General features: G+C 63.5%; 43 protein-coding genes and 1 riboswitch. Of the genes, 19 read left to right on the top strand and 24 right to left on the bottom strand.

Annotated features, from left to right (window positions below):
- Positions 1–420 precede the first annotated feature (420 nt).
- The 7 genes from D7D26_RS04800 to D7D26_RS04775 all read left to right on the top strand — a co-directional run bounded on the left by D7D26_RS04800 (position 421) and on the right by D7D26_RS04775 (position 8,968).
- Entirely contained in the window at positions 421–2,079 is a 1,659-nt protein-coding gene (locus D7D26_RS04800; RefSeq protein WP_120372248.1) for a dipeptidase, read from the top strand.
- Between the two features lie 132 nt (positions 2,080–2,211).
- Entirely contained in the window at positions 2,212–3,813 is a 1,602-nt protein-coding gene (locus tag D7D26_RS04795; RefSeq protein WP_120372247.1) for a dipeptidase, read from the top strand.
- Between the two features lie 103 nt (positions 3,814–3,916).
- Positions 3,917–4,477 carry a DUF6305 family protein gene (locus D7D26_RS04790; protein WP_078016682.1) on the top strand — a complete coding sequence of 187 codons (561 nt, stop codon included), beginning with the start codon at positions 3,917–3,919 and terminating at the stop codon, positions 4,475–4,477.
- A gap of 98 nt (positions 4,478–4,575) precedes the next feature.
- Entirely contained in the window at positions 4,576–5,910 is a 1,335-nt protein-coding gene (locus D7D26_RS04785) for a C4-dicarboxylate ABC transporter (RefSeq protein WP_120372246.1), read from the top strand.
- A 6-nt stretch (positions 5,911–5,916) separates the two neighbouring features.
- On the top strand, positions 5,917–6,081 hold the full coding sequence (locus tag D7D26_RS12460) for a hypothetical protein (protein ID WP_168170081.1): 165 nt from the start codon (positions 5,917–5,919) through the stop codon (positions 6,079–6,081).
- A gap of 15 nt (positions 6,082–6,096) precedes the next feature.
- The gene (locus tag D7D26_RS04780) at positions 6,097–7,266 is read left to right on the top strand and encodes a succinylglutamate desuccinylase (RefSeq protein WP_078016684.1); all 1,170 of its coding nucleotides are present in this window, start codon (positions 6,097–6,099) and stop codon (positions 7,264–7,266) included.
- 34 nt (positions 7,267–7,300) lie between these two features.
- Positions 7,301–8,968, top strand: coding sequence for a dipeptidase (locus D7D26_RS04775; RefSeq protein ID WP_120372245.1), 1,668 nt, complete (start codon positions 7,301–7,303; stop codon positions 8,966–8,968).
- Positions 8,969–9,119: 151 nt separating this feature from the next.
- On the opposite strand, the gene D7D26_RS04770 is transcribed toward D7D26_RS04775, so the two are convergent.
- The 6 genes from D7D26_RS04770 to sufC form a co-directional block, all read right to left on the bottom strand.
- The gene (locus D7D26_RS04770) at positions 9,120–10,532 is read right to left on the bottom strand and encodes an aminopeptidase (protein ID WP_120372244.1); all 1,413 of its coding nucleotides are present in this window, start codon (positions 10,530–10,532) and stop codon (positions 9,120–9,122) included.
- A 145-nt stretch (positions 10,533–10,677) separates the two neighbouring features.
- Complete coding sequence (gene sufU / locus D7D26_RS04765) at positions 10,678–11,124, bottom strand: Fe-S cluster assembly sulfur transfer protein SufU (RefSeq protein ID WP_078016261.1); 447 nt, start codon at positions 11,122–11,124, stop codon at positions 10,678–10,680.
- Complete coding sequence (locus tag D7D26_RS04760; RefSeq protein WP_120372243.1) at positions 11,114–12,355, bottom strand: aminotransferase class V-fold PLP-dependent enzyme; 1,242 nt, start codon at positions 12,353–12,355, stop codon at positions 11,114–11,116. Before D7D26_RS04760 ends, sufU begins: the two co-directional genes overlap by 11 nt.
- Positions 12,348–13,406, bottom strand: coding sequence for a SufB/SufD family protein (locus tag D7D26_RS04755; protein WP_078016263.1), 1,059 nt, complete (start codon positions 13,404–13,406; stop codon positions 12,348–12,350). The genes D7D26_RS04760 and D7D26_RS04755 overlap by 8 nt, the downstream gene beginning before the upstream one ends.
- A gap of 15 nt (positions 13,407–13,421) precedes the next feature.
- Positions 13,422–14,831: a Fe-S cluster assembly protein SufB gene (sufB, locus tag D7D26_RS04750; protein WP_120372242.1), complete on the bottom strand. Its 1,410-nt coding sequence runs from the start codon at positions 14,829–14,831 to the stop codon at positions 13,422–13,424.
- A 5-nt stretch (positions 14,832–14,836) separates the two neighbouring features.
- Entirely contained in the window at positions 14,837–15,583 is a 747-nt protein-coding gene (gene sufC, locus D7D26_RS04745; RefSeq protein ID WP_120372241.1) for a Fe-S cluster assembly ATPase SufC, read from the bottom strand.
- A 482-nt stretch (positions 15,584–16,065) separates the two neighbouring features.
- Here sufC and D7D26_RS04740 point away from each other — a divergent pair, with 482 nt between their 5' ends.
- From D7D26_RS04740 to D7D26_RS04730, 3 genes are read left to right on the top strand one after another with little or no spacing between them, the layout of a single operon-like run.
- Entirely contained in the window at positions 16,066–16,866 is an 801-nt protein-coding gene (locus D7D26_RS04740; RefSeq protein ID WP_120372240.1) for an amino acid ABC transporter ATP-binding protein, read from the top strand.
- Positions 16,866–18,431 carry an ABC transporter substrate-binding protein/permease gene (locus tag D7D26_RS04735; RefSeq protein ID WP_078016267.1) on the top strand — a complete coding sequence of 522 codons (1,566 nt, stop codon included), beginning with the start codon at positions 16,866–16,868 and terminating at the stop codon, positions 18,429–18,431. The genes D7D26_RS04740 and D7D26_RS04735 overlap by 1 nt, the downstream gene beginning before the upstream one ends.
- A 49-nt stretch (positions 18,432–18,480) precedes the next feature.
- Positions 18,481–20,040 carry an ABC transporter substrate-binding protein/permease gene (locus tag D7D26_RS04730; protein WP_120372239.1) on the top strand — a complete coding sequence of 520 codons (1,560 nt, stop codon included), beginning with the start codon at positions 18,481–18,483 and terminating at the stop codon, positions 20,038–20,040.
- Positions 20,041–20,291: 251 nt separating this feature from the next.
- Here the strand turns inward: D7D26_RS04730 and D7D26_RS04725 are convergent, their stop codons facing one another.
- Positions 20,292–21,185, bottom strand: coding sequence for a LysR family transcriptional regulator (locus tag D7D26_RS04725; RefSeq protein ID WP_078016269.1), 894 nt, complete (start codon positions 21,183–21,185; stop codon positions 20,292–20,294).
- A 149-nt stretch (positions 21,186–21,334) separates the two neighbouring features.
- Between D7D26_RS04725 and D7D26_RS04720 the strand changes: the two genes are divergently transcribed.
- The 4 genes from D7D26_RS04720 to D7D26_RS04705 all read left to right on the top strand — a co-directional run bounded on the left by D7D26_RS04720 (position 21,335) and on the right by D7D26_RS04705 (position 24,260).
- On the top strand, positions 21,335–21,718 hold the full coding sequence (locus D7D26_RS04720) for a helix-turn-helix domain-containing protein (RefSeq protein ID WP_078016270.1): 384 nt from the start codon (positions 21,335–21,337) through the stop codon (positions 21,716–21,718).
- Positions 21,690–22,145, top strand: a complete 456-nt coding sequence (locus D7D26_RS04715) for an ImmA/IrrE family metallo-endopeptidase (protein WP_120372238.1) — start codon at positions 21,690–21,692, stop codon at positions 22,143–22,145. The genes D7D26_RS04720 and D7D26_RS04715 overlap by 29 nt, the downstream gene beginning before the upstream one ends.
- Before the next feature lie 39 nt (positions 22,146–22,184).
- The gene (locus D7D26_RS04710; protein WP_120372237.1) at positions 22,185–23,186 is read left to right on the top strand and encodes a PDZ domain-containing protein; all 1,002 of its coding nucleotides are present in this window, start codon (positions 22,185–22,187) and stop codon (positions 23,184–23,186) included.
- A gap of 201 nt (positions 23,187–23,387) precedes the next feature.
- The gene (locus D7D26_RS04705) at positions 23,388–24,260 is read left to right on the top strand and encodes a MurR/RpiR family transcriptional regulator (RefSeq protein ID WP_078016273.1); all 873 of its coding nucleotides are present in this window, start codon (positions 23,388–23,390) and stop codon (positions 24,258–24,260) included.
- Positions 24,261–24,328: 68 nt separating this feature from the next.
- Here D7D26_RS04705 and D7D26_RS04700 read toward each other — a convergent pair whose 3' ends face one another.
- The 17 genes from D7D26_RS04700 to D7D26_RS04620 form a co-directional block, all read right to left on the bottom strand.
- Positions 24,329–25,708, bottom strand: a complete 1,380-nt coding sequence (locus D7D26_RS04700; RefSeq protein WP_120372236.1) for a cobyrinate a,c-diamide synthase — start codon at positions 25,706–25,708, stop codon at positions 24,329–24,331.
- Positions 25,709–25,914: 206 nt separating this feature from the next.
- Entirely contained in the window at positions 25,915–26,895 is a 981-nt protein-coding gene (gene hemB, locus D7D26_RS04695; protein ID WP_120372235.1) for a porphobilinogen synthase, read from the bottom strand.
- Positions 26,892–28,343 (bottom strand): uroporphyrinogen-III C-methyltransferase, encoded by a 1,452-nt coding sequence (gene cobA / locus D7D26_RS04690; RefSeq protein ID WP_120372234.1) that lies wholly within the window; start codon positions 28,341–28,343, stop codon positions 26,892–26,894. The genes hemB and cobA overlap by 4 nt, the downstream gene beginning before the upstream one ends.
- A 4-nt stretch (positions 28,344–28,347) precedes the next feature.
- Positions 28,348–29,238, bottom strand: coding sequence for a hydroxymethylbilane synthase (hemC, locus tag D7D26_RS04685; RefSeq protein WP_120372233.1), 891 nt, complete (start codon positions 29,236–29,238; stop codon positions 28,348–28,350).
- Positions 29,235–30,458 (bottom strand): precorrin-6A reductase, encoded by a 1,224-nt coding sequence (cobK, locus tag D7D26_RS04680; protein WP_120372232.1) that lies wholly within the window; start codon positions 30,456–30,458, stop codon positions 29,235–29,237. The genes hemC and cobK overlap by 4 nt, the downstream gene beginning before the upstream one ends.
- A complete protein-coding gene (cobJ, locus tag D7D26_RS04675; protein ID WP_120372231.1) occupies positions 30,455–31,177 on the bottom strand; it encodes a precorrin-3B C(17)-methyltransferase in 723 nt (240 codons plus the stop codon). Before cobJ ends, cobK begins: the two co-directional genes overlap by 4 nt.
- A complete protein-coding gene (locus D7D26_RS04670) occupies positions 31,174–32,175 on the bottom strand; it encodes a cobalt-precorrin 5A hydrolase (protein ID WP_120372230.1) in 1,002 nt (333 codons plus the stop codon). Before D7D26_RS04670 ends, cobJ begins: the two co-directional genes overlap by 4 nt.
- Positions 32,172–32,927: a precorrin-4 C(11)-methyltransferase gene (gene cobM, locus D7D26_RS04665; RefSeq protein WP_120372229.1), complete on the bottom strand. Its 756-nt coding sequence runs from the start codon at positions 32,925–32,927 to the stop codon at positions 32,172–32,174. Before cobM ends, D7D26_RS04670 begins: the two co-directional genes overlap by 4 nt.
- A gap of 1 nt (position 32,928) precedes the next feature.
- Entirely contained in the window at positions 32,929–34,158 is a 1,230-nt protein-coding gene (cbiE, locus tag D7D26_RS04660) for a precorrin-6y C5,15-methyltransferase (decarboxylating) subunit CbiE (RefSeq protein WP_120372228.1), read from the bottom strand.
- The gene (cbiD, locus tag D7D26_RS04655; RefSeq protein WP_120372227.1) at positions 34,148–35,248 is read right to left on the bottom strand and encodes a cobalt-precorrin-5B (C(1))-methyltransferase CbiD; all 1,101 of its coding nucleotides are present in this window, start codon (positions 35,246–35,248) and stop codon (positions 34,148–34,150) included. The genes cbiE and cbiD overlap by 11 nt, the downstream gene beginning before the upstream one ends.
- The gene (locus tag D7D26_RS04650; RefSeq protein ID WP_233543464.1) at positions 35,232–35,852 is read right to left on the bottom strand and encodes a precorrin-8X methylmutase; all 621 of its coding nucleotides are present in this window, start codon (positions 35,850–35,852) and stop codon (positions 35,232–35,234) included. The genes cbiD and D7D26_RS04650 overlap by 17 nt, the downstream gene beginning before the upstream one ends.
- A 23-nt stretch (positions 35,853–35,875) precedes the next feature.
- Complete coding sequence (locus D7D26_RS04645) at positions 35,876–36,781, bottom strand: hypothetical protein (protein WP_233543463.1); 906 nt, start codon at positions 36,779–36,781, stop codon at positions 35,876–35,878.
- Positions 36,772–37,461, bottom strand: coding sequence for a precorrin-2 C(20)-methyltransferase (locus D7D26_RS04640; RefSeq protein WP_120372225.1), 690 nt, complete (start codon positions 37,459–37,461; stop codon positions 36,772–36,774). The genes D7D26_RS04645 and D7D26_RS04640 overlap by 10 nt, the downstream gene beginning before the upstream one ends.
- 4 nt (positions 37,462–37,465) lie before the next feature.
- Positions 37,466–38,317 carry an ABC transporter substrate-binding protein gene (locus D7D26_RS04635; protein WP_120372224.1) on the bottom strand — a complete coding sequence of 284 codons (852 nt, stop codon included), beginning with the start codon at positions 38,315–38,317 and terminating at the stop codon, positions 37,466–37,468.
- On the bottom strand, positions 38,293–39,048 hold the full coding sequence (locus D7D26_RS04630; protein ID WP_233543462.1) for an ABC transporter ATP-binding protein: 756 nt from the start codon (positions 39,046–39,048) through the stop codon (positions 38,293–38,295). Before D7D26_RS04630 ends, D7D26_RS04635 begins: the two co-directional genes overlap by 25 nt.
- A gap of 23 nt (positions 39,049–39,071) precedes the next feature.
- A complete protein-coding gene (locus D7D26_RS04625; protein WP_120372222.1) occupies positions 39,072–40,088 on the bottom strand; it encodes a FecCD family ABC transporter permease in 1,017 nt (338 codons plus the stop codon).
- Positions 40,089–40,090: 2 nt separating this feature from the next.
- Positions 40,091–40,999 carry a sirohydrochlorin cobaltochelatase gene (locus D7D26_RS04620; protein WP_233543461.1) on the bottom strand — a complete coding sequence of 303 codons (909 nt, stop codon included), beginning with the start codon at positions 40,997–40,999 and terminating at the stop codon, positions 40,091–40,093.
- Positions 41,000–41,120: 121 nt separating this feature from the next.
- Positions 41,121–41,298, bottom strand: a riboswitch (cobalamin riboswitch).
- Between the two features lie 233 nt (positions 41,299–41,531).
- Between D7D26_RS04620 and D7D26_RS04615 the strand changes: the two genes are divergently transcribed.
- From D7D26_RS04615 to D7D26_RS04595, 5 genes are all read left to right on the top strand, one after another.
- A complete protein-coding gene (locus D7D26_RS04615; RefSeq protein ID WP_120372221.1) occupies positions 41,532–41,942 on the top strand; it encodes a GNAT family N-acetyltransferase in 411 nt (136 codons plus the stop codon).
- A gap of 150 nt (positions 41,943–42,092) precedes the next feature.
- The gene (locus tag D7D26_RS04610) at positions 42,093–43,565 is read left to right on the top strand and encodes an AMP-binding protein (protein ID WP_120372220.1); all 1,473 of its coding nucleotides are present in this window, start codon (positions 42,093–42,095) and stop codon (positions 43,563–43,565) included.
- 61 nt (positions 43,566–43,626) lie between these two features.
- Complete coding sequence (locus D7D26_RS04605) at positions 43,627–44,517, top strand: M23 family metallopeptidase (protein WP_120372219.1); 891 nt, start codon at positions 43,627–43,629, stop codon at positions 44,515–44,517.
- Positions 44,518–44,550: 33 nt separating this feature from the next.
- Positions 44,551–44,811, top strand: a complete 261-nt coding sequence (locus tag D7D26_RS04600) for a glutaredoxin family protein (RefSeq protein ID WP_078016292.1) — start codon at positions 44,551–44,553, stop codon at positions 44,809–44,811.
- A 173-nt stretch (positions 44,812–44,984) separates the two neighbouring features.
- On the top strand, positions 44,985–46,394 hold the full coding sequence (locus D7D26_RS04595) for a TolC family protein (RefSeq protein ID WP_120372249.1): 1,410 nt from the start codon (positions 44,985–44,987) through the stop codon (positions 46,392–46,394).
- Positions 46,395–46,737: the final 343 nt, after the last annotated feature.

Genomic DNA, 46,737 nt, shown 5'->3' with positions numbered 1-46,737 from the left:
TGTTTCATGAACGGTATTATCTCAGAGTGACATTTTCTTGGAACAGTTATGGGGGACTTTATCACTGAACAACGACATGTAGTTTTGGGACAGCCTCTCTCAATGACTCATAATTTTCAGACGACAACACACGTAAAGAACAAAACGACGGAATCATTTCCTAAATCTTTATCTCGCTGGGGAAAACTGTTACACTTTTAATGGTTTGGACGTTTCTTTAATCGAGAATTTACGTCAACTCTTTCATGGGCATGAGATAAAGAAATTTTGTTCAAAGCGCCATCTTCAGTTGGACACATTCTTGCCAGATCTTCCTTCTTAAATTCCTTATCGTGCAGTACCGGGCCGTCCATGGGGGCAGCGCGGAGTGTTCTTATAAATCCTGCAAACGGCAGGCAGATTTCAAGGAGGTCATTAGGAATGGAAATGAAACGTTTCTCGGCAGCGGCCTTCGCCAGCGCCGCCCTGCTCTTCTCGGCGGCGGCGGCGATGGCCTGCACGCCCATGGGAGTGGGCGCCAAGGCGTCGGCGGACGGCTCCGTCATGGTGAGCCACACCTGCGACGGCTGGTACGACAACCGCATCAAGATCATTCCCGGCGGCGACCACAAAGAAGGCGAAATGGTCGACATCTACAACGTCATGTGCGTCGACACCCGCCCCAACAAGCCTCTGCGCAAAGTCGGCGAGATCCCGCAGGTCGCGCACACCTACACCTACTTCCAGATCGGCTACCCCTTCATGAACGACCAGCAGCTGATGATGGGCGAATTCACCTGGAGCGGGCGCGACGAACTGGCCTCCACCGAAGGCCTGATGTACATCGAGAACCTCGAGGCGCTCGGACTGGCCCGCGCCAAGACGGCCCGCGAAGCCATCAAGGTCATGGGCGAGCTGGCTGAAAAGTACGGCTACGCCGACGGCGGCGAGACGCTGATCATCGGCGATCCCAAGGAATGCTGGGTCTTCGAGGTCTGCGGCGGCGGCCTGTGGAACAAGGATTCCGGCAACCCCGGCGCTCACTGGGCGGCCAAGCGTCTTCCCGACGACGAAGTGTTCGTCGGCGCCAACCGTTCGCGCCTCGGCGTCATCGATCTGAACGACACCGAGAACACCATGCACTCCACCGACATCACCAAGCTGCCCGAGGCCATGGGCTGGTGGAAGCAGGGCGAGCCCTTCGATTTCTCCACGATCTTCAACCCCGAGCCTTACGGTTACGCCTACTACGCCGCACGCCGCGAGTGGAGAGCCCTGAACCTGGTCGCTCCTTCCCAGAAGTTCCCCGTGCTGGCCAAGTGGGAGATGTACCCCTTCTCCGTCAAGCCCGACAAGAAACTTTCCGTCAAGGACATCATGGACGTGTACAGCGATCACCTTGAAGGCACCGACTACGACCTCACCAAGGGCCTGGCCGCCGGCCCCTTCGGCTGCCCCAGCCGCTGGCAGACGCCCAAGGACGTTCGTCCCGAAGGCCGCAAGGGCGACGACTGGGAGCGTCCCATCGCGCTGTTCCGCTGCTCCTACAGCTTCGTCTCCCAGAGCCGCGCCGACATGCCCGACGCCGTGGGCGGCGTGCTGTGGTTCGGCGAGGATTCCCCCGATACCACCGTCTACGTTCCCATCTACTGCGGCGTGACCTCCGTGCCCAAGGCGTGGAGCGAGACGAAGCGCCACGTGTTCGACCGCGACAGCGCCTGGTGGGCGTTCAACCTCGTCAACAACTGGGCGACGATCCGCTGGGACGCCATCTATCCCGAGATCCGCGCCAAGAAGGCCAGCTACGAGGACAAGTTCTTCGCCGACCAGAAGACGATCGAAGACCACGCCGTCGAGCTGTACAAGAAGGATCCCAAGAAGGCGGTCGAATACCTGACGGCCTACACCAACAAGGCCATGAACGAAGTCAACGACGGCTGGTGGGATTTCGCCTTCGAGCTGATCGGCAAGTACTGCGACGGCGGCGTCATGCAGCCCGACGGATCGCAGAAGACCCCCGGCTATCCCACGGAATGGCTCAAGGCGGTCGACTTCGGCGGCATGACCGAGCGCGACCTGAAAGCAACCAACAGCAAGTAGTTTTTTCGCTTCCGCACCAGCGTTAAAAAGCCGGCGGAACTTTGCCGCCCCGGCGCAGAAGTTCCCGCCGGCTTTTCGTCTCGTGAAACGGAGAATCCGAACGTCTGACCCAACATAAGGAGGTAAAGGACCATGCGAGCAAAGAGCACTGTCATTTCCAGCGTACTTGGCGCCATGCTTCTCGCCGGAGCGGCTTCGGCCTGCACCGACGTGGTCGTCGGAGCGAAAGCTTCCGCCGACGGTTCCGTCATCACTTCCCATACCGCGGACGGCGCGTTCTACGACGCGCAGGTGCGCTTCATCCCCGGCGGCAAGCATGCCGACGGCGAGATGACGCCCGTTTTCTGGAACATCACCAACGACGAATCCGCCGAGATCACGAAGATCGGCGAAATCCCCCAGGCGCCGGAAACCTACGGCTATTTCCACGTCGGCTACCCCTTCATGAACGAGTACGGCCTGGCGATCGGCGAAAGCACATTCGCCCAGAAAGTCGAAATGAAGACGTTCCGGCCCGACGCGCGCGCCATCCTGACGATCGAGCAGCTCGAAGTCCTCGCGCTGCAGCGCACCAAGACCGCCCGCGAGGCCATCGCCCTGATCGGTTCTCTGGCGGAAAAATACGGATTCCTCGGCTCCTGTGATTTCGAAGGTGAAAGCCTGACGATCGCCGACGGCAAGGAAGCCTGGCTGTTCGAGATCCGTTCCGCCGGCATGATGTGGACGCCCGAAAGCGGCAAGCCCGGGGCGTACTGGGTCGCTCAGCGCGTTCCCGACGATATGGTGCTGATTACCTGCAACGTGGCCCGTATCCAGGAAGTCCATCCCGAAGACACGGACAACTTCATGGCCTCCAAGGACTACCGCCAGTTCGCCATCGACATGGGCTGGTGGGATCCCGCAAGCGGCGTCCCCTTCAACTGGGCGAAGGCCTACGCCCCTTACACGGGCGGCTGGGCGCTGTCGTCCGACTGGGTCCGCAACCGTCTCTACTCGCTGTACCGCCGTCTCGATCCCGACCGCGAGTGGGATCCGCTGGCGGAAGCGACGTCTTATCCCTTCGCCGTCAAGCCCGGCAAAAAGCTCTCCGTGCAGGACGTGCAGGCAATGCTGCGCAGCCATCACGACGGCACGCAATTCGACATGTACGACGCCGACGAATGGTTCATCCGCAAGGACGGCAAGCTCGTCAAAAGCCCTCTGGCCTCGCCGTTCCCCACCCGCGACATGCGCGCGCTGCTGAAGATGAACTACAGTCGCCCGGTCTCGGTGATCAACTGCGCCTACAGCTTCGTCGCCCAGGCCCGCAACGGCATGCCCAAGCCCTTGAGCACCATCCTGTGGTTCGGCTTCGACGCGCCCCACACCACCTGTTACGTCCCCATCTACTGCGGCGCGACCGACACAAAGGCCAGCTGGCGTCAGTTCGACCGCGACAGCTACACGCCCGAATCCGCCCAGTGGACGTTCATGCTCGCCGACGACCTCGTCTTGAAACGCTACGCCGAGGCCATGGCCGATCTCGAAGCCGTGCGCACGCCTCTCGAAAAGAGCTTCTTCGACGAGACGGCCCGCATCGACAAGGAAGGCGCCGAACTTTACAAAAAAGATCCCGCCGCTGTCAGCAAGAGGGTCACCGATTTCACCATCGACTGCATGGACAAGGCCGAAAAAGCCTGGCATCAGCTGAACAGGACGTTGATCACCAAGTACATCAACAACAAGAAGAGTTAAGCGTCTGGAAACGCCTGAACGGTTCAGCGCCGCTTCCGCAGGGAAAACGGCCTGGATCGTTCAGTTGCTTCATCAATTCTTATCTTTCACTGGAGGTTTTTTCATGAAAAAGTTATCCGCCGTTTTTGTCGCCTTGCTCGCCGCCTGCGTGCTGAGCAGCTTCGCGTTCGCCGTGGAAGTGCCCAAGCTGAACGCGCCCTTTATCGTTACCACCTGCGGCCAGAGCCCCGGCGCCGTCATGGTGCACATGTCGGCCATGCAGTCGAAGATCGCAGCCAACCACGACAACAAACTCACCGCCGACAAGCTGGCCGCCGCCAACGCCAAGACGCTGATCGTCACTTCCGGCACCAGCATGAAGGGCATGGGCGCCGCCGGCACCAACGTTGAAAACGAGATCGCCCGCTGCACCGAGCTGATCGCCGAAGCCAAGAAGCTCGGCATGACCGTGATCGGCGCTCACATCGAGGGCATGGCCCGCCGCACCGACAACTCCGACGCCGCTTCCATCGAAGCCGTGATGAAGGACGCCGATGTAATCCTCGCCGTCACCGACAGCGACAGCGACGGGTTCTTCACCAAGTACGCCCAGGAACACAACAAACCTCTGATCGTCGTCAAAGACGCTCTGGCCATCGGCCCCGCGCTGAAGGCCGCCGAATAAGGCAAAGGCGTTCCCGCAGCCTGTTCGCCGCTGGAACGCCTTATTTTTCCGCGCTCTTTTCCATTTAAATTTTTTCCGTTGAAAGGACGTATTTGTCAATGACTATGTTTGTCCATTCTTCGCTGGTGCTGGCTGCGGTCGTCGTAGCGTTCGCCATCGGCAAGAAAATGAAGATAAGCACGGAGCTGTCCATGTTTCTCTCGGCCCTGGTCGGGCTGGCGGTGCACGCGCTGCTTCCGAAGGGCGTCGACCCCCGTTCGCCCCTTCCCTTTGTGGAAATGATCCGTCACGTGGTCGAAGGTTCCTTCACTTACTTCGACGTGTGCCTGACCTTCCTGACGGCCACGTTTTTCATGATGCTCTACAAGGAGTCGGGCGGCGTGGCCTACATCGTGCGCTGCATCGTGCGCAGCTTCCACGCGCACCGTTTCGTCTGCCTGCTCTTCCTTACGGTCCTGATGCTGGTTCCCGGCGCCATCACCGGTTCGGGAGCGACGACGGTGCTGACGGTCGGCTCTCTGGTCGGTTCGGTGCTGATGACCATGGGCGTCTCCGAAGACCGCCGCGTGGCGCTGATCTTCCTGCTCGCGGCCATGAGCGCGGCCTGTCCGCCCATCAACCTGTGGGCCATGATGGCGGCCGCCGGCGCGAACATGCCCTACGTCGGATTCGGCGCGCCGCTGGCGCTGATGTCGATCGTCGGCGCTTTGTTCTCCACCTTCTGGCTGGCCGGGCGCGGTAAACCGATCGACGTGGAGCAGGCGCTGAAGGAACTGCCCGAAGCTCCGGCCGGATGGAATTGGCAGAAAGCCGTCATTCCCTTCGTGGTGCTGGTCGGTCTGGTCATCGCCGGACGCGCGTTCCCCTTCAACTTCCCCGTCCTCGGCCTGCCGCTGGTGTTCATGATCTCGGCTCTTTCCGTCATCGTGCTGAGCCCCATTCGCCTGCGCATCTTCGCGGTCGCCCGTCAGACGGTCGAGAACCTGCTCGGCCTGGTCGGCGCGATGGTCGTCGTCGGCACGCTGATCCAGGTGCTGGCGCTGAGCGGTGCCCGCGGGCTGCTGTCGCTGATGGTGGTGACGCTGCCGTTGACGGTGCTGTTCGCCACGCTGTGGATCATCCTGCCGCTTTCCGAAGGCGTGCTCCAGTACGCCGTCGCGCCTCTGTTCGGCGTACCGCTGATCATGCTGTTCAACATGCTCGGGCTCGACCCGATCGTGTCGCTTTCCACCTGGTCGGTGATGTGGCCCGTCGGCGACTGTCTGCCTCCCACCGCGGTGGTCGGGCGCGCGGCGGTCATGGAGCTTGACTACAAGGGAAATTACTGGAGCGGTTTCGTCAAGACCGCGCTGGTCCCCATGCTCTTCATCCTCGCCGTCTGCACGGCCTGCATGGTGTACAGCAAAGAGCTCGCCGCTGTGATTGGAGGTTAGTCGATCATGATCATGCTGAACAATATCGTTATGTGGCTGTATTACGGGATCGCCGCGTTCTTCCTGCTGGCGGTGGTCATGAACTTCGTCAAAACGAAAGATCCGCAGAAAGCCGTGCTTTACAGCATCGTCATGATGCCCTTCGTACTGCGCCTTCTGCGCCTCAAGTAAAGGAGGGCGCGCGCAATGAATCTGAAAGCCGTAAAATGCCTTGCTCTCGTCGTCGCCGGAGCGGCGGCGGCCACCGCGGGCATGCTCTTCAAAGAACACCGCGAATTCAAGGAACCGGTCGTGCCCAGCGCGGCGCTGACTCAGGTCAAAAAACTGAGCGAATACTTCCCCGACGGCGGGCTCAAAGGGACCGTCAACGACGCCAACGTCTACTTTTTCGACAGCGGCGTGCCCGGCGGCACGATCCTGATCATCGGCGGCACTCACCCCGAAGAGCCGGTCGCCAACATGTCGGCCCAGGTTTTCACGGAGAACGTGAAAGTCACGCAGGGACGGGTGATCGTCATCGATCGCCTGAACACCAGCGGCTCGACGCTCACGCGTCTGGGCGAAGCCTATCCCCGCTTCACTCACGTCAAGACGGACTGGGGCGTCAAACGCTGGCGTTTCGGCGACCGCGCCAGCAATCCTCTCGACTCGTGGCCCGATCCCGAAGTGTACATCCACTACCCCAGCGGCCAGAACCTGGCCTATATGGACATCCGCAACGCCAACCGCGCCTGGCCGGGGCGCGCCAACGGGCTGCTCACGGAGCGCACGAATTACGCCGCCATGCAGCTGATCCGCCAGGAACGCGTCGACATGACGATGGACTTCCACGAGGCCGAGCTTGAGTATCCCGTCGAGAACACGATGGTCGTGCATGAAAAGGGGCAGGACGTCGGCGCGATGACGTCGATGACGCTGACCTCGACGATGTTCGACGTCCCCATCGGCATGGAATTCTCGCCCAAGGCCCTGCACGGCCTGTCGCACCGCGAGATCGGCGACCACTCCGAGGCCACGTCCTATCTGTGCGAAGTGGCCGAGCCGATGCTCGACCGTATCCGCGGCATCACCGACGAAGAACTGGCGATGTCGGGCAAGGACCGTTTCGTCATGAAGGCCGGCGAGCACCATCTGCTCTACTCGCCCATCGACGAGAACGGCTGGCCGGCGGAAAAGCGCGTGGCGCGCCACGTGCAGACCGTGCTGACGCTGATCGAAGTCAACAACATGATCCATCCCGACAAGACCATCCTGATCGAGGACGTCCCCGGCTACCGGGAGATCATGGATAAAGGGCTGGGATTCCTGTTCCACAATCCCGCCGAAGCTCCCAAGGACCGTCTGTATTACGATTAGGCCTCAAAGCCAATTCACGAAGGAGGAAAAAAATATGAAACGTATTTCCGCAACGCTTTTCGCCGGCGCCGCTCTGATAGCCGCCGCTTCGGCGTCGGTCGCCTGCACGCCCATGGGCGTCGGCCCGAAGGCCACCGCCGACGGTTCGATCCTCGTCGCCCATACCTGCGACAGCTGGTACGACGCCCGCGTGCGCGTGGTGCCCGGCGGCGAGCACCAGCCCGGCGAAATGGTCGACGTCAAGATCGTCTCCTGCATGGACAGCCGTCCCGGCCGTTCGCTGACGGTCGCCGGCCAGATCCCTCAGGTCGAGCGCACCTACACGTATTTCCATATCGGCTATCCATTCCTCAACGAGCATCAGGTCATGATCGGCGAGCACACATGGACCGGCCGCGATGAAGTGCAGAGCGCCAGCGGCCTGTTCTACATCGAGAACCTCGAGGCCCTCGGCCTGCAGCGCGGCAAGACCGCCCGCGAAGTAATCAAAGTCATGGGCGAACTGGCCGAAAAATACGGCTACGGCGACGGCGGCGAAGGCCTGGTCATCAGCGACGGCAAGGAATTGTGGGTCTTCGAGATCTGCGGCGCCGGCCTGCTGTGGACGAAGGACAGCGGCAAACCGGGCGCCATCTGGGCGGCCCGCCGCGTGCCCGACGACGAGTTCTTCGTCGGCGCCAACCGTTCCCGCCTCGGCGTGATCGACTTCAACGACAAGGACAACTTCATGTACTCCGCCAACATCACCACGCTGGCCGAGGAAATGGGCTGGTGGAAAAAGGGCGAGCCCTTCAACTTCTCGCACATTTTCGACAACGGCAGCTACGGCGAAGCGGCCAAGAACAGTTTCGGCAGCTCGCGCCGCGAGTGGCGCGCTTTCGACATCGTCGCGCCCTCTCTCAAGCTGACGCCCGGCTCGGGCCTTCAGGATTATCCGTTCTCGGTCAAGCCCGATCACAAGCTGACCGTTCAGGATCTTGAGAAGATCTACAGCGACCACCTCGAAGGCACGCCCTACGACATGACCAAGGGTCTGGCGGCCGGTCCCTTCGGTTCGCCCGCCCGCTTCCGCCCGCAGAAGCCCAAGCACGACATGGAAGACCGCAAGGCGTGGGCTTCCTGGGAACGCGCCATCGCCGTGCCGCAGTGCTCCTACAGCTTCATCGGCCAGACCCGCGCCGACCTGCCCGCGGCGATCGGCGGCGTGCTGTGGTTCGGCCTCGCCGCTCCCGACACGACCGTTTACACGCCCATCTACGCCGGCGTCACCGAACTGCCGCAGAACTGGGGCGACAACGACCGCGTCAACTTCAACACGGAGAACCCCTGGTGGGCGTTCAACTTCGTGCAGCAGTGGGCGCAGCACCGCTGGGACATGATGTATCCCGAGATCCGCGCCAAGAAGGCCGCGATCGAACAGCGCTACTTCGACGCGCAGCCCGGCGTCGAAAAATTGGCGCTCGAACTCTACGCCAAGGATCCCGCCGCGGCCAAGGCGTTCCTGACCAACTACTGCGCCACGAACATGAAAGCGCTGGAGAAAGATTGGTGGGCCTTCGCCGCGCAGCTGATCTCCAAGTACGGACAGATGCCCTTCTACGTCGAAGACAACAAGATCAAGCAGCCCGGCTACGATCCCGAGTGGCTCAAAGCCGTCGATTTCGGCAATACGATGGCCGACGACGTCAAGAACGGGCGCTAAGGCTCCCGAAAAAAACGGCATGAATTAACCTGACAGCACTGTTCCACGTGGAACATTCGAAGAGGCCGAAGGCTGATGAATCAGATTTCATCAGCCTTCGGCCTCTTTTTATCGGCGACGTATCAAAAAGGAAACGACGTTTCTGCGTCCCTTAGCGCAGATAATTTTTCATCTCGGCGGCGCTGTTGAGGAAGGCCTCGTAGGCGCGCGCCGTTTCGTAGACGTCGGCTTTGCTGGCCAGTTCGAAGGGGGCGTGCATGCTCAGCAGAGCCACACCGCAGTCGAGCACGTGCATGCCGTAGCGAGAGGCGAAGGGCGCGATCGTGCCGCCGCCGCCCAGGTCGATGCGTCCCATGGTGCTGATCTGCCACGCCACGTCGGCGTCGTCGAAAACGTCGCGAACCATGGCGACGAATTCGGCATTGGCGTCGTTGCAGCCGCTTTTGCCCTTGGAGCCGGCGTACTTGACGATGGCCGGTCCGCTGCCGAGGCGCGCGGTGTTGTTCACCTCGAACGCGTCGGCGAAATTCGGGTCGTAGCCGACGGTGACGTCGGCGGACAGCAGTCTGGAATTCTCCAGCGCCAGATCCAGGTCCAGCGCGTCGCCGCCGCATAGGCGCACGAGGCGGGCGGCGAGGTTTTCCATGTAATGGGAGTTCATGCCGGCGTTGCCGTTGCTGCCGACTTCTTCCTTGTCGACGAACATCACGCCGGCGGTGTAGGCCGGGCGCGCCACGTTCAGCATGGCCCGCAGGGCGGTGTAGACGCAGACGCGGTCGTCGTGCGCGTAGGAAGCGATCATCGAGGCGTCGAGGCCGACGTCGCGCGCGCGGCCGGCGGGGACCGCTTCGAACTCGGCGCTGACGAAATCCTTTTCGGCGATGCCGTAGCGTTCTTCCAGCAGCGCGAGGATCTGTTTCTTGACGGCATCCCCCTCGGCCCCGGCCAGCGGCACGGAACCGACGACGAGGTTCAGTTCTTCGCCTTTAAGCCCCTCTTCGAGGGAGCGCTTCATCTGCTCGGCGGAAAGGTGCTTGGGCAGATCGCTGACGTACATGACGGGATCGTTTTCGTCCTCGCCGACGACGACGTCGACGCGCTCGCCGCCTTTTTTGACGACGACGCCGTGCAGGCTGAGCGGCAGCGCCGCCCACTGGTATTTTTTGATGCCGCCGTAATAATGGGTTTTCATCAACGCGTAGCCGTCCTTCTCGTAAAGGGGGTTGGCGCGCAGGTCGAGGCGCGGCGCGTCGGCGTGGGCGCAGATCAGGTTCATGCCGTCGGTCAGCGGTCTTTGGCCGATCACGAAGAGCGCGGCGGCCTTGTTCTGGCGCAGCGCGTACACTTTGTCGCCGGCGTTCAGTTCGCGGTGCGCCGCGCACAGCTCGTCGAGATCTTCATAACCAGCGGCGCGCGCCTGACGGATCACTTCGGCCGCGGTCTCGCGTTCGGTCTTGCACGCGTCGAGAAAGGCCTTGTAGCCTTCGGCGAACTCCATGATCGCGCTCTGCTTGTCCTGCTTCCAGAGCGACGGATAAAGACGGGTGAAACCGTTCTGACTCATTGAGATACCTCCCATAAAACTTAAGATGAATTCGTCCCGTAATTTCAGATTATACCGGAAAACGGAAGAAACCGCAGACGGAATACCGCGTCCGGATATAAAAAAGCCGCAAAGTCAGCCATATTCACTGACTTTGCGGCTTTTTTCAGCGTTTCTTCGCGGCGTTGTCAAGGTTCCGCAGGATCTCGTCCATGGTATGCCAGCCCAGCACGGCGCACTTGACGCGCGCCGGCATGTGGGAAACGTCGCGCAACGCGCCGGCCTCTTCGAGCTCTTCGATCTCTTCCTCGGAGGCCGCGCCCTGGATCATGCGCCGGAAGATGTCCGACAGGCGCAGGGCCTCCTCTTTCGTGCGGCCGATGACGAGGTCGAGCATGATGTCCGCCGAAGCCTGCGAGATCGCGCAGCCGTCGCCCGCGAACGCGCCGTCGACGATGACGCCGTTTTCGATTTTGAGGCTGAGCGTGATGTCGTCGCCGCAGGACGGATTGACACCTTCCAGCGAGAAGCCGGCGTTTTCGAGCGCGTGTTTGTGCGCCGGACGAACGTTGTGTTCGGTGAGGATTTCGTTGTAAAACGTCCTATTCTCCATCGCGGCCCATCTTCTTTCGGATGCCCGCCAGGCAGGCGATAAAACGGCGGATGTCTTCCTCCGTGTTGTAAAAGGCGATGCTGGCGCGCGCCGTCGAGCGGCAGCCGAGATGTTCGAGCAGCGGCTGGGCGCAGTGATGGCCGGCCCGCACGCAGATGCCGGCTTCGTCGCAGATCGCCGCGATGTCGTGCGGATGCACGCCGTCGACCGTGAAGGAAAGGATGCCGTGGTGGTCGAGTGGATCGTCGCTGCCGAGCACATGCACGTGCGGGATCTTTTTCATTTCCGCCAGCGCCAGTGCGCAGAGGGCGTTTTCGCGGCGCTGGATCGTTTCGAAGCCGACGGACTGGATGTATTCGATCGCCGCCGCCAATCCCGCCGCGCCGCCGGCGTTGACGGTGCCGGCCTCGAACTTGTGCGGCACGGGCGCGTAGGTGGCGCCGTCGCGTCGGACGGACTCGATCATCTCGCCGCCATAGAGGAAGGGCGGCATCTTTTCGAGCAGCTCGCGCCGTCCGTACAGCACGCCGATGCCCATCGGCGCCAGCATCTTGTGCCCGGAAAAGGCGAGAAAATCGACGCCGAGCTCCCGCACGTCCACGGGCCGGTGCGGCACGCTCTGCGCGCCGTCGGCGACGAGGATCGTGCCGTTGCGGCGGCACAATTCGGCAAAAGTTTTGAGATCGTTTTCCACGCCCAGCACGTTGGAAACGTGCGTCACCGCCGCCAGCCGCGTGCGCGGCGTCAGCGCCGCGGCGAACGTTTCCGCCGTCAGCGAGCCGTCCGGCGCGCAGTCGACGAACTTCAGCGCCGCGCCGGCCGCGCGGGCGGCGTTCTGCCAGGGCAGCAGATTGCTGTGGTGCTCCATGACGCTGACGAGGATCTCGTCGCCGGGGCGCAAAAAGTTCATGCCCCAGCTGCAGGCGACGAGGTTCAGGCTTTCCGTGGCGTTGCGAGTGAAGACGATCTCCTCGGGCGCGGCGGCGTTGACGAACTTCTGCACGACCGCGCGCGCGTTCTCGTAGGCCTCCGTCGTCGCCACGCTCAGCCGGTACAGGCCGCGCAGCGGGTTGGCGTTGCTTTTCTCGTAATAATCGCGCACCGCGTCCAGCACGCGCTTTGGCTTCTGCGTCGTCGCCGAGCTGTCGAGATAGACCAGATCTTTATCGGCGAAAATCGGAAAGTCGCCGCGCAGGCGCTCGTCTTCCCGTTTCAGTTCCGTTTCATTCATCGTTCGTTCCTCCGTTCAACCAGCGTTCCACGCCGCGCCGCGTCGTTTCGTCGGGGATCTTCGCGGCCACGGCGGCGACGCGCGCGCGGGCCATCATCTCGTACGCGTCGTCGCGGGGCAGCCCGCGCGACTCAAGATAAAACAGCAGCCGGTCGTCGAGGCGTCCGATCGTGGCGCCGTGATTGCCCGTCACGTCGTCTTCGCCGCAGAGGATCAGCGGGATCGTCCGGTTGACGACGCCGTCGTCCAGCAGCAGCACGTCCTCTTTTTCGTCGCCCGACGCCTGCGCGGCGCCGCGGCGAAAGTCGATCGTGCCGCGGAACAGTTTGAAAGCCTTCTCCCGCAGCACGCCGGAAGCGTTGATCTCGCTTTGCGTGCGGCGTCCTTCGTGCAGCGCCGTGTAGTTCATGTCGAGCCGTTCGGTTCCGCGCAGCAGATAGCCGACGTCGGCCTTCAGCGCGCTGCGTCGCCCTTCGAGGGCACACTGCGCGCCCATGAAGACGTTCCCGCCGCCCAGCGCCAGCTGGATCAGCTCCACCCGCGCGCCGTCGGCGCACCGCGCGCCCACGTCGTTGAAAAACGTCAGCCCGCCGCCAAGCCGTTGGATCTGCACCAGACGCAGCAGCGAGTTCCGTCCCAGCTCCATCTTCGTCTGCGCGCCGGCGAACCCCGCCGCGCCGGGGGCCGAACGGAAATCCATGACCGCCGTCAGCTCGCCGCCTTCGCCCGTCTCCAGCTCCACGGCGTTGAACGCTGCCGCGCCGTCCGCGTAATCAAAGCTGAAACGCAGCGCTTCGTCCACTTTTCCAGCGGCCGCGTATCTGCGGACCGGCAGCGCCGCCTCCTCCACCAACCGCTCCACGTCCGGCCCCATGCCGGACGCGCAGCGCAGCGACGGCGCGGGCAGCGTTTCATCCGCGACGCCCGCGGGGACTTCGGCGGCAAAAGCTCCCTCGCCGCCGACCCGCGCAGCCGTTTCCGTCCCGTTCATGCGCAGCCAGTTCCACGTCGGCGCGGGCAGGCGATTGACCTTCATCTCCATCGAATCCATGAAAGTTTTCCTCCTCTAGCCGATGCTGCCCTTCATTTCCAGGCGGATCAGATTGTTCATTTCCACCGCGTATTCCAGCGGCAGCTCCTTGGAGACGTTGTCGGCGAAACCGCTGACGATCATGGCGCGCGCCTCGTCCTCGGGAATGCCGCGCGACATCAGGTAGAACACCGCTTCGTCGCTGATGCGGCCGATCTTGGCTTCGTGACCGACGTCGGCATCCGGCGTGCGGACGTCCACAGCGGGGATCGTGTCGCTGCGGCTGATCGCGTCGAGCATCAGCGACTGGCACGAGACCGACGACTTGGCGCGCTTCGCTGCGGCGTTCACGACCACGGCGCTGCGGAAGGTGCCGACGCCGCCGTCCTTGGAGATCGAGCGCGTGGCGACGTACGACGACGTCGAGGGCGCGGCGTGCACGACCTTCATGCCCGTGTCGAGATTCTGCCCGCGCCCGGCGAAGGTGATGCCGGTGAACTCCATGCGCGCGCCGTCTCCGTTCAGGATCGTCATCGGATAGAGATACGAGACGTGCGAGCCGAACGATCCCGACACCCATTCCATGGTTCCGCCCTCCTCGACGACGGCGCGCTTGGTGTTGAGGTTGTACATGTTCTTCGACCAGTTCTCGATCGTGGAATAGCGCAGCCGCGCGTTTTTGCCCACGAACAGCTCTACGCAGCCGGCGTGCAGGTTGGCCACGTTGTACTTGGGCGCCGAGCAGCCTTCGATGAAGTGCAGGTCGGCTCCTTCGTCGAGGATGATCAGCGTGTGCTCGAACTGTCCCGCGCCGGGCGCGTTGAGGCGGAAATACGACTGCAGCGGGATCTCCACCTTCACGCACGGCGGTACGTAGACGAAGGAGCCGCCCGACCAGACCGCGCCGTGCAGCGCCGCGAACTTGTGGTCGCGCGGCGGCACCAGCTTCATGAAATGCTCCCGGATCATCTCCGCGTACGGGCCGCGCAGCGCGCTCTCCAGATCGGTATAGACTACGCCCTGCGCCGCCACTTCGGCCTTGACGTTGTGATAGACCAGCTCGGAATCGTACTGCGCGCCGACGCCGGCCAGCGACTGCCGCTCCGCCTGCGGGATGCCGAGGCGCTCGAACGTAGTTTTGATGTCCGCCGGCACGTCGCCCCAACTGGCGTGCATGCGCTCCGTATCGGGGCGCACGTAGGTGACGATGTTTTCCATGTTCAGCCCGTCGAGCGGCGGCCCCCAGTCGGGGAGCGGCAGCTCTCCGTAAACTTTCAGCGCGTTCAGGCGAAACTCGCGCATCCACGGCGGATCGTTTTTTTCCGCGGAGATCCGGGCGACGATCTCCGCCGTCAGCCCCTCTTCGACTTTGTAGGCGTCCTTGCCCTCGAAACGGAAGTCGTAGCGGCTGCGGTCCAGGTCTTCGACGTACGTCTTTTCTTTCATGGAGCTCACCTGCCGAGAAAGCGTTCGAAACCGCGCGCGCCGATCTCGCCGACCAGCTCCGCGCCGCCGGAAGCGACGAGCCGCCCCCGAACGAGCACGTGCGCGGCGTCGACGCGCAGCGACTCGAGGATGCGCGCGTTGTGCGTGATGATCATCAGCGCCGCGTTTTCGTCCTTCTGATATTCGCGGATGCCGGCGGAAACAACGTGCACCGCGTCGACGTCGAGCCCCGAATCCGTCTCGTCGAGGATGGCGAAGGACGGCTTGAGCATGAGCAGCTGAAGGATCTCCGCTTTCTTCTTCTCGCCGCCGGAAAAACCGACGTTCAGATCGCGGTCGGCGTAAGACGAATCCATGTGCAGGACTTCCATCGCCTTCGCCAGATCCTTGCGGAAAGCTCCAAATTTGACGCGCTCGCCCGTGCGCTGCTCCAGCGCCGTGCGGAGAAAACCGCTCAGCGCCAGCCCGGGCACTTCCAGCGGCGCCTGAAACGACAAAAACATCCCCGCTTTGGCGCGCTGCGCCGCGGATGTTTCGGTCACGTCCCGGCCGGCGAAAAAAATTTTCCCCGTGCCGACCGTATAGCGCGGATCGCCCATCAGCGCGTACCCCAAGGTCGACTTGCCGGCCCCGTTCGGCCCCATGAGGACGTGCGTCTCGCCGGCGTTCACCGTCAGGCCGACGCCGCGAAGGATCTCCCGGTCCTCCACGCGCACGGTCAGGCGATCGACTTTCAACAGTTCTTTCAACATGGAACTCCCCCATTGATCTCGGATTGTCACGATAAACCTATTATATCAATATGTTTTTCTCCGACAAGAATAAATTCCTATAAAAAAGATCGGCAATGATTTTTACGCAACGGGATTCCCGCCGCGGAAAATTCTTCGTCGCCTGTTTCCGCAAAGTCGTCCGAGGTGAAGCGAGCGATATGAAAGAGCCCTTTGCGCGTTTTCGACAAAATGAAGCGAAACTTTCGACGAACTTTGCCTGATCAATCGTCCGCTTGAAAAAATTCAGGTCTTGTCAAAGGGGGAAATCACCCTATAATTATTATGACCTCGTCCTCGTGACGAGAGACTCCACCGCCGGCCGTTCCAGTGCCGCGCAGTTGGAATACGAAGGGGCGAAAACTTTTACACAAAAAAATGCCGGACCCTGTGGGAGCAAACCGGCACAGGCTATAGGGAGGACGACGGCTTCATGTCCGACCTGTAACAGGAGGATGAGACTTTTGACCAACGCGGCTGTACCGTTGATCCAGGTGAAAAACCTGCGCAAGAGTTACGAAGACGGAGCGACCATTTTAAAGGGCGTCTCCATCGACATTGAAGAAGGGGACCTTGTTTCCATCATCGGCCCCTCGGGCTGTGGCAAATCCACCTTTCTCAGGTGTTTGAACTGCCTCGAATACATCGATTCCGGCACGATTTCCATAGCCGGCGTAACGGTCAGCCGTTCCACTGAGGACGAAGAGAAAGACCGGGATTTCGACAAGAAGTTCCTCGACGCCTGCCACAAGATGCGTCAGGAAGTCGGAATGGTTTTTCAGAGTTTCAATCTCTTCCCGCACAAAACCGTTCTTGAAAACATCATGCTGGCCCCGATGGTGGTCAAGCATGTCAAAGAAGAGGACGCCAAAAAACAGGGCCTTGAACTGCTCGACAAAGTCGGCCTGTCCGATTTTGTCGACAAGTATCCCGTCACCATGTCGGGCGGGCAGACCCAGCGCGCCGCGATCGCCCGCGCGCTGGCCATGCAGCCCAAGGTGATGCTGTACGACGAGCCGACTTCGGCGCTCGATCCGGAGCTGGTCGGCGAAGTCCTTCAAGTCATGAAGGATCTGGACCGCGACGGCATGACCCAGGTCGTGGTCACCCATCAGATGAACTTCGCCCGCGACGCCTCGGACTACATCGTCTTCATGTACGACGGCGAAATCGTCGAGAAAGAAGACGGCGACGTCCTCTTCACCCAGCCCAAGGATCCCCGCACGCAGAACTTTCTGCGCCATCTCAACGGAGTGAGCTACTGATGAAACGGCTGCGTACTCTTCTCTGCGCCCTGCTGGCGCTGCTGGCCATCGTCTCTCCGGCCCTGACGGCGGATCAGCCGATTCTGAGGTGGGGCGGCGATTCCGAGGGCAACGTGCCGTACATGTTCATGGATCCCCGCGACGACAAGATCATGATCGGCTTCGAGATCGACATCGTCAACGCTCTGGCCGAACGCATGGGGATGACGCCTCAGTTCGTCCACAACGGCTGGGACAATCTGATCCCCGGCCTCAACCTCGGGCTGTACGACATCGCCCTGAGCGGCCTGGAGATCACGCCGGAGCACAAAGAAGAAGTCGATTTTTCGCTTCCTTATTACAAAACGTTCCTGCAGCTGGTCGTTCAGAGGGGCAATCCCGTCCGCATCAATTCGCTGGAGGACTGCGTAGGCAAACGCGTCGGCACGCTGAAACAATCCTACGCTTTCTTCACGCTGGCCGATGCCGGCGTGGATGAGATCCGCACCTACGACAACGAGATCAACGCCTATCAGGACATGGCCCATGACCGTCTCGACGCGGTGCTGATGGATTCGCCGATCGCCATCTTCTACGCCGGTTTCAACACGGATCTGGAGTTCGTCGGCGAGCCGATCGGCGAGATCAGTTACGGTATTCCCGTGCGCAAGGGCGAGACCGAGCTGCTGGCCAAACTGAACGCAGCGCTGGTTTCCATCCGCGACGACGGCACGCTGCGCGGCATTTACGACCGATGGAACATGTGGACGCCCGTCATGGCAAAATTCTTCAACGACGATTCGCCGGCCCGCTTCGGCCCCGACAAATTCAATGTCTGGGCGGAGTATCAGCGGCAGGGCATGACGCTGAAACAGCGCTTCGAACGCTACATGGGTTTTCTGCCCACGTTCGGCAAGGCCGCCGTCGTCACGCTGGAAGTTTCGGTCTGCGCGATGAGCCTGGCCATCGTGCTGGGGCTGCTGCTGGCGATCACGCGCCTTTTCGCGCCCAAACTCCTCTCCCGTCTGGCGACGGCCTACATCGAGGTAGTGCGCGGCACGCCGGTGCTGATCCAGCTGTTTTTCATCTTCTACGGTCTGCCCAACATCGGCATCAAACTGTCGCCATTCATGGCCGGCGTGATCGGCCTGGGCATGAACTACGCCGCCTACGAGGCCGAAAACTACCGCGCCGGATTGATGGCAGTGCCGCGCGCTCAGATGGAAGGGGCCCTCGCCTTGGGCATGGACAAACGCCAGGCGCTGCGCTACGTGGTCATCCCCCAGGCCGTGCGCGTCTCGCTGCCGCCGGTGACCAACGATTTCATCTCGCTGCTCAAAGATTCGTCGCTGGTCTCCATGATCACGCTGATCGACCTGACCAAGGCTTATGGTCAATTGGCGAACACTTATTACGATTATTTCGGCATCGGCATCATGGTCGCCGTGATCTACTTCCTGTTGGGGCTGCCCTTTGTGCGTCTGGCCCGCTACACCGAACGCCGCCTCGCCGTGGCCATCCGCGGCAACCGCTCTGGAAAGCATGGCCGCGACGCGACGCTGCGCCCCGCGAGCTATCACAATTAATCTTATTCACGTACCGCCATCTTCCAGAATGCGAGGTTGATACTACTTCATGAGAATCAAGCCGAAGATAGGCGTCATCGTGTTCGCGACGCTGCTTTCCGCTTCATGCTCTTTCGCCGCCGAGTTCATGCCCGACACAGTGTTGAGATGGGGCGGCAACTCCGAGGGCGGAGTGCCCTTTATCCTGTACGACCCTTCCGAGCCCGAAAAACTGACGGGCTTCGAAACCGAAATCGCCGAGGCGCTCGCGGCTGAAATGGGATTGAAACCCCAGTTCGTGCAGAACGTCTGGGACATCCTCATCCCCGGCATGCAGCGCGGTCTTTACGACATCGCCATCAACGGCATCGAGGTGACGCCGGAGCGGCAGGAGATGATCAACTTTTCCATTCCCTACTACGTCACCTACCTGCAGATGGTCGTCCCCAAGGGCAATCCCGCCGCCGTCAGCAACCTCGAAAACGCGCGCGGCCACACGATCGGTACGCTGCGCGGCTCTTATGCCTACGAGACGCTGGCCAAGGCCGGCATCGCCGACATCCGCAGCTACGAAAATGAAGCCACGGCGTACCAGGACATGCAGAACGGCCGCCTTGACGCCGTCGTCATGGACGCGCCCATGTCGATCTATTATTCGCAATTCAATCCCATGTTCGAGTTTGTGGGCGAACCGATCGGCCGCATGGAATACGCCATGACGATCCGCAAGGGAGAAGAGGCGTTTTTAAAGCGCGTCAACGAGGCGATCGTGACGCTGCGCGACGACGGCACGCTGCGCCGCATCTACGACCGCTGGAACCTTTGGAACCCGCTCATGGCGGAATACTTCAACGACGACCGTCCGGCGCTCGAGAGACCCGTCATGTACGAGCATTGGGCGGACATCCAGCGCGGCGCGCGCAGCTGGCCGGAGCGGATCAAACGCTACGTCGGCTTTTTGCCGTCGTTCGGCCGCGCCGCCGTCGTGACGCTGGAGGTTTCCATCGCTTCGATGGCTTTGGCGCTGGCCGTCGGCCTCTTCATCGCCGTCTGCCGCCTCTTCGGTCCGCTGCCGCTGCGGGCGTTCGCCACTTGTTACACGGAATTTATCCGTGGAACGCCGGTGATGATCCAGCTGTTTTTCATCTTCTACGGACTGCCCAACGTCGGCGTGCAGCTCTCTCCCTTCGTGGCCGGAACGCTGGCGCTGGGGCTGAACTACGCCGCCTACGAGTCGGAGAACTACCGCGCCGGGCTGGAAGCGGTACCGCGCGCTCAGATGGAAGGCGCGCTGGCGCTCGGCATGACCAAACGAGAAGCGCTGCGCCACGTGATCCTGCCCCAGGCGATCCGCGTTTCCCTGCTGCCGATGACCAACGACTTCATCGCCCTGCTCAAGGACTCCTCGCTGGTTTCCATCATCACGCTCGTCGACTTGACTCGCACCTACGGGCAGCTGGCCACGGTCAACTACGACTACTTCGGCACGGGGTTCATCGTCGCGGTCATCTATCTGCTGATCGGCACGCCTTTCGTGCGCATCGCGCGCAAGCTGGAAAAGAAGCTCAACGTCTCCCTGCGCGGGCGCCGCGTCTTCGCCGTCCACCGCGCGGCGAATTACAACGAGTGATACTGTTTCTTATTAAAAAGTCGAACGCGAGGGCGCTGCGGGAGAGATTCACAAAGCGAGCTGCGCAGACCGTATAGAGTGGTCTGCGCAGCTCGCTTTATCGATCTTCTCCACAATGCTTCTTCGGAGATCGTCCAATGTTTTATCGCTCGGGTCTGCCCTTGTCTTCTCGGCTTCTTCACGATACCCCTTGTTCTCATTGAGGACAAACGGGCGGCGACGCCGGGGATCGCCGCAAGTCTTTCGCTCTTCTACTGCGGCTGACTCAACTGCTGTTGTTCGGCTTTCTGGATCAGGAAAGAGATCAACACTTCCACGGCTTTGGTCTCGCACAGGCCGTAGACGAGATGAAAAGCGCGATACACTGCCGGTTTGAAGGTCAGCACGGCGACGGCCGGCGAGGTTTGGGCGGCGAAACGCGAGACGATGCCCGCTTCGGCACCGTTAGCGACGGCGTTGACCACGCCCATCGTGTGACCGAACTGCAGCTCCGGCTCTTTGAAAGTGCCCGTGCGGCTCTTGTAGATGCGCTCCCACGTCTGCCGGCTGCCCGAGCCGGAGGTGCGCCCGACGAGCTTGAGCCCGCCGATTTCTTCCATGGGGATGTATTTTCTCGCGGCGAGAGGATGATTGTGGTTGACGATCAGCACCAGCTCGTCGTGATAAAAGGGCAGGCTGGTGAAACCCGGCAGGCTCCGGTCGGAGCCGATCACGGCAAGATCGGCCTTTTTGTCGGAAAGATCCTCGAGCGCCGACTGCGAATCGCCTTGCGTGACCTGTACGCTCACGCCGGGATGTTTTTCCATGAACTCCACGAGGATCTCCGGCAAGATGAAATCGCCGGGGATGGAACTGGCGCTGATGCGCACCGTGCCATAAAGTTCCTGAGAGATCTCGGCGATCTGGATCCGCGCTTTCTTGCGGGTATCCAGCATCTTCAGCGCCGCTTTGTAGAGCACCGCGCCTTCCGACGTGAGCGTAGAATGTTTATGGCCGTTGGCGAACATGGAAGCGCCCATTTCCGCTTCGATGCGGGCCACGCGTTTGCTCACCGCCGGCTGCGAGACTCCCAGAGCAGCGGCAGCGGCGGATATGCTTCCCTTTTCCACGATGGAAACGAACGTCTCCAACTCCTTGAAATCCATGCAATCAGCTCCCTTGCCGTCAAAGTCTATAAATAAAAAGAATGAAGTGTCAGGGACATTATACATGAAATTCGCCGTTTGGGGTACTTGTCAACAGAAATTTATTGTAGTATAGTACGTGTACACTAATCAACAGGGAGGTCTTTTTGATGACTCTAGGTCTTCGGATCCGCACGCTTCGCAAGGCGCTCAAGATGACGCAGCAGCAGCTCGCCGACGCGACGGAAGTCAGCAGGATTTACATTCAGGCGCTCGAGAGCAACCGCCGCAGTCCTTCGATGAAACTGCTCCACCGTCTTGCCGACAGGCTCGGCGTGGAGACCTCGGACCTTCTCGAGGAATTTCCTCGCGACACCGGCGGTCGTCTGCAGCTGGAAGAGCTCTTCGCCGGTCCCAAGCCGATGGAAATCTGGTACCGCAGCCACAAGCTCTCCGAAAAGGACGTGCACATGGTCCACCGGCTGATCGACGCCGCTCTGTCGGATTGGGAAGGCGAGCCGAAGCGTGGCAGATCGAGAAGAGCGAGAGATTAGCGCGGAGGAGGATTTCGTTTTTCCGCCGCCGCCCCGGTACATCGAGCCGTCGATCCTGAAAGAGGCGGCGGAGTGGCAGGGATTGGACGAGTTCGACGCGCTGGCCAAGCTGGAAGAGCGCGTTTCTCTCGAGGTCGAGACGACGCGCGTGCCGATGAGCCCCGACATGTGGGGTTTCACCTACACCAATCGCGAGCTGCGCCGCTGCCGCATCCACCTCAACAGCCGCCTGCCCCGCTTCTGGCAGGGCTTCGCCTTGTTCCACGAGATCCACCATCTGCTGCACGACAGCCGCGGCTGCTACTTCTGGTCGCAGACCAACGCCAACATGAACGCCTACGAATATCAGGCCGACCAGTTCGCCTGGGCCGTGCTGATGCGCGAGTGGGGCGAGGGCGACGGGGAGAGCGAAGAGTTCGGCAAGTGATTTTCCGTGGGAAAAAGATCAAACTGAGGAGGCCATTTTATGAAAAAGATATTTCCGTTCCTCTGCGCTTTCGCGCTGGCGTCGTCCGCCGCCGCGGGTTTCGCCTATAACATCGACGTCACCGTCGGCGGCGTCAGGTACACGGGGCGCACGTTCGGCAACGGCGTCGAATACCGCGTGGGCGGCAAAGTCGTCGGCTACGCGAAGACGATGGGCGGCGTGCTGACCTACACCGCGCCGAACAACGCCACGCTCGGCACCGTGCGCAAAGTGGGCAACTACTGGGAATATCGCGACGCCCGCAACGTCCCTATCGCCCGCGTGGAAGAGCTGGGCGGACGCCACACTTACAAGAGCGCGAACAGCAGCGTCATCGGCTACGCCGTGCCGCTCGGGGGCCGCACCGAATACCGCGCCGGCAACAACGCCACGATCGGCAGCGCCGACACCAACACGCTGCCGTTCCGCCCCATCCCGCTGGAGAATTATCTGAAACGGCAAAAGGAAGCGCCCGCCGATGGCGTCTGCCTGACCCGCGTCATCAAGCTGACGCCCGGCGGGCAGGCGATCGGCGCGGGGCTGCAGCCGGGCGATTTCCTGATCACCTTCGCGGGCAAGGATTGGACGATTTTCGACCTGCTGAACGCTTCTCATGAAGTAATGCATCCTAAAGTCGCTGAAAAGGTCAAATCGACCCGTGAAGACGACCATCTCGTCATGATCGTCTACCGTCCCGTCCCCGGCGAGCGCGACCACGCCGGCGGCGCGATCATCGCGCTGGCGCCGATGAACCCCGGCGTGAAAGGATATACCTACACCACGGCGGCGGACTGCGAATATTACACGGTCGCCGGATCGAAAAAGTATGCCGCCGAGATCAAAGCCGTCTACGAGCGCTGGCTTGAACAGGAAAAAGCCAAGGCGGAACAGCCCGCCGGCGCTCCGGAGAAGTCGCCCGAAAACGGCGGCGCGGCCGGGAAAAGCTCCGCTTTGAACGCCGCGCTTCGTGTGCTTGAACTGTTGGCCGCCATCCTTGGCTGATCCATCGAGCGAAAAAGGGGAACGCCGGAATTTTTTCGGCGCTCCCCTTTTTCGCGGCGTCTGGGGCGATTGCGACGCTTGGCCGGGAAAGGACGATCTCCATCTGATCGATCGGCGGATTTTTGCCGTTGACGGGCGGCGTCGCTTTTTGTAAAATATTAATGTACTTTTGTTTATTAGCGATGAAAGAGGTGTTATCCATTGGAAGCGAATAAATTGCAGGAACTTCTGCGCAGCAATCTGGACTCGATGCCCTCCAAGGCGCGCCGCGTCGTCGAATACCTTCTCACTCACATGCGCGAGGCGGCCTTCGTCTCCATCGGCGACGTGGCCGAGCAGCTGAACGTCTCCAAGGCGCAGCTCGTGCGCGTGGCGCGCATCCTCGGCTTCACCGGCTACGCCGACCTCAAGAGCGCGCTCAAGGAATCGGTGCTCGAACAGGTTAATCCCGCGGCGATGCTGGCCCGCGCCATGAGCGAAGAGGGCGATCTGTCGGAGCGCATCCGCCAGATGGAACACGCCAATCTCGAAGACACGTGGAACCGCCTGCGCGTCGAAGACGTGCGCGCGTTCTGCGAACTCGTCAAATCGGCCGAGGGCATTTACTGCGCCGGCTGGAGCATCTCCGGCATGATGGCCGAATGCCTGCACAGCCGCCTGCGCGAGTTGGGGCTGCGCGCCCATCAGATGTACCCCGGTTCCGGCTGCCTGACGCTGATCGAGCAGGCCCGCAGCGTCCGCAAAAGCGACCTGATCATCGCCTTCGACCTGCCCAGCTATTCGGTGCTGCTCACCGAGGCGCTGCAGCGGGGCCGGCGCAACGGCGCCAAAATCGTCACCATCACCGACAGTCCCGCCGCGCCGATCTGCAGCGACGCCGACCTGTCGTTCTTCGTCAGCGACAACAGCCCCACCTTCGGCAGCAGCCTGATCGGACCGTTGTTTTTGATCCACATCCTCACCTCGCGTCTCTCCATCGACATGGGCGACGACGCGATGAACGCGCTGGCCGAGCAGAGCAAGATCCTCCGCGACGAGCGCCTGTACCATCCTGTCTACTCGCTGCGGTATTGATTCTTTTTGAATAAAAAATCCAGCCTGAACGGCTTTTCCGATCGGAACAGCCGTTCAGGCTGGATTTTTTATCGGGAGCGGGCGAAGCGTTCACAGGCGTCCACAAAATTGCGGGCGAGCTGCGGGCTGCCGGCGAAGTGCAGGTGGAGATACGAGGCCAGCACGTTCGCGCTCGCGTAACCGGCGGCATACGCCGCGCCGGTACGCTTTTTGACGAAACGCCAGGCGGCGCTCGCTTCCGTCCCCTCGTCGGGCTGCACCGAGGAAAAATGGAACTCGTGGCCGCGCACGACGGTTCCGGCGGGACAGAGTACGGTGTCGCGCAGAGCTGTGGCCTCGACGTAACCGACGGTCTGCAGCTTGGGGTTCATGCGGCACGCGGCGGGGATCAGGCCGGCCATGGCGAATGCGCGCCCTTCGAAATCGGTCAGCGAGCGCGTCAGGTACATGTAGCCGCCGCATTCGGCGTAGATGGGCATGCCGGCGCGGGCCGCCGCGGCAAGTCCGCTTTTCATCGCGTCGTTGGCGGCGAGACGTGCGGCGAACATCTCCGGGAAGCCGCCGCCGAAGATCAGGCCGTCCGCGTCGGGAGGCTCCTTGTCGTCGAGCGGGCTGAAGAAGACGAGCCGCGCGCCGGCGTGCTCCAGTTCGGCGAGGCTTTCCGGATAATAGAACGAAAAGGCCTTGTCGCGCGCCACGCCGATCACGGCCCGGCGATCCGCCGCGGGCGGGACGGGACGGGGAGAAAATTCCAGCGCCGGCGCTTCCGCGGCGATCCTCAGCAGCGTCTCGAGATCGACGGAACGTTCCACGCACTCGACCAGCGCGTCGAAGTCATGTTCCCCGCTTTCTTCCGCGGGCAGCAGGCCGAGGTGCCGTTCCGAGACGGCGAACCGTTCGTCGCGTTTCAGAGCGCCCAGCACGGGGATACCGAGGCGGTCCATGGCTGCCGCGATCATGTCGCGGTGCGCGTCCGAGCCGAGACGGTTGAGGATCACGCCGCAAAAGTCTACGCCGCGGTCGTATTCGCGAAATCCCAGCGCCAACGCCGCGGCGCTGTCGCCCATCGACTTGCAGTCGATCACCAGCGCCACGGGGGCGCGTAGCTTTTTGGCGATCTCCGCGGTGCTGCTGACGCCGCCGCGCCCGCCGTCGTACAGCCCCATCACTCCTTCGACGACGGCGAGATCGGCTTGCGAAGAGTTTTCCGCGAACAGGCGCTCCATCGCCGCCTCGTCCATCAGCCAGGTGTCGAGATTGTGCGCGGGGCGTCCGCTGGCCTGGGCCAGATAGCCGGGGTCGATGTAATCGGGGCCGATCTTGCAGGCCTGCACGGCCAGGCCGCGCTTTTTCAGGGCAGCGAGGATGCTGCAGGTGAGCGTTGTTTTGCCGCAGCCGCTCTGAGTGGCGGCGATGACGAGACGGGAGAACTTTTTCAGCGCGCTCATGGTCGTTCACTTCCTTTCGCCGAAGCGCTCCCGCTCCGGCCTATGCTGTCGCTATAGCAAACGCACCGTAAAACAAGATCTCCCACGGAGGCACAAAGGCTCGAAGAAAAGCAGAAGAAAGACATGAGGGGAAAGTACCTTTCCCATTTCAATCTCCGCGTCGCCGCTTCTCCGCGGCGGATGTCGTTCAAAAACTTCCGACGTTCCTAGAAGGTAACGCGCCCTTCTTTGAGCCAGCGGGCCAGGTCGAGGGCCGAGTAGGTGACGATCACGTCAGCTCCGGCGCGCGCCAGGCTGTACGCCGCTTCGGCGACGGCGCGCGGTTCGTCGAGCCAGCCTTTGGCGGCCGCGGCCTTGATCATGGCGTACTCGCCGCTGACGCAGTAGGAACCGACGGGCACGGGGCTGATCTCTTTGACGGCGCGCAGCACGTCCAGGTAGAGCAGGCCGGGTTTGACCATGATCATGTCGGCGCCTTCTTCGATGTCGAGTTCTGCTTCCTTGAGTCCCTCGCGCGCGTTGCGCGGATCCATCTGGTAGCCCCGGCGGTCGCCGAAGGCCGGCGCGGAGCCGGCGGCGTCGCGGAAGGGGCCGTAGAACGCCGAGGCGTATTTGACGGCGTAAGAGAAGATGATCTTGTCCTTCATGCCGGCGGCGTCCAGTCCGGCGCGCAGGGCGGCGACGTGGCCGTCCATCATGTCGGAGGGAGCGACGACGTCGGCCCCCGCCGCGGCCTGGGAAACGGCGATGCGCGTCAGGTACTCGAGCGTCTCGTCGTTGTCCACCTTTTCGCCGTGAAGGATGCCGCAGTGGCCGTGCGAGGTATATTCGCACATGCACACGTCGCCGATGAAAGTGATCTCGGGAAAAGCTTTTTTGCCGACGCGCAGCGCCTGCTGGATGACGCCGTTCTCGTCCCACGCGCCGGTACCGGTCTCGTCCTTGCGCTCGGGCAGGCCGAAGAGCAGCACGGCTTTGACACCGCAGCGCGCCATCTCTTCGAGGACGAGCGGGAAGGTGTCGGGGCTGTAACGTTTCTGCCCGGGCAGCGAGGGGATGTCTTCGACGATGCCGCGGCCTTCGCGGATGAACACGGGGTAGATGAACATATCGGCGCTGAGGCGCGTTTCCGCGACGAGGTTGCGGAGCGCCGGGGTTTGGCGCAGTCTTCTCGGTCTGACGATCATGATCTGCCATCTTCTTTCAAAGTATTGATAAGGTCTTCCAGCGTCGCGCGGGCGGCGACGCGGATGTTTTTCAGCCCCAGCCGTTCGGCTTCGCGCGCGGTCTGCGCGCCGATGCAGCAGGCCAGCGGCGCTTCCAGTTCGGGGCAGGCTTTTTTGAAGCCGCGCACGGTGGAGGCGCTGGTGAACAACACGGCGTCGACATTTACGGGCTGAAACGGAGCCGCAAGCGTTTCGGTTCGGTAGAGGGGCACTTCGCTGAAAACGACGCCGCGGGCGCGCAGCGTCTCGGTCAGCTCGGGCGAGCCGTCGAGCGCGCGGAACAGCAGCGCGGAGCCGCCTCGGCCGGCCAGTTCTTCGGCCAGATGGACGCCGTCGTAAACGGCGGGGACCAGATCGGGACGGAGCCCGCGCTCGCGCAGCGCCGCGGCTGTGGCGGGGCCGATGGCGGCGATTTTGGCCGCCCCCAGTTCGCGCACGTCGCGCCCTTCCGCGGCCAGACGCGCGAAGAAGCATTCCGCGCCGGTGGCGCTGGTGAAACCGACCCAGTCGTAGCCGTCCAGCGGCGGCAGTTTCGTCTCCAGCGGCGCGGCGGCGATGCAGGGAAATTCCACCACTTCGGCGCCGAGGTCGCGGAGCATCCGCGACAACCGTCCCTGACGGTTGGCCGGGCGCGTGACGAGCACTTTTTTGCCCCACAGCGGCAGTTTCTGCCGCCAGGCGAACCGCGACGCCAGAGCGGCTGCGGGGCCGACAAGGATGACGGCCGGCGCGCGCAGCCCGAAGTCGCGGGCTTTGCGTTCGAAATCGCCCAGAGTCCCGACGAGCGCGCGCTGGCGGGCGGTCGTGCCCGATTCGACGGCCGCCGTCGGCGTGTCGGCGGCGAAACCGCGCGCCAGCAGCTGCGAACAGATCTCCGCAATAGCGGCCGCGCCCATCAGAAACACGAGCGTGCCGTTCAGCCGCGCCAGCGCGTCGTAATCCTGCGCGGCGATGCCGCCCTCCTTGGTGTGGGCGGTGACGATGTGCAGCGAGTTGGCGAGGCCGCGGTGCGTGACGGGGATGCCGGCGCACTCCGGCGCGGCGATCGCCGAAGCGACGCCGGGCACGACCTCGTAGGGGATGTCGTGCGCCAGCAGCGCTTCGATCTCCTCGCCGCCGCGGCCGAACAAAAACGGATCGCCGCCTTTGAGGCGCACGACGTTATGTCCATTCAGCGCTTCGCGCACGATCAGAGCCTCGATCTCGCGCTGCGGCACGGGGTGGCGGCCGCCCTCCTTGCCCACGTCGATACAGCGCGCGGTGCGGGGCATGAGCGCCAGCACGCCGTCGCCGACGAGGCGGTCGAAGATCACGACTTCGGCGCGCTCCAGAACTTCGCGGCCGCGGCAGGTGAGCAGCCCGGGATCGCCCGGACCGGCGCCGACGAGCCAGACTTTGCCGACGGACATGAGATCACCTCATCTTTCCGAGAATTTTTTCGGCCAGCATTTCGCCGAGCCGCTGCGCTTCTTCGCGGCGTCCCGTCAACGACGCGCGAAGTTTCAGGCCGCGATTTTCGTCGGCGAAAAAGCCCGTCAGCTTCATCTCGCCGCCGCGAAGCTGCGCGCACGCGCCGACGGGCGACGCGCAGCCGCCGCCGAGCGCCGCCGAGAAGACTCGTTCGGCGCGGGCGCAGTCCGTCGCGTCAGGGTCGAAAACGGCGTCGAGCCAGTCTTCGTTTTTGTCGCCGGCGCGTCCCTGACAGGCGAGGATTCCCTGTCCCGGCGCGGGGACGATCTCGTCGATCGAAAAGTAACGGCTGACGCGCGCGTTCAAGCCGAGGCGCGCCAGTCCCGCGGCCGCGAGGATCAGCGCCGAGAACTGGCCTTCGTCGAGCTTGCGCAGGCGCGTGCCGACGTTGCCGCGCACCGGACGCACCTCGGCGCCGGTAAACAGATCGAGCGCCTGCAGGCGGCGTCGTGCCGACGAGCAGCCGATCACAGCGCCGTTCATGGCCGAGATTCCGTCGGGCAGCACGAGCGCGTCGCGGGGATCGCCGCGGCGGAAGCAGGCGAGCAGCGGCAGCCGTTCGTTCACGGCGGCGGGCAGGTCCTTGAGGCTGTGGACGGCCACGTCGATGCGGCCGGCGAGCAGGGCCTCTTCCAGTTCCCGCGTGAAAAGTCCCTTGATGCCGAACGCATCCGACGCTTCCGAGAACGGTTTCATGTTCACGTCGCCGCTGGTGGCGATGGGCACGAGTTCGAGACGGTATTCGGGATGGGCGCGCCCGACGGCATCCATGACAAGGTGCGTCTGCGCCAGCGCCAGATCGCTCTTGCGGCTGCCAAAACGAAGGATTTTCATCGGCGGTTTTCTTCTTTCCTATGGAGTTCTTCGGCGACGATCCCGGGCCAGATCTCTCTGAGGCGGTCGGCCAGGCGGCGCGTCAGAGCCGGATCGAGTCCGCCGCTCGACGCCGATACGGCGGCCGCGCCGCAATGAATCAGCGCGGGAAAGTAAAAAGTGCCCTCGGCGGCGTTGTCGGCGATGCTGACGGGGACGCCGCGTTTTTTCGCCGCGGCGGCGATCAGGCGGTTCTGTTCGCGATTGTCGGTGGCGGCCACGGCCAGGACCGCGCCGTCGAGGTCGCTCTCGCGCCATTCGCGCGCGGCGGTGTCGAAACCGTCCCATCCCTCGCAGAACACGACGGCGACGGCGCGCACGTCGGCGCCGCAGCTTTTCAGCGTTTGCGCGCGCCGCAGGGCGACGGGGCCGCCGCCGATCAGCAGGGCTTTCTTGCCCTCGAGTGGCAGCAGCATCGGAAACAGCGGCGGACATTCGAGTTTCATCTCGCGCCGCAGCCACAGCATCGCTTCGTCGACAGTCGCCCCTTCTTCGTCGCCGCGGCCGATAAGAATGACGCGCGCGCCGCGGTTCTGCGCCGCGCGCAGCTTTTCCTCCATGCCGCCGGACGCGCCGCCGTCCTTGGTGACGATCACCGTCGCGCCGGTGGCCGCGAGCATTTGCTCGTTCATGGCGGCGCTGAACGGTCCCTGCATGGCGATCAGGTGCCCGGCGTCGTAGCCCAGCGCCTCGCATTGGGCGATCACGTCCGACGTGGGCAGCACGCGGGCGAAAAGACGCTCCTTTGCGCGGCTTACGCCCGCGAAGGCCGGCAGCTCTTTGCTGCCCACCGTGAGCAGGACTTTCTCGCCGCCGCCGTCCAGCAGCGCCGCCGCCTCTTCCGGCGTGGCGACCGCGGTCACGTCGCCGAACAGCGGCGTTCTGGCGCGCGCCACGCGCAGCAGCTTCACGCCCGTGCGTTCGCAGGCGCGGCGCACGTTCTTCGTCACTTCCAGCGCGTAAGGGTGCGTGGCGTCGATCACGTGGGTGACCTTCTCGGCGCGGAACAGATCTTCCATGGCCGTTTCGTCGAGACGGCCCGTGAGCACGCGCACGTTTTCGAGCCCTTCAAGCAGCTTGGCGCCGTAAGCGGTGGCCACGCAGCAAACGGCCGGCACGCCGCGGCGCAGCAGTTCGCGCGCCTCGGTCGTGCCGCCGAAGACCAGCAGCCGCCCGTTCATGGCCGCTGATAGCCGCGCGGCGTGACGAGGCGGCCGTCGAGGAATTTCGTGGCGCTGCTGCCGACGATGGCCGTGCAGAACATGTCGAGCTTCTCGTCGGCGAGTGCCCCCAGCGTGGTCAGATGCGCCTCTTCGCCGTCGCGCCCGGCGCTGCGCACCCATCCGGCCGCCGTGTCGGCGCTTTTCGTCTTCAGCAGCGTTTCGCAGGCCAGACGCAGATTGTCGGGACGCCCGCGGCTCATGGGGTTGTAAAGGCAGATCACGAAATCGCCGGCCGCGGCCGCTTCGAGGCGGCGCGCGATCAGCTTCCACGGCGTGAGCAGGTCGCTGAGGCTGACGACGGCGAAGTCATGCGTCAGCGGCGCGCCGAGCACGGCCGCGGCGGCGCAGGCCGCCGTGACGCCGGGCACGACGGTCACCTCGTCGCGTCCCGCCGCCACTTCGAGCATGATGCCCGCCATGCCATAAACGCCGGGGTCGCCGCTGGAAACGACGCCTACCGTGTTCCCCGCCAGCGAACGGCGCAGCGCGTCCTCGCAGCGCTGCACTTCGCCCTTCATGGGCGAGACGACCAGTTCCTTGCGTCCCTCGAAACGGGGCGCGATCAGGTCGACGTACGTTTTGTAGCCGACGATGACGTCGCATTGTTCCAGCGCCGCGAGCGCGCGCGGCGTCAGCTGGTCTTCGCCTCCGGGGCCGAGGCCGACGACGTAGATCATGCTTGCGCCTCCGTATCAGAAACGTTCTTCATGGATGGGTCCGCCTTTTCCGTGTGATCGAAAAATTTTCGCCGCGCCAGCGCGAAAGTGACGCCGGGATAGCGCGCTTTGCCGCGCAGCAGGGGGCCGAGCCCCGAAGCCAGAACGGCCGCCCGTTCGCAGACGTTGCCCACGCCCGTGACGTCGAGGACTTTTTGCGAATGAGAGAACTGCCCCGGCACGGCGGCGAGTTCCGCGGCCGGGAACGTGAGAAAGGGAACGCCCAGCTCGCGCGCCAAATCCGCCAAGCAGGGTTCGTCCTTTTTCAGGTCGATGGAAGCCAACGCGCAAAGCGACAATTTCGAGACTCCCGCGCCGCTTAAAAAATCGTCCAGCGCCGCGCGCAGAGCCGCGCTCGTCGTACCGCGCTTGCAGCCGACGCCGAGCGCGAGGTTGCGCGGCCGCAGCCACAGCGTCACCGGCCAGGGCGCGGGCTGTTCCATTTCGGTGACGGCGACGCCGATTTTTTCGCCGTCGAGCGCGGCCGCGGAAACGCTCTTGACCGCGCCGATGTTTTCGACGGCGCAGTCGTGTTCTTTCGCCCATACGTCCACGGCTTCGACCTTATGGACGTCGGTCGCCGTGGTGATTATCGGACGGCCGCCCGTCAGCGCCGCGACGCGGCGCGCCAGCTCGTTGGCGCCGCCGAGATGCCCCGAAAGCAGCGAGATCACGTTCCGTCCCCGATCGTCGAGACAGACGACCGCGGGGTCGCGCGTCTTGTCCTTCAGGCACGGAGCGACGGCGCGCACAGCAATGCCGCAGGCCGAGACGAATACCAGCGCGTCGCTGGAGGAAAAACGTTCGCGCGTCCAGACGGCGATCGAGCCCGTCAGAGGCGAGACGTCTCCGCCGGCGTAGCGGGGCGGGGCCCAGGCCCGCCCGCCGAGACGGGCGGCGATCAGCCGGGCCAGTTCCGTCCCGTCGCGCGTGAAGGCGACGGCGTGAAGGTACGTCATCGGCTGGCCTTGCGGAAGCCGTGCGAGAACGAGGCGTCGTAGAGCCTCGACAGCTCGTAGTCCTCGCCGAGGAATCCACCCACGAGGATCAGCGCCGTGCGGCGGACGCCCGCTTCCGCCGCCATGGCCGCGATGGTCGAAACGTCGCCGCGCAGCACCTTCTGTTCGGGCCACGACGCCTTGTAGACCACGGCCGCGGGCGTGTCGGGCGCGTAACCGCCCCGCATCAGCGCCGCGCAGGTCTCTTCCAGCAGACCGGAGGAAAGGAACAGCGCCATCGAAGCGCCGTGAGAGGCCAGCGACGCCAGCTTCTCGCCGGGAGGTACCGGCGTGCGCCCCTCCATGCGCGTGATGATCAGCGTCTGGCTGACGGACGGCAACGTGTATTCCGCCTCCACGGCGGCCGCGGCGGCGCAGAACGAACTGACGCCGGGCGTGATGTCGTAGGCGACGCCCAACGCTTTGAGCCGGTCGATCTGCTCGCGGATCGCGCCGTAGATCGACGGGTCGCCGGTGTGCAGCCGTACCACTTCAAGGCCGCGGCGGTCGGCGTCGGCCATTTTCTCTATCACCTCGTCCAGCGTCATCGAAGCGCTGTTGTAGATCTCGCAGCCTGCGGGCGTGCCGTTCAGCAGTTCGGGATTGACCAGCGAACCGGCGTAGATCACCATGCCCGCCCGCGCCAGCAGTTTCGCGCCGCGCAGCGTGATCAGGTCGGGCGCGCCGGGGCCGGCGCCGACAAAGTGGATCATGTTATCGTCCTTCTTTCTGTATGCCGGCGGTGAACGCCGAAAAGATGGTGACGGGGTTCTGCGCGGCCATAATGAGCGTGCCGCCGATCTTTTTGGCGCGGCCGACGGCCACCTGTACGGCGTCGAAATCATGGAAGCCGGCTCCGGCGAGGTTCTCGGCCGCGGCCGCGTAGGTTTTGAAGGCTACCGCCGAGACGACGACGCGGATCCCTTCGCCGAGCGCGGCGACGGCGCGCAGCAGCTCCGGCAGTTCCGGGCCGCTGCCGCCGACGAAGACGTGCGTGGGGCGCGGCAGCGACGGCAGCACGGCGGCGTTGTCGCCCTCGTACAGCGCGACGTTGTGCCGGTGGAACTTTTTGACGTTGCGGGCGATCAGCGCCGCGGCTGCGGGATTTTTCTCCACGGCGCAGACCCGACCGTCTGCGCAGAACAGCGCCGCCGCGACCGTCACCGAGCCGGTACCCGCGCCCAGATCCCAGAGCGTCGAATCGCGGCGCAGACGCAGCTCGTCGAGGATCGCCGAGCGCACGGTCTCGCGCGTCATCGGCACGTCCGCGCGGAGAAAATCGTCGTCTCGCGGGCGCGCCTGCGGCGCGCTCCACGGCGAAGGATTTTCGATCAGAACCAACGACAGGTCGTCGTATTCCCGCGCCGCCAGTTCCGCGGGAGAACCGCGGCTGAGGCGCTGGTCGCCGTAGCTGAGCCGCTCGCCGACGGTGAGACGCAGGTGGTGCATGTCCCAGTCAGCAAGCAGGCGGCAGAGGCGGCGCGGGTTCCACTGCGGCCCGCAGAAGAAGATCGTCTTTCTGTTCTGGTCGGTGGCGTCGAGGACCTTCGCCTCGCCGAGATCGCGCCCGTGCCCGGAGAGGACAACGGCGTCGATCCACGTTTCGCGTGCGGCGGCGCACAGGCTTTGCAGCGAACTGACGCCGGGGATCACTTCGAGGTCGTCGCCGGGGAAGCGTTTTTTGAGCAGCGGCAGTAAACTGAACACGCCCGCGTCGCCGGAGACGAGCACGGCCACGGAATTTCGGTCGAGCGCGGCATCGACGGCGGCAAACGTCTCCTCGAATTTGCCGAGGGCGATGACGTTGGGATGGCCGCCCGCCAGCGCGCGATGGCGCGGCGCGGCGACCACACACCCGGCGCGCCGGATCGTTTCGCGCGCGGTGGATGTCAGTTGATCGGCGCCGCCCGGGCCGACGCCGACGACGAAAAGTTTATTGCGCATGGGCGAGTTCCTCCGCGAAGGCCGCCGCGCCGGCGCTCGCGCCCAGCAGTCGGCCCTGATTGTCGATAAAAGCGGCTTCCACGGCGAGGTCGCCGAACATCCGCTCGCGGCAGCGCTTTGCCGTCACCTCGGCCAGCGTCGTCCAAAGGAAGTCGAGCTTTTCTTCGCGGACGATCTGCATGGCGACCTCGGTCGTAGTGCTCTCGTAAAGTTTCCTGACGATCTCGCGTCCCGCTCCGGCCAGAGCGGCCTGCGTGCAGAGGGCTTCGCGGCGGCCGTCGCCGGTGCGGTTGTAGGTGTCGAACGTTCCCGCGGCAACCTTGAGCAGCTTACCGGGGTGGCCGCAGATCAGCGCGCGTTCGAACTTGAGCCGCAGCGCCTCGTCGAGCACGAAGCCGATGTAGTTGCCCGTGTGCATGATGACGCGCCCGCCGATGTTCCATACGTGCCGCATGGCCTTTTCGCCGCTGTTGCCGAAGCACAGGCCGACGCACTTCAGCCCCGACGAAGCGAACGTACTCAGTTCCAGCGAGAACGAAGCGTAGACCGACTCGACGTTGTACGGCTTGACGATGCCTGTGGTGCCCAGCACCGACAAACCGCCGGTGATGCCGAGACGGGGGTTGAACGTGTGCGCGGCCTTTTCTTCGCCGCCGGGGATGGAGACGGTGACGCAGGCGCGGCGCGGGCCGATGACGGCGCGCAGCGCCTCTTCGATCATTTGGCGCGGCACGGGATTGACGGCCGCTTCGCCGACGGGGATTTTCAGCCCCGGCAGCGTCACTGTGCCCACGCCCGGGCCGGCCCTGAAGGAGACGGGGCCGTCGCCGTCGCCCAGTTCCACCGACGAGATCACCGTCATGCCGTCGGTGGCGTCGGGGTCGTCGCCGGCATCCTTGACGACGCCGCAGGCCGGAAAGACGTACTCGACGATGTCGAGCGTGAGTTCCTTGCCGGCGGGCGTGACGATGCGCACCTGCGCGGGGCACCGCCCCGTCGTCAGGCGCAGCGCCGAAGCCTGCGCGGCCGCGGCGGCGCAGCTGCCGGTGGTGAAACCTTCGCGCAGGCCGCGGCTATCGTGTAATTCCATAGAGCAGCGCGTTGAGGACCGCCGAGGCGACGGCGGAGCCGCCCTTGCGTCCCATGGCGGCGATCGAGGGCACGGCGGTGCGCGCCAGGCGTTCCTTGGACTCGATCACGTTGACGAAACCGACGGGCACGCCGACGACCAGCGCCGGACGGGCCTCGCCCGCGTCGATCAGCTCGCAGAGGCGGGTCAGCGCCGTCGGCGCGTTGCCGATGGCGAAGATGGCCTGCGGCGTCTCGCGCACGGCCGCCTCCATGCTCACCACGGCACGGGTGACGCCGCGCGACGCGGCTTCTTCGCGGACGGCGGCGTCCGACATGCGGCAGACGACCTGCACGCCCAGCGTCTGGCAGGCTTTTTTGTTGACGCCGGCGGCGGCCATCATCGTATCGGTGACAATGGTCGTCCCGGCGCGGAGCGCTTCGCGGGCGCGCCCGACCACGTCCGGCGTGAAGCGCAGGTTCTTCTGGAACTCGAAATCGGCGGTCGTATGGATGACGCGCATGACCACGGGCAGGTTCTCCTCCGGTCCTTGCCACGGTTCCATTTCGGCGGCGATCGTTCTCATGCTCGCCTGTTCGATCTCTTCCGGTCTCACAGCGTTCACCTCTTCTAAGGCAAAATTTCGTTTCACAGACACAGCGGCAGCGCCGCCAGCGCCAGCGTCAGCAGGCTGAGCGCGGCCGACGCGGCGACGTTCCACAGCAGCATGGACTGGGCGACGGCGCGCGGGAAAAAGCCGAAGTAATAGCCGGCGTTGGTGCGCACGAGCCGCGTGATCAGGCTCAGGCTGTTGCCGAAAAGCAGCGCGAAAACCGCCTGCGCGGTCGACAGCTCGCCCGCGGCCAGACTGCCCCCGGCCAGCGCCAGCGCCGCGGAAACGTGGGCGAAAGACGCCGCCGCCACCGCCATAGCTGGCAGAGGAAAAAAGACGCTGTCGCGCAGCCAGAGCTGTAGATATTTTTCCGCCCATGGCACGACGAGCACGGCGAGCGCGTAGAAGAACCACGCCAGCGGCAGCGTTTTCAGCAGCTTGAAGCCGAATCTCCGCGCCGTCTCGCCGCCCGCCGCCGTTTCTTCCAGAGGTCGGTCGTCGTGTTCGCCGCGGTTGAGAATGAAAAGCTCGAGCGCGAATTTCGCCGCCGAGCGCAACAGCAGCGTCAGCGCGAAGAACGCGCCCGCCCAGCCGGCCAGACTGCACGACAAAACCATCGTCGCGACCCAGCGGCGCGCGTAGGCCGGAAAAGCCAGCAGCAGCGTGCCCCATTTGGCCGTGCGCGGCGAAATGCGCCCGCTGTCCAGCGCCGAAGCTACCACGGCGGCGCCGGCTTTCGACGAGCCGATGCTGACGGTCAGCGCCGCGCCGAGCGTAGCGCCGATGCCCCATCGTTTCAGCCGCGGCAGGGCACGCCGCAGCGCTTTGTCCGCCAGCCCCGTGCGGACGATCAGCGCGCCGATCAGAAAACCGGCGAGAATATCGATCGTCAGCCGCAGTTCGCCGCGGAGCAGACGCGCCCAGTCCATGGTCAGCGCCACAGCAGCAGGATCGAAAGGTATTCCTCGGCCGGTTCCAGCGCCGCGCCGCCCGAGAAGATCTTCTGGTCGGGCAGACCGGCGCGGTCGATGCGCAGAATCTTGTTCCACGGGCCGGCTTCTTCCACCGTCGAGCGGAGCTGTCCGCGCAGCGCGCAGGGCTTGTAGACCGCGGCGGCGTCGGCCGCTTTCAGCGCGGCGGCGATCCGTTCGCGCGACGCCGTGGCGGGGACGATGGCGAGGATCTCGCTCCCCATGGCGAGGAACGAGCCGGACTTCGCCGCGGCCAGGCAGTGCGCCGAGATGCCGGGCGTCAGCTCGAGTTCCAGTTCGGGGACGATCTGCTTCCACAGCTCGTAAAGGTAGAAACCCGTGGCGTAGAGCGTAGAGTCGCCGATCACGGGCAGCACGACCGTCTCGGCGTTTTGCCAGAGAGGGCGCAGCTCTTCCAGCTGCGCTTTCAGCGCCGCGTCGCGGGATGTCGCGTCGCCGGTCATCGGAAACAACACCGGCGTCGTTTTCAGATCGGGCAGATGCGGTCGTACGGCCTGTTCGGCCACGCTGGCCCGCTCCGCATGAGAATGGGGGCTGAGCACCAGGTCGGCCCGCTTGATCAGTTTCAGCGCGCCGGCGGTGACGAAATCGGGATCGCCGGGACCGACGCCGGCAACGATAAATTTCATGGGATCACTCTCCGTAAAAAATGCGGATCAATTCCGCCCCGCCCGTTTTGAGCCCAAGCAGCGAGGGACGGCTCAGCCAGTACTCGGGGATCTGCGCGAGCTTGACGGAAGCGAGCGCCGCCGCCCACGGGCGGGCTTTGACCTCGTCGAGCGAGGCGCGGTTCATCGGCCCGTGCTGGACGAGGTAGACGTCCAGCCCTCCGGCGAGCAGCTTCATGACGCGCTCTACTCCCCAGGGAGCGACGGCGCTGCCGCGGCGGATCGGTTCGGCTTCCGCGGCGGCGTTTACGCCTCCGGCCAGTTCGATCAGATGCGCCGCCCACGAATCGGGGGAACAGGTGTGCAGTTCCTTGGCCGTAGCTTCGACGAAGACCGACGGCGCGGGGCGGCCGCCTCGTCGGGCCGCCGCTGCCTGCCGGATTTCATCGCAGGCTTGCGCGAACTGGGCTTCCGCCGCCTGCGGATCGACGCCGATCAGCGGCGCCAGCGCCCGCAGGTAGGCGGTGAAAGAATCCCACGAGGGCGGATCGAAGCGCATGACGGGAACTCCGGCGCGTTCGAGCACGCCGCGCAGTTCGGGATTTTGCTTTTCCACCAGCGTGCGCGTCAGCACGAGATCCGGCTTGAGCGCCAGCAGCGCCTCGGCGCCGACGTTGAGGGCGAAGCGCGGCAGATCGGTGAGGCGCGATGGTTCGTCGTTTTTCGACAGCGCGATCAACCTTCCCTCGCCGCCCAGGGCGATAATGTTGTCGGTGTGCCCCGAATAGAGCGAAACGATGCGCTCGTAAGCCGTCGCCGGCGCGGCCCAAACGAACGCCATCAGAAAAATGGTCAGCGTTTTTTTGAAGGATGCCATGCTTTATCACCTTCGGGCGAAATGTAGGGGACGAACGGCGTGTCGTAAAGTTTTTCCAGCACGCCGCCGTCGATGCGATCCGCGCGCCCGGCGGCGATCAGTTCGCCGCCGCGGAGAGCGAGATAACGGTCGGCGCAGGACAGCGCGGCGTTGATGTCGTGGGCGACGACGATCACGGTTTTCCCGCCGGCGGCAAGCCCGCGCATGAGGCGGAAGGCATGCTGGGCCTGGCGGGGATCCATGGCCGAAGTCGGTTCGTCGAGCAAAAAGACGGGCGGATCCTGGGCCAGTACCATGGCGAGGAGCACGCGCTGCCGCTCGCCGCCCGACAGTTCGGTGACGGGGCGGAAGAGCAGCGGCGCGATTTCCAGACGCTCGGCTGCCGCCTGAATGGCACGGTCGTCCGCGGGCGAGCGCCGAGCCAGCAGACGCTGGTACGGCAGACGGCCGAAACCGATCACGTCGTAGACGCTGAAAGCCGCTTTCATGACCGCCTGCTGGGCGACGACGCCGAGCAGGCGGCCGAGCTCGCGGCGAGGACAGCGCCGGATCTCGCGCCCGCCGAGCGCGAGGCTGCCCCGATAGGGCAAAAAACCGCCCAGCGTTTTGAGCAGCGTGCTTTTGCCGCTGCCGTTGGGGCCGATCAGAGCCGTCACCAACCCCGGTTCGACCGAGCCGGAAACGCCTCTGAGGACTTCGCGGTCCCCGTAGCCGGCGCTGAGATCGCGCAAACAATACGAAAGAGACGGCGCGGTCATTTTCTTTTCACCAGAATCCAGCAGAAAAAAGGGCCGCCGATCAGCGCCGTGATCACGCCGACGGGCAGTTCCCCGAGACGCTGGGCCGCTCCGTCCGCCAGCGCCGTCAGCAGAGCGCCGGCGAGGAAGCTGAAGACCAGCAGCGGCCGGTGCGAGGGCCCGATGAGGAGCCGCAGGACATGCGGCGCCACCAGCCCCACGAAACCGATGATGCCGAAACTGCTCACGCTCATGGCCGTGCCCAGCGACGCGGCGCAGAGCAGACGCCGCCGCAGTTTTCTCTCGTCGACGCCGAGCATTTCCCCCTGCCCTTCGCCGAGCGAGACGGCGTCGAGCCGTCGCCCGTAAAGCCAGGCCGGGACCAGCGTGATCGCCGCGCCCAGCCAGACCAGACGCGCCGCCGCGGGCGAAGCGCCGGAAAAACTGCCCATCAGCCAGAGCACGATCGCTCCCAGCTTGTCGTCGGCGACGGCCTTGAGAAGCGTCACCCCCGCCGAGAGCACGGCGTTGGCGATGATGCCCGCCAGCACCAGATACGCGCCGCTGCCGCCGTTTTTGCGCGCGATCAGATTGACCAGCGCCAGCGAACCGAGCGCGCCGGCGAACGCCGTCGGCGTCACCGCCAAGCGGTCGAAGAAAAATCCCACCGCGCCGCCGAACGCCGCGCCCGCGGCGATGCCCAGCGTGTAAGGTTCGGCCAACGGATTGGCCAAAAGCCCCTGCAGGACGACGCCCGAGACGGCGAGCAGCCCCCCGGCTCCCGCCGCCGCGAAGAACCGCGGCAGGCGGACGGCGCGGATCACCAGCGCCTCGGCGGTCTCGCTCTCGGCGGCGGGAAGAAACGGCGAGAGCAGTTCAAAGACGCGGGAGAGTGGAATATTCCACTCTCCCTGCGTGATTCGCCACAGCGCCGTCAGAAAGAGCAGAACGCCGAGCGCCGCTCCGAGGCGGAAGTATCGCGCACGAAGTTGCGAACGCCAGCGCTCGAGATTTCCGACAGGCGACGGAGGCATGTTTACTTCATCATTTCCTTCAGGTGTTCCACGAAGGCGGCGGTAACGTTCTTGTCCTCGCCAAGGCCCTTGATGTAAGTCTCGACGGCGAAGCCTTCCTTCTTGAGGATGCTGTACCAGGACTCCGGATCGTCTTTGTCGGCCATGTCGTTGTTGGCGTGGTCGCCGGCCACGATCATCAGCGGCGAGACGAGCGTCTTCTTGTAGCCGGCTTTCTTCAGCGCGGCGACGACGTCTTCGATCAGCGGCGTGTTCTCGACGGTGCCGATGAAGAAACGGCCGTCAGCGACTTTGTTTAGGGCGACCTGAAGCTGGCTGTACATGGCGTTGGCGATATGGTGCGGCGTGCCGTGTCCCATCAGCACGACGGCGGTGTCCTTGCCGGCGAGTTTTTCGAATCTCTTCACGAGGATCGCGGCCATCTCGTCGCAGCCTTCGACGCTGGACAGGAACGTCTTGCCGAGGCGCAGATCCTTGATGCCGTATTTGCCTTTCAGTTCGCCCCAGGCTTCGACAACATTCTTGATCTCGTCGTATTCGGCGCCGGGGATGATGTGCGTCGGCATCACGCCGACCGTAGCGAACCCTTCGTCGTTCAGCTGCGCCAAAGCCATGACGGGCGTGGGGGGAACGTTCTTCTTGCCTTCGCGGGCCAGCTTGCGGCGGATGATGTTGGAGGTAAAGGCCAAGCGCACCTCGGCGCCGGGGAACGCCTTTTTGGCGGCGACGACCAGATTGTCGATCGCTTTGCGGGCGCTGGGCATGGAGGTGCCGAAAGAGGTGATCAGGATGGCCTGTTTCTCTTCCTTTTTGGCTTCCTTGGCGCAGGCGATCCCGGAGAAAGCGACGGCCGCGAGGGTGACGGCGAGAATCATGGACTTAAAGGACATATTCATCAGACGACCTTTCATGAAATTTTTTTCCGAAGCTCGGGCCTCGGGAGACAAAAAAAGACACGACCCTGCGTCGTGTCCTTCCGCCGCGGCTGTCACTGGTCAGCCGCACAGGAGTTCGCCCACGCAAACATTCCCCCTTTGCAAGCTCCCTTTAAAGAATATTCTGGCTTCTCTTCATCCTCGTCCGAGTCTTCCCAATAACGCGATCAGTGACGTGCTTCGGATTTGTCCGAGTTACAGCGGCGGGGCCGCGCCGGATTTCCACCGGCTTCCTCTTTAAACGGAGTTCCATGTTCGATTGCCGTCATTATAACACGGAGTCGCAGCCGCTTCAATGAAACATAACGAAGATGAAAACGTTTTTTGCGCGGCGGAAAATGACGAAGCCCCGGCTCCGTGCCGAAGAAACGCGCCGCCGAATTTTTGGGGGCGGACGCGGCGACAAAATTCTGCAATCGGCGCTTGCCAATTTGGCGGCGAAAAATTACCATATAACCGGTGATTGAAGAAAATATCGCGTTACATTTCTCATGGAGGTGCTTCTTAATTGGAAAATTCACTGCGCCTTGAAGTGGTTACATCGCTCCGCCCCGAGGCGGTCGTCGATCTTTACATGGATGCCGGCTGGTGGGAAGAGGGCTGGAGCGAAGACGTCATCCCCGCGATGGTGGCCAATTCCTTCCGGTTCGTGGCGCTGTTCGACGGCGACGAGCTGGTCGGCATGGGACGCGCCCTTGCCGACGGCGTCAGCGACGCTTACATTCAGGACATCGTGGTGCGCACCGATTACCGCGGTCAGGGCTGGGGGAAGAAGATCGTTTCCCGGCTTGTGAAGGAACTCCGCGCCGTCGGGATCGACTGGATCGGTCTGGTCGGCGCTCCGGGCACTCAAGCCTTTTACGAGAAGCTCGGCTTCAGCGAAATGCCCCAGTTCGTGCCCATGAAGTATCAGTGCTGAGCCGGACTGAAGACATAAAAGCATCCGTTTGCCTTGAAAAGGAGAATCGTGTAGAATTCTTGAAATGCGTCCTTGCCAGGGCGCGCCAAGCTGAGAAATGAGCCGGCCGGCGCGGAGATTCTGCCGCCGCTTTATCTGAGGAGGAAACAAATGGAACGTCTTGAAGATCTCCTGCTGGAGAGTTTGAGAAAACGCGCCGCCGCGGATGTGTTTTGGTGGGACGGGGAGTGGCTGAAGGGGCAGGCGCTGCTGGACGCCGTCGCCGCGGAACGTGAAGCGCTGACGGCGGCCGGTTTCAAAGAAGGGCAGCGGCTCATGACGCTGCTGCCCAACTGCCCGGCGCTGCTGACGTTGACTCTTGCCGTCTGGACCCTGAAAGGCACGCTGGTCCCGCTGAACATGCGCGCCGGCACCGACAATCTGCTGCCCACCATCGACCTCGTGCAGCCGTTCGCGATCGCGGTCGCGCGCGGCGACGCCAAAGCCGCAGCGGGCGTGCTGCGCTACCCCGTCGTGGAGATCGAGCCGACGACCGGCACGCTTGACAAATTCCGCGGCGTGGAACGCAAAACGACGACGCCCGACTGGGCCGTGTTCTTCACGACTTCGGGCACGACCGGCCTGCCCAAGGCCGTGCCGCTGAGCCACGAAAATTTCGTCGACAACGTGCGCTCGATCTGCAAACATTTCCCGATTTATCCGAGCGACACGATCATCTGGGCGCTGCCGAACTTCCACTCCTTCGGCCTGACGCTCTCCATGCTGCTGCCCCAATACGCCGGCGCGAAAGTCGCCGCCGTGCCCGCGTTCATGCCGCCGCTGAAAACGCTCGAGGCGATCCGCGACGCCGGCTGTACCGTGCTGTTCCTCGTGCCCGCCATGCTTGAGTTCCTGAAGCGTTCGGCCGCACACAATCCCATCGAGATCAACTCGGTCCGCGCCGTCATTACCGGCGGCGACCGGCTCAATACGATGCTCGACCAGGCCAGCATGGAGCTGTTCGGCCATCCCATTCTCGAAGGCTACGGCACGACCGAGTGCTCGCCCGTCGTCACCTTCAACAACGACGAAAAGACGCGCAAGCTCGGCACCATCGGTCCCGTCCTGCCCGGCTACGAGTGGAAAGTCTGCGATCAGCAAGGCAACGCGCTGCCGCCTGAAACGCCCGGCGTGCTCAAACTGCGCGGCAAGTCCGTGTTCCACGGCTACTACGAAGCGCCCGAAGTCACCGCCGAGCGCCTCGCCCCCGACGGCTGGTACGACACCGGCGACGTCGTCAAATACGACGCAGACGGCTATATCACCGTGCTCGACCGCCTCACCGACATCATCATCGTCGGCGGTTTCAACGTCTATCCCCAGGAAGTGGAACGCATCCTCAACGTCCATCCGTCGATCGCCCAGGCGGCCGTCGTGGCCATGCACCACCTCGTCAACGGCGAGATCCCGCGCGCTTTCGTCGTGCTCAAGGAAGGCGCTTCGGTCACCGACCGCGACATCATCGAATACTGCAAGGGCAAACTCGCCAACTACAAGATCCCGCGCAAGGTCGATTTCGTCGAGAGCCTGCCCGTATCGCCTTCGGGCAAGATCCTGCGCCGCAAGCTGAGAGAGCTTGAGTGACGTCTGTCCGATCCAAAATGTTTCGCCGCCCGGGCGAATTTTTTCAGAGGTGAGAGAAGAAGTGAAGAAATTTGTCCTGGCGCTGCTGCTGACGTTCGCATTCATGCCGGCGGCGTTTGCCGCGCGCATGCGGCTGACGGTGCCGGAAGAGGCGCCGATCGGTCAGCCTTTTTTTCTGGAGCTGCGCGCCAACGAAGCGATCGGCGACGTCACGGTGACGTGGCGCGGGCAAAAGTTTGTCCTCGCGCCGCGCCGCAACGCCGTGCGCACGATCCTCGGCGCGCCCAACGACGCGAAACTGGCCGGTTCGACGCTGCCCGTGCAGGTAGAGTTCGACTGCGGCGCCAAAGGCCGGATCCGGGCCGAACGAAAAATCAAAGTGACCGGCTACCGTTACCCCAAACAGGTGCTCACAGTCGCGCCGAAGATGGTCACTCCGCCTCAGTCGAAGTTGAAACGCATCGCCGAAGAGCGCCAGCTCGTGCGGAAAGCGCTGGCGACGCGCAGCAAAGGCGGCGTGCTGCCGCGCCGTTACGTGCCCCCCGTGCCGGGGATCCCCACCGCGTATTTCGGCGGCTTCCGCGTCTACAACGGCGTGCCCCGCAGCGGCCATGGCGGCCTCGACCTGCGCGCCGCCGTCGGTACGCCGGTCAGAGCGATCGCCGACGGCACGGTCGTGCTCGAAGGGGCCCATTATTTTTCCGGCGGCGCCGTCTACGTGGATCACGGCAGCGGCGTGCTGTCCGCCTATTTCCATCTGTCGAAGAACCTCGTCAAAGCCGGCCAGAAAGTGAAAGCCGGTGACGCGATCGCCCTTTCCGGCGCGACGGGGCGCGTCACCGGACCGCACCTCCACCTCAGCCTTTTCAGCGGCGGCGCGGCGCTCGATCCTCTGCCGCTGCTCGAACCACAAAGATTGCCCAAAGGCGTGGAAGTGCTGTACGAATTTTAGGCTTCGATTTTATTTATCCAAGGAGGAACCACGATGAAAAAAATCACCATGTTCATGTTCGAAAGCTGCCCTCACTGCAAGCTGGCCCGCAAGTGCCTCGACGAGCTGAAGGCCGAACACCCCGAGTACGCCGCCGTTCCGTTCGAGATGGTCGACGAGAAGAAACAGCCCGACGTCGCCGCGAAGTACGATTACTATTATGTGCCCACGTTTTTCGTGGACGGCGAGAAAGTTCACGAAGGGCACGCCGAGAAGGCCGACGTGGAAAAAGTCTTCAAGGCCGCCCTGGCATAGCGAGAAAATCGCACGCGAACGCCCCGCCTCACGGCGGGGCGTTTTCGTTTCGAACAGGTTACAGGAACTGAACAAAATTGCCGCTGCGGCTTCTTGATTCCCGCAAATTTATGTATAATGGCGGCAACGCATCTTTCGTCGGGCGCGAAAAAGCCCGACCGATCAGGAGGCTGATGCCCGTGTACAAGGAAACGATCGCCGCTCTTCTGGCGGCCGCTGTGCTAGCCGTCCCCGCCGCGGCGAAGGACGGCCGCGCCTCAAAACGCCCCGAACGTCCCGTGCTGACGACGGAGACGGCCCTTGAACTGGCCTGCGCGAACAATCCCTCGCTGGCGGCCGCCGAGGCCCGCATCGAACAGGCCCGGCAGCAGCTCGCCCAGGCCCGCGCCGACAAACTGCCCAAGCTGTACGCCGCGCTCGCCGGGGCGTGGCAGGGAGAAGAAGGAAAAATTCCCGCCGTGACCGTCGATTCGAAGACCGGACAAATTTTTAGTGGTTACGCCCTCAATTCCTTCGAAGAAGCCTATCAGGCCGCGCTCGGCGTGCAATGGCTGCTTTTCAGCAGCGGCGCCGTCGAGAACACGATCGCCGCGCGCACAATGGCCTTCCGCGGCATTCAGACCCGCGAAGTCCGCACCGGCCAGGCCGTGGAGAACGCCGTGCTCGTTTCCTATTACAACCTGCAGCGCGCCCGCGCCAAGCTGGCCGTGGCCGAAGAGGTGCTCGCGCTTTCCAAAGAACATCTGTCGCAGGTCAGGAACTTTTTCAAGTACGGCGTCGTCGCTCAGGACGAAGTGCTGCGCGTGGAAGTCGACGTCTCCAACGGCGAGCTGAACGTGATCTCCGCCAAAAACGCCGTGGACGTGCGCTGGCGCGCGCTCGAACGCGCCGTCGGCACCGAGCTGCGCTCGAAATTCGACCTGCCGGAGCCGGACCGGAACGCGGCGCCGAAAGACGCGCCCCGCTGGGACGAGGCCAGCCTTTACGCCCTGCGTCCCGAGCTGAAGGCGCTCGATTTCTCGCGCCGCGCCGCGCTGGCCGTCGCGGCGGCCGCCCGGGCTTCCAACGGGCCGAAGATCGTCGCCGGCGGCGAAGCATTCGCTCAAGGGCGCAATTTCTGGCCCGACGATCTGGACACGTGGAAGCTGTCGCTCAGCCTGCGATGGGATTTCTACGACGGCGGCAAGGCCCGCGCCCAGGTCAAGGAGTACAGAGCGCGGGCGCAGGAACTGCTCGCCCAGATCGAGGACGTGAAACGGCAAGTCGCGCTGGAGGTCTCGTCGGCGCAGCTGAACTTCGAATCGGCGCGCCAGCGCGTCGACGTGGCTTCGCGCCAGGTCGCCAGCGCGCAGGAAGATTACCGCATGGCCCTGTTGCGCTACAAGTCCAGCGTCGGCACCAACCTCGACGTGCTCGACGCCCGCACCGCCCTGACCAACGCCCGCACTCAGCTCGTCGACGCCGTCTACGACATGAACAGCAGCCGCGCCGATCTCGACTACGCGCTCGGCCTTTCGGAACGGTTCAAGCTGCCCGATGGCGTTCCGCCCGCGGCGGCAGGACGGAACGGCGCGAAAAATTGAAAAGCGGGGCGGCGGAGTGGTCGTTTTCATCGAACAAGCAGCCGTTTCGCCGCGCTCTTTTCGCGCTTTTTCGCCCGCCGAAGGCTCGTCGAAGGGACGACACAGGATGGAGGTTGTTCTCCCGAGCCGCACGCCGCGGGTAAATTTTCAGAGTAAATGCAACCTCGTCAAAGTAAATGCGACGGGGTTGCATTTACTTTGACAGGACAAAAGCAGCAAGCAGTCATTACGAACACATAATAACGATCAAGATTGCGCTAACGGAGCAAATTCAAGGGGATGAAAAGCTGTTACGAGGAAATTGTCCGAAAAAAGAGCATACAAAAGTGACCCTCAACTGAAA

The organism is Pyramidobacter sp. CG50-2 (assembly GCF_003612005.1).
GTDB lineage: Bacteria > Synergistota > Synergistia > Synergistales > Dethiosulfovibrionaceae > Pyramidobacter.
The sequence above is the reverse complement of the archived record's forward strand: the minus strand, read 5'-3'. Positions and strand labels throughout refer to the sequence as shown.

What these genes read in the sequence shown, in the direction of transcription:
- cbiE (WP_120372228.1), bottom strand. Translation starts at nt 34,158, where the DNA reads ATGCGCAATAAACTTTTCGTCGTCGGCGTCGGCCCGGGCGGCGCCGAT.
- hemB (WP_120372235.1), bottom strand. Translation starts at nt 26,895, where the DNA reads ATGATCGTCAGACCGAGAAGACTGCGCCAAACCCCGGCGCTCCGCAAC.
- D7D26_RS04595 (WP_120372249.1), top strand. Translation starts at nt 44,985, where the DNA reads ATGCCCGTGTACAAGGAAACGATCGCCGCTCTTCTGGCGGCCGCTGTG.
- hemC (WP_120372233.1), bottom strand. Translation starts at nt 29,238, where the DNA reads ATGAAAATCCTTCGTTTTGGCAGCCGCAAGAGCGATCTGGCGCTGGCG.
- cobJ (WP_120372231.1), bottom strand. Translation starts at nt 31,177, where the DNA reads ATGATCTACGTCGTCGGCCTCGGCCCCGGAGGCGAAGACCAGCTGACG.
- D7D26_RS04720 (WP_078016270.1), top strand. Translation starts at nt 21,335, where the DNA reads ATGACTCTAGGTCTTCGGATCCGCACGCTTCGCAAGGCGCTCAAGATG.
- D7D26_RS04730 (WP_120372239.1), top strand. Translation starts at nt 18,481, where the DNA reads ATGAGAATCAAGCCGAAGATAGGCGTCATCGTGTTCGCGACGCTGCTT.
- D7D26_RS04760 (WP_120372243.1), bottom strand. Translation starts at nt 12,355, where the DNA reads ATGAATGAAACGGAACTGAAACGGGAAGACGAGCGCCTGCGCGGCGAC.
- sufB (WP_120372242.1), bottom strand. Translation starts at nt 14,831, where the DNA reads ATGAAAGAAAAGACGTACGTCGAAGACCTGGACCGCAGCCGCTACGAC.
- D7D26_RS04725 (WP_078016269.1), bottom strand. Translation starts at nt 21,185, where the DNA reads ATGGATTTCAAGGAGTTGGAGACGTTCGTTTCCATCGTGGAAAAGGGA.
- D7D26_RS04795 (WP_120372247.1), top strand. Translation starts at nt 2,212, where the DNA reads ATGCGAGCAAAGAGCACTGTCATTTCCAGCGTACTTGGCGCCATGCTT.
- D7D26_RS04800 (WP_120372248.1), top strand. Translation starts at nt 421, where the DNA reads ATGGAAATGAAACGTTTCTCGGCAGCGGCCTTCGCCAGCGCCGCCCTG.
- D7D26_RS04785 (WP_120372246.1), top strand. Translation starts at nt 4,576, where the DNA reads ATGACTATGTTTGTCCATTCTTCGCTGGTGCTGGCTGCGGTCGTCGTA.
- D7D26_RS04635 (WP_120372224.1), bottom strand. Translation starts at nt 38,317, where the DNA reads ATGGCATCCTTCAAAAAAACGCTGACCATTTTTCTGATGGCGTTCGTT.
- cobK (WP_120372232.1), bottom strand. Translation starts at nt 30,458, where the DNA reads ATGAACGGGCGGCTGCTGGTCTTCGGCGGCACGACCGAGGCGCGCGAA.
- D7D26_RS12460 (WP_168170081.1), top strand. Translation starts at nt 5,917, where the DNA reads ATGATCATGCTGAACAATATCGTTATGTGGCTGTATTACGGGATCGCC.
- sufC (WP_120372241.1), bottom strand. Translation starts at nt 15,583, where the DNA reads ATGTTGAAAGAACTGTTGAAAGTCGATCGCCTGACCGTGCGCGTGGAG.
- D7D26_RS04780 (WP_078016684.1), top strand. Translation starts at nt 6,097, where the DNA reads ATGAATCTGAAAGCCGTAAAATGCCTTGCTCTCGTCGTCGCCGGAGCG.
- cobA (WP_120372234.1), bottom strand. Translation starts at nt 28,343, where the DNA reads ATGTCCGTCGGCAAAGTCTGGCTCGTCGGCGCCGGTCCGGGCGATCCC.
- D7D26_RS04610 (WP_120372220.1), top strand. Translation starts at nt 42,093, where the DNA reads ATGGAACGTCTTGAAGATCTCCTGCTGGAGAGTTTGAGAAAACGCGCC.
- sufU (WP_078016261.1), bottom strand. Translation starts at nt 11,124, where the DNA reads ATGGAGAATAGGACGTTTTACAACGAAATCCTCACCGAACACAACGTT.
- D7D26_RS04735 (WP_078016267.1), top strand. Translation starts at nt 16,866, where the DNA reads ATGAAACGGCTGCGTACTCTTCTCTGCGCCCTGCTGGCGCTGCTGGCC.
- D7D26_RS04710 (WP_120372237.1), top strand. Translation starts at nt 22,185, where the DNA reads ATGAAAAAGATATTTCCGTTCCTCTGCGCTTTCGCGCTGGCGTCGTCC.
- cbiD (WP_120372227.1), bottom strand. Translation starts at nt 35,248, where the DNA reads ATGGAATTACACGATAGCCGCGGCCTGCGCGAAGGTTTCACCACCGGC.
- D7D26_RS04625 (WP_120372222.1), bottom strand. Translation starts at nt 40,088, where the DNA reads ATGCCTCCGTCGCCTGTCGGAAATCTCGAGCGCTGGCGTTCGCAACTT.
- D7D26_RS04755 (WP_078016263.1), bottom strand. Translation starts at nt 13,406, where the DNA reads ATGGATTCGATGGAGATGAAGGTCAATCGCCTGCCCGCGCCGACGTGG.
- D7D26_RS04670 (WP_120372230.1), bottom strand. Translation starts at nt 32,175, where the DNA reads ATGACGTACCTTCACGCCGTCGCCTTCACGCGCGACGGGACGGAACTG.
- cobM (WP_120372229.1), bottom strand. Translation starts at nt 32,927, where the DNA reads ATGATCCACTTTGTCGGCGCCGGCCCCGGCGCGCCCGACCTGATCACG.
- D7D26_RS04700 (WP_120372236.1), bottom strand. Translation starts at nt 25,708, where the DNA reads ATGAGCGCGCTGAAAAAGTTCTCCCGTCTCGTCATCGCCGCCACTCAG.
- D7D26_RS04770 (WP_120372244.1), bottom strand. Translation starts at nt 10,532, where the DNA reads ATGAGTCAGAACGGTTTCACCCGTCTTTATCCGTCGCTCTGGAAGCAG.
- D7D26_RS04790 (WP_078016682.1), top strand. Translation starts at nt 3,917, where the DNA reads ATGAAAAAGTTATCCGCCGTTTTTGTCGCCTTGCTCGCCGCCTGCGTG.
- D7D26_RS04600 (WP_078016292.1), top strand. Translation starts at nt 44,551, where the DNA reads ATGAAAAAAATCACCATGTTCATGTTCGAAAGCTGCCCTCACTGCAAG.
- D7D26_RS04640 (WP_120372225.1), bottom strand. Translation starts at nt 37,461, where the DNA reads ATGAAATTTATCGTTGCCGGCGTCGGTCCCGGCGATCCCGATTTCGTC.
- D7D26_RS04775 (WP_120372245.1), top strand. Translation starts at nt 7,301, where the DNA reads ATGAAACGTATTTCCGCAACGCTTTTCGCCGGCGCCGCTCTGATAGCC.
- D7D26_RS04620 (WP_233543461.1), bottom strand. Translation starts at nt 40,999, where the DNA reads ATGAAAGGTCGTCTGATGAATATGTCCTTTAAGTCCATGATTCTCGCC.